The organism is Brevibacterium sp. MGP-B1, assembly GCF_057766545.1.
Genome location: NZ_CM173407.1, coordinates 1,429,333 through 1,487,003 on the forward strand (window position 1 = coordinate 1,429,333; position 57,671 = coordinate 1,487,003).

Genomic DNA, 57,671 nt, shown 5'->3' on the forward strand with positions numbered 1-57,671 from the left:
ACGGGTGAGGAGTACTCGGCAAGAGTGCCGAGGTCTTCAGGATTCATCTGTTCCATTCCTTTTCGAGCCGTGCCTGCACATCGGCGTGCACTTGCGGCAGGGCTTTGGTCTGGGCGATCACGGGCAGGAAGTTCGCGTCTCCGCCCCAGCGCGGGACGACGTGCTGGTGCAGGTGGGCGGCGATGCCTGCGCCGGCCACGGGTCCTTGGTTCATGCCCAGGTTGAATCCGTCAGGACCGGATACGGCCCGGATGACGCGCATCGCCTTCTGCGTGAACTCGGCGAGTTCGACGGTCTCCTCTTGGGTCAGATCCGTGTAGTCGGCCACGTGACGATAGGGGCAGATGAGCAGGTGGCCCGGGTTGTACGGGTAGAGGTTGAGCACCGCGTACACGTGCTGGCCGCGGGCGACGATGAGTCCGTCCTCGTCGGTCTTCGACGGCGCAGTGCAGAACGGGCACTCCTCGGCGCGGTCGTCTTTCGGTTTGTCCTGTCCGTCGATGTAGACCATCCGGTGCGGGGTCCACAGACGCTGGAATCCGTCGGGTTCCCCGGGGAACCCGACGGCAGCCTCGGGGTAGGGAATCCCTTCGCCGAGGCGGCCGTCCGAGTTCTCTGCTGCGGTTCGGCTGTCGTCGCCTCCGATCATACCTGGGCCTTGGTCTCGATCGCGTCGAGGATCCGTCGCACCGCCTCGGCGACGGGGACGCCGTTCTCCTGTTCGCCGTTGCGGAAGCGGAAGGACACGGCACCGGCGTCACGGTCCTCTCCGCCGGCGATGAGGGTGAAGGGCACCTTCGACTTCGAGGCGTTGCGGATCTTCTTCGGGAAGCGGTCGTCGCTGTCGTCGATCTCGACGCGGACCCCGGACTTGCGCAGCTGGTCGGCCACCTCGGCGAGGTAGTCGTTGAACTCATCGGCCACGGGGATGCAGGTCACCTGCACGGGTGCCAGCCACACGGGGAAGGCACCGGCGTAGTGCTCGGTGAGCACGCCGAGGAAGCGTTCGATGGAACCGAACTTCGCGGAGTGGATCATCACCGGCTGTCTGCGGGAGCCGTCGGCGGCGACGTATTCGAGTCCGAAGCGCTCGGGCTGGTTGAAGTCGAGCTGGACGGTCGACATCTGCCAGGTGCGGCCGATGGCGTCACGGGCCTGGACGGAGATCTTCGGGCCGTAGAAGGCCGCGCCGCCCGGGTCGGGGACGAGTTCGAGCCCGGTTTCCTGAGCGACCTCTTCGAGCACACTGGTGGCTTCGGCCCACTGTTCGTCGGAGCCGATGAACTTGTCGGCCTTCTTCCCGTCCTCGTCGCGGGTCGACAGCTCGAGGTAGAAGTCGTCGAGGCCGAAGTCACGCAGCAGACTGAGCACGAAACCCAGCAGGTGGCGGATCTCCTTGCCCGCATCTTCCTGAGCGACATAGGAGTGCGAGTCATCCTGGGTCAGGGCGCGGACACGGGTGAGGCCGTGGATGACTCCGGAGGCCTCGTCACGGTAGACGGTGCCGAACTCGAACAGCCGCAGCGGCAGGTCACGATAGGAGCGGCCCCTGGAGCGGTAGATGAGGTTGTGCATGGGGCAGTTCATGGCCTTGAGCCGGTAGGGAGTGCCCTCCTTGACCACTTCGCCGGACTCGTCGCGGACCTCGTCGACGGACATCGCCGGGAACATGTTCTCCCCGTAGTAGGGCAGGTGTCCGGAGGTGTAGTACAGGGTCTCTTTCGAGATGTGCGGGGTCCCGACGTATTCGAAGCCCTCGTCGATATGACGGGCGCGGACGTAGTCCTCCATCTCGCGTTTGATGACCCCGCCCTTGGGGTGGAAGACGGGCAGGCCGGAACCGAGCTCTTCGGGGAAGGAGAACAGGTCCATCTCGGCACCGAGCTTGCGGTGGTCGCGACGCTCGGCTTCGGCGATGCGGTCCTGGTAGGCCTTGAGGTCGTCCTTCGACGCCCATGCGGTTCCGTAGACGCGCTGCAGGCTCGCATTCGCTTGGTCGCCGCGCCAGTAGGCCGCCGAGGATCGTGTGATGGCGAAGCCGTTGCCGATGAGTTTGGTGTTGGGCAGGTGGGGGCCGCGGCAGAGGTCCTGCCAGACGACCTCGCCCTTGCGGTCGACGTTTTCGTAGACTGTGAGTTCACCGCCGCCGACCTCGACGGAGGTCTCCTCGTCGCCGCCCTTGCCCTTGTCATTGATGAGTTCGAGTTTGTACGGCTCGTCGGCCATCCGCTCGCGGGCCTCCTCTTCGGAGACGACGACGCGATTGAAGGTCTGGCCGGACTTGACGATCTGGGCGGCCTTCTTCTGAATCGCCTTGAGGTCCTCAGGGGTGAAGGGCTCGGCGGCGTCGAAATCGAAGTAGTAGCCGTCGGTGATGTAGGGCCCGATGCCGAGCTTGGTTCCGGGGAAGAGCTCCTGGACGGCCTGAGCGGTGACGTGACCGGTGGAATGGCGCAGGATGTCGAGTCCGGCGTCGGAGTCGATGGTGATCGGAGCGATCCGGTCGCCTGGCTGCAGCTCGCGGCTGAGGTCGGCAGGTTCGCCGTTCAGCCACAGGGCGACGACTGTGCGGTCGGTGGAGAAGATCTCCGTTCCGGTCAGACCCTCTTTCCAGGGAATGCTTTCGCCCGCGCAGTCGATGCTGTCTGCCACTGATCTTCTCCGTTCGTCACGTGTTCATTCGACCAGCCCTTTCGGTGGGCTGGTCACCCTCAGATTCTAGTACCAATTCGCTTGTGACAAATCAGTTGGGTGGCAGTCGAATGACTGCCACCCACACTGAGTCTGTCGAAGCCCGTACCCGAGGCGTCAAAGCCGAAAATGCCTTGTCGCCTCGGGATACAGGATGTCACTGCTTGTAGAACTCGAAGTCCGTGCCCTTGCCGAGGTCATCGACGAGTTCGAGCTTGAGGTGCATCCCATCGATTTCGGCCTTGGGAACACCGAAAGCGAATTCGTAGGTCGTCTCGCCGCCGGCGGGAACCGGATCGGTGAAGGCCAGGGAGCCCTTGTAGTTTCCGCCGTCGAAGACGTCGTCGTAGTCCGTGCTGCCGCCGTTGTTGGCGGACAGATTCGTGAGAGTCATCTCGACATCGGAGCTCGAATTGTTCTTCACGGTCATCGTCACAATGGCGACCTCACCGTTGGTCGACTGGGCGCCGGAAGCCGACGACGACACAGTGCCCGGACGGACATTGATCTGGGCTGTGACGTCGGTGCCGATCTCGACCTCTCCGGCCTGAGCAGGAGCGGCGTCTCCGCCGTCGGAGCCGCCGGAGCCCTGGCTCGGATCCTGTCCAGCACCCTGGCTCGGGTCGGCAGGGGCGGAGGAGCTGGCAGCTTCTTCGGCTGCGTTGAAGATGAAGGCACCGAACATGACAGTCGCGACGATCGAGATGATCGCGATGACAATCGAAAGAAAACCGAGGATGATGCCGGTGATGTTGAGGCCCTTGTTGCTGGCCAAGTTCTTCTTGACCGCGGAGAGCCCGACGAAGCCGAAGATGATCGCTGCGATACCGAAGATCGCGCCGATACCGAAGAAGAACGATCCGATGACGCCGACGATGCCGCCGATCAGAGCGAGGATGCCCCAGATGTTCTTCGAGGTGTTGCCGCCGGTGCCCGAGGGGTACTGGCCGTAGCCGGAGTTCGGGTTGGCCGGAATGAACTGATCGGAGGATCCGTCGGCTCCGGCGTAGGCCGGCTGCTGACCGTACTGGTTGGCGTCGTATCCCTGCGCGTTGGCTTCGTAGGGGTTCTGTCCGTACTGGTTGTCCCCGTACTGGTTCTGGTCAGGCTGGCCCTGACCGTACTGGTTCTGATTGTTCGGGTCCTGGCCGTACTGGTTCTGACCATACTGATTCTGATCGTTCGACGCACCGTAGTTCGGCTGGGAGCCGTACTGGGGAGCCTGCTGTCCGTACTGCTGCGAGCCGTCGTTGCCGCCCTGACCGTAGTTCGGCTGCGAACCATTGGGCTGGTCGCCCGACGATCCGTACTGCTGACCGGGCTGCCCCGAACCGTACTGACCGGGCTGCTGACCGGCGTTCTGATCGTTGCCGTAGTTGGGGGCATTCGGCGGCTGGTTGTTCGGGTTCTGCCCGTTGGGGTTGTTGGGCGAACCGTCACCCGAACCGTACGGGTTCTGAGGAGTAGACATAGGTGCTCCGAGTCATCGTCGTTTAGTACAACACCTAGCGTACTAGCAAACCCCTTTGATACCGCATGCTGACCGCGTTTCAGTCCTGGAACACGATGAACTAAACGTACACAATCCACATCAGCACCATGAGCGTCGAGAGCCGCCTCCGGGCTGCACCGGCTATCGCTGCCCGCCGCCGACTTTCCGGCTGCACCGGTCGCCACTTCCCGACAGCCACTTCCCGGAGGCTCGGTCCCAACAGCGACGCTTTGCGGCCGAGACCGGGTTGTTTGGCACACCCTGCTCTGAAATGCACAGCGAGGAACGTGGTGAATCCAGAGAAAACAGGACCGAAACAGTGCTCACCGGTGCGACGGGACGATACTCACCGGCGTGCTCGGGCGAAGAGGATAGTTGAGGGTTAATGGGGATAAAGGGCTAATGGTCAGAAAGCCTGCACGAGCGTGAATTCACAGCCCATATCCGAATGTGCAGAATCTGCTCGAGCATGAATGCACGAAGCCCCGAGTGGAACACTCGGGGCTTCTTCTGTGCGCGATACTGGGATCGAACCAGTGACCTCTTCCGTGTCAGGGAAGCGCGCTACCGCTGCGCCAATCGCGCTCTATTCATTTGTTGCACCGGAACACGTGGTCCCTGTGCGCGATACTGGGATCGAACCAGTGACCTCTTCCGTGTGAAGGAAGCGCGCTACCGCTGCGCCAATCGCGCTGGTCAACCGACATTTCTGCCGGTCATCCGAGGTGGCGACGGGATTCGAACCCGTGTATACGGCTTTGCAGGCCGCTGCCTCGCCTCTCGGCCACGCCACCGCCAAGGCAGTGCCATGACGCCTCCGAGCGGATGACGGGACTCGAACCCGCGACCCTCACCTTGGCAAGGTGATGCTCTACCAACTGAGCCACATCCGCATTTCTCGCTGCCCGGTTTCCCTGGCAACGAGATATAACTCTATACGCAGGTGGCGGCTTACGCAAAATCAGAATCGGGTGATCGTGGTCACACGCATCGATCAAGCTTTCAGGGTCACCATCTTATAGTGGTTGGGTGAATGCAGAGAGCCCGCAGACCCGCCCGAAAGGCTGGTTGTCACGCCACCACCGGCAAGGTCCCCGACCGTGGCGGAAACTGCGTTTGGGCTTCCTCCGCTGGCGGCGCACAGTGTTGGCCAACCCGCACACGGCACGCCTCTATCGCACCATCGTCGGCGGCCTCGGGACACTCATCGTGCTCATCGGCCTCGTCCTCGTTCCGCTGCCCGGTCCCGGTTGGCTCATCGTCATCATCGGCCTGTTCATCATCTCCAGCGAGTTCCACTGGGCTCAGCGGCTTCTGCGCTTCGTGAGGGTCAACGTCGAACGCTGGACGCATTGGATCATGGCGCAGCCCCTATGGGTGCGATGGACCATCGGGGCCATGACAGCAGCCTTCGTGGCTGTCATCGTGTGGCTCACCCTGAAACTCACCGGCCTGCCCGATTGGGTCCCGGACCTGCGTCTCTTCGATGTGATCGGCCTGCGCTGAGAGACGACCGACGCCCGCCCCACCTTCATCAGAGGTGCGGCGGGCGTCGATGGTCTCTCGGCTCAGGACGACAGAGCGGTCAGTCGCGAGAGGCAGCGCATGTACTTCTTCTTGTACCCGCCGGCCAGCGATTCTTCAGTGAAGACTTTGTCGAGAGCGGCACCGGAGTTGATGATGTGCACATTGCGATCGTAGAGGCGGTCGACAAGCGCCACAAAGCGCAGAGCGACGCTCTCGTTGTCGATCGTGCGCACGTTCTCCCACACAGCCGCGTCGATTCCGTCGACCATCCGCCCGTAGCGTGAGGGGTGAACGGTGGACAGGTGGCTGAGCAGCTCGGAGAAGTCATCTCGAGCCACAACTCCGTCAAGCTGGCTCGCGGCCGAATCCAGTTCGGATTCCGGCAGCGGGTCCGCCGGAGCGGTGAGCTCACGGGCGCGGTAGTCCTTGCCGTCGATGCGGTAGACCTCGAACTGATCGGACAGCGCCTGAATCTCGCGCAGGAAGTCCTGAGCGGCGAAGCGCCCCTCCCCCAGAGACCCGGGCAGAGTGTTCGACGTCGCAATGATCTTCACTCCGGCATCGGTGAGTTCACGCATCAGCCGCGACATGAGCACGGTGTCGCCGGGATCGTCGAGTTCGAATTCGTCGACGCAGACGAGTTTCATCTTCGACAGGTCGTCGCGAGCCCGGGCGAAGCCCAGGGCTCCGACGAGGTTCGTGTATTCGACGAAGGTGCCGAATGTCGCCGGCTTCTCGTTGGCATGCCAAGCCGAAGCCAGCAGGTGAGTCTTGCCGACACCGTAGCCGCCGTCGAGGTAGACGCCCTTGGCACCGGAGCTGCCCTTTGAGAACAGTTTGCCGAAGAATCCCTTGTCGGTCGAGCGCTGGGTGAATTCCCGCAGCTTGTTCCGTGCCTCTTCCTGCGAGGGCTCCGCAGGGTCGGTGCGGTAGCTGTCGAAGGACACGTCCTCGAACTGAGGCGGCGGCACGAGACCTGCGATGAGCTCTTCGGGGGCAACCTGTGGGGATCGGTCGCTCAGTGCGACCAGAGTCTGCTCGGCATTCACTCGGCCTAGTCTAAGGCAGGCGCGAGTGCCCGGTTCAACTCGGGCCTCGCAGGGTGATGCCCGTCACAAGCCGCGGATCCGCGGCGCTTCCGCCGTCCAGCTTCCGCCGTCCGTCCACCGCCGCCAGCCGGCGTCCTGTTCGCACCACCAGCGGCGCCCGACCCGGCAGATCAGTTGGTGAAGTCGAAGCCCAGGCGGCCGAGCTGTTTGGGATCGCGCTGCCAGTCCTTGGCCACCTTGACGTGCAGGTCGAGGTAGACCTTCGTGCCGAGGAGCCGCTCGATGCCCTGCCGGGATTCCGATCCGATGGTCTTGAGCCGGCTGCCGCCCTTGCCGATGATGATGGCCTTCTGGCTGGGACGTTCGACATAGAGATTGACGTGGACGTTCCACAGCGGATTGTCCTCGCTGCGTCCTTCCCGCGGATACATCTCCTCGACCTGCACGGCCAGGGAATGGGGCAGTTCGTCACGCACTCCCTCGAGGGCCGCTTCGCGCACGAGCTCGGCGATCATCTTCTCTTCTGGCTCGTCCGTGAGATCACCGTCGGGGTAGAGAGGAGGAGATTTCGGCAGATGCGCCGCGAGCACCGAATCGACGGTGTCGACCTGGAAGTCCTCGACCGCGGAGACGGGGACGACATCGGCGAAGTCGGCGAGTTCGCCGACGGCCAGCAGCGCCTCGGCGATCTTGTCCTTGGGTACCCGGTCGACCTTCGTCACGAGCGCCACGATCGGGGTCCGACCGTCCAGCAGCGCCAGCTGGGAGGCGATATAGCGGTCGCCGGGACCGATCGGCTCATCGGCGGGCAGGCAGAAGCCGATGACGTCGACCTCACCCAGCGTGGAGGCCACGAGATCGTTGAGTCGGGATCCGAGCAGGGTGCGCGGTTTGTGCAGTCCGGGGGTGTCGATGAGGATGAGCTGATGGTCGTCCTTGTGGACGATTCCGCGGATCGTATGCCGGGTCGTCTGAGGTTTGGCCGAGGTGATCGCGACCTTCTCCCCCACCAGGGCGTTCGTCAGGGTTGATTTGCCCGTATTCGGGCGACCCACGAAGCAGGCGAAACCGGCTCGATAGTCATCGGGGTAGTCCGTGCGAAATTCCATCTCAGTCCTCTTCCTTCGTCCCCGAACCTTCGGCTGCGGCGGTCCGCTCTGCGTGTCTGCTGTTCTCGTGGGTGCGGGTGACCCGCACGTGCGTGATTCGGTGGCGTCGGCCCTGGCCCTCCATGGCTTCGATCTCGAGGCCCTCGATCGACGCATGCGAGCCGTCGATGGGCACGCGGTCGATGAGCTTCGAGAGCAGTCCGCCGACGCTGTTGACATCGTCTTCGTCGATGCGCACATCGAAGTATTCGGCGAAGTCGGAGATCGACATGCGGGTGCTGATGATGAACGATCCGTCCTCGGCGGCGACGAGTTCGTCATCGCCGTTGTCGTATTCGTCTTCGATCTCGCCGACGATCTCTTCGACGATGTCCTCGATGGTCACCAGCCCTGCGGTGCCGCCGTATTCGTCGATGAGGATCGCCAGATGCGTCGAATCCAGCTGCATCTGCCGCAGCAGGTCATCGGCCGGCTTCGTCTCCGGGACGAACAGGACGGTGCGGGCCAGGTTGCCCACGGGACGGTCGGCCTCCTCGGGGTGGAGGTGGAGGCGGCGGGCGACGTCCTTGAGGTAGGCGACTCCGCGGACGTCGTCGAGGTCCTCCCCGCAGACGGGGATGCGGGAGAAGCCGGAGCGGAAGAACAGGTTCATCGCCTTCTGCAGGCTCACGTCCGCATCGACGGTGATGAGGTCGGTGCGCGGCACCATGACCTCGTTCGCCGAGGTGTCGGAGAGGTTGAACACCGACTGGATCATCTCGCGTTCGCCGTCTTCGATGATGTCGGATTCGCTCGCCCGCTCGACGAGATCGCGCAGCTGTTCGGAGGTCACGAACGGACCGTCCTTGTACACCTGGTCCGGTGTGAGCAGATTGCCGAGCACGACGAGGATGCGGGTGAGCGGTTTGAGCGCGACGAGGACGATGCGCACGACCCAGCTGAGGTTGAGGCTGACGGCCAGCGATCGGCGCTTGCCGATCGTACGTGGGGAGACTCCGGCGATGATGAAGACCGCTACCGAGGCGGTGATCACCGTGAGGAAGACCATGAGCGGTCCCACGGAGTAGTAGGAGTCGTAGGCCAGGGCGATGAACACCGTGGCGAGTGCTTCGAGGAAGTTGCGGACGAAGATGATGACGTTGATGTTCGTCGGCAGGTCCGCGAGGATCCGCTCGACACGCACCGCTGAGCGTTTGCCGTCCTCCTTCGCCTCTTCGACCGCATGGTGGGAGACGTTGAGCAGCGCGGCATCCACGGCGGAGAGGGTGGCTGCGATGATGAGGCACAGTGCCGCCCCGAGGAAGAACATGAACACGATCAGACCTCGGTGGGGGTGGGAATGTCGGTGCGACCGTCATAGCGGGCCGCGAAGAAGGTCAGCAGCAGATGCCGCTGGAGAGCGAACATCTCTTCGCGCGCTTCGGGCTCACCGTGGTCGTAGCCGAGCAGGTGGAGGAATCCGTGGACGGTCAGCAGCAGGACCTCGTCCATCGTCGAATGACCGGCCGCCCGGGCCTGCGCCTCGGCGACCTCGGGGCAGATGATGATATCGCCCATCTGACCTTCGGTCGGCTTCTCCGGCTCGCCCTGGTGAAGCTGATCCATGGGAAAGGACATCACATCGGTCGGACCTTCGAGGTCCATCCAGGTGACGTGGAGTTCGGACATGGCCGCTGAGTCGACCATGGTCACGGCCAGCTCCGCACCGGGGTGCATATGCAGGGCTTCGCCGAGATACTCGGTCAGGGCCACGACTTCGTCGAGGTCCACCTCGGCGTCGGTCTCGTTGAGGATCTCGGTGTTCATTCGGCATTCCCCCACAGGTCGTAGGCTTCGACGATCTTCGTCACCAGCGAATGCCGGACGACGTCCTTGCTGCCCAGTTCGCAGAACTGCAGGTCCTCGATTCCGTCGAGGATGTCGCGGACGACCTTGAGTCCGCTGCGGGTCTTGCCCGGCAGGTCGATCTGGGAGATGTCACCGGTGACGACCATGCGTGATCCGAAGCCGAGGCGCGTGAGGAACATCTTCATCTGCTCGGCCGTCGTGTTCTGTGCTTCGTCGAGGATGATGAACGCGTCGTTGAGGGTGCGCCCGCGCATATAGGCCAGGGGCGCGACCTCGATCGTTCCGGTCTCGATGAGCAGCGGGATCGATTCGGGGTCGACCATGTCGTGCAGGGCGTCATAGAGCGGACGCACATACGGGTCGATCTTGTCGTTGAGCGTGCCCGGCAGGTAGCCCAGGGACTCCCCGGCTTCGACGGCCGGCCGGGTGAGGATGATCCGTGAGACCTCTTTGTGCTGGAGGGCGTTGACGGCCATGGCCATCGCCAGGTAGGTCTTGCCGGTTCCGGCCGGACCGATGCCGAAGGTGATCGTGTGGTTGCGGATGGCCCTGACGTAGTCGTGCTGGCCCATCGTCTTCGGACGGATCGACTTTCCCCTGGTGGAGAGGATGTTCGTGCCCAGCACCGCCGAGGCGGCCGCTCCCTCGGAGGAGAACGTCGTGACCCTCTCGATCGTCTCTTCGTTGATGCGATGGCCGGCCGCGTGGAGTTTCTTGAGTTCCCCGATGACGCTGACGAAGGCTTCGACGCGTGACGACTCGCCGGTGACCTGGACCTGGTTGGCCCGGACGTGGATGTCGAGGTCGGCGAAGGTCTTCTCCAGGGCACGCAGATTCGTTTCTCCGGGGCCGAAGAATGCGACGAGGTCGATGGAGTCGGGGATGACCAGTCGCACGGTGTCACGATCGGCACCTTGGGTGTCCGTCACGGCGTCATCGGCTGCGGCACCGTCGCCGGTTGCGCCGGTGTCCGAGTCGGTGGGGTTCATGGAGTTCGAGTTCGGTGGGGTGATGTCCAGAATGTTCCTTTGCAAGTGAGCGCACCGTCACCGGCAGCGCCTGAATGTGCTTCCATCCTAGTCCGATGCCTCACCAACGGCCCAATGAATTCTGGGCCAGGACGAGGCCGGCGGGTCCCGCCGATGACGAGCGCAGGATCGTCGGTCCCAGCAGCACCGGGGTTGCTCCACAGCCGGTCAGGGCGGCGAGTTCGCCGTCGCTGATGCCGCCCTCGGGGCCGACGACGAAGACGATGCGCTCCGGCAGCTGTGCCGAGTCGTTCGCGATCAGGTCGTTCAGTGCTTCGGAGAGCCTGCGCTGAGCGGTTTCGTGGAGGACGAAGACGGCATCGGCGTCGTTGAGGGTCTTGGCCAGGGCGGCTCCGCGGACGAGGTCGTGGAGGATGGGAAATCGTGCTCGTCTGGCCTGCAGGGAGGCCGCGCCGAGGAGGTTCTCCCATTTCGCGGCCATCTTCTCCCGCTTCTTGGCCGGCCAGTCGGCGATCGAGCGTTCGGCGGCCCAGGGAATGACGTCGTCGACGCCGATCTCCGTGGCCGTTTCGATGGCCTGCAGGTCCCGGTCGCCCTTAGCCAGTGCTTGGACGAGGACGAGGCGCGGGCCCGTGCGCTCCTCGACCGCCACCTCGGCGACGTCGATCGTCAGCTCGTTCGCCGAGGCGGCCGTGACGGTTCCGCGCACACGTGTGCCTTCTCCGTCGACGATGTCGATATCCTCGCCGGGACCGATCCGACGCACCCGCACCGCATGCCCGGCCACGTCCTCACCGAGGGTGAGGGCGGACCCGACGACCGCCTCGGCGGCGGTGGCGGAGCGGAAGACGGGAAGACTCACCGACCGGCGAACCTCTCACGCATGCGGGAGAACATTCCGCGGTTCTCGGTCGAGATCTGGGCGCGCGGTGTCTCTTCTCCGCGCAGTTCGGCGAGTTTCTCGAGCAGTTCGCGCTGTTCGTCGTCGAGTTTGTCCGGGGTGAGGACGTCGACGGTGATGAGCAGGTCGCCGCGGGTCTCCGAACGCAGGCGGGACGCTCCGAGTCCCGGAAGTTTGACGATGGTGCCGGACTGGGTGCCGGCGGCGATGGTGAGGTCCTGGGTGCCGTCGAAGGTCTCGAACGGGATGGTCGCGCCCAACGTCGCTGCGGTCATCGGCACGGAGACGGCGGCCCGGAGGTTGTCGCCGTCGCGCTGGAAGACCTCGTGGCGGGTGACCATGACCTCGACGAACAGGTCACCGGCGGGTCCACCTCCGGGGCCGACCTCACCCTGGCTGCTCAGCTGGATGCGGGTGCCGTCGGAGACGCCGGCGGGGATCCGGATCTTCATGGTCCGCTGTTTGCGCACGCGTCCGTCGCCCTGGCAGTTGAGGCAGGGGTTCGGGATGACGGTGCCGAAGCCGTGGCAGGAGTTGCAGGTCTGGTTCGTGACCATCTGCCCCAGCAGGGTCCGGGTCATGCGCTGGACGCTGCCGGCTCCGTGGCACAGCGAGCAGGTCTCGATCTTCGTGCCTTCCTGCGTGCCGGCGCCCGAACAGGTGTCGCAGACGACCGCAGTGGTGACGTCGAGGTCGACGGTGCCGCCGAAGGCCGCGGTCTTCAGGTCGATATTGACGCCGACGAGGGCATCCTTGCCGCGCTGGGTGCGCGGGATCGGGCCTCCGGCCTGACCGCCGCCACCGCCGAAGAAGGTCTCGAAGATGTCGCCGAATCCGCCGAATCCTCCACCAGCCGGGAAGCCCTGACCGTTCTCGCCGCCGCCCATATCGTAGTTGCGGCGCTTCTCCGGGTCGGAGAGCACATCGTAGGCCAGTGAGATGGCTTTGAATTCGTCTTCGTGACCGGGATTGACGTCCGGGTGGTACTTGCGTGCCAGCTTCCGGTACGACGACTTGATCTCAGCCGCGGAAGCGTCTTTGGACACTCCGAGTGTTTCATAGTGATCGGCCACAGAAACTTCTCTCTCCCTGACGTAGTGGTCTTCTCTGTTCGTGGTGGTGGCTGCGCCCTTGCGCGGTGCTCACCGGTTCTGCGCTTCCCGCCTGCGGGCGTCCCTGTTCGCCGTCAAGGGGCCTACCCTTGGTCGAGGATCGAGGACACGTATTTGGCGACGGCACGGACTGCCGAGATCGTCGTCGGATAGTCCATTCGGGTCGGGCCGAGCACTGCCAGTCTGGCCGAGGAACCCGCGTCATGACCATATTCGGCGGCGACGACGGAAGTCGAGCTGAATGATTCGTGAGTATTCTCACGCCCGATGCGCACGCTGATCTCCTCGTGGTCTTCGGCCATCGAGGTGAGCAGCTTGAGCAGGACGACCTGTTCTTCGAACGCTTCGAGGATCGGGGCCATCTTCTCTCCGAATTCGCTTCCGGAGCGGGCGAGGTTCGCTGTGCCGGCCATGATGATGCGCTCTTCCCGCGTCGCGGCGACGAGGTCGACGACGGCGGCCCTGACCTGTTTGAGTCCGGAGTCGTCACGAGCGGCCGGCTCACTCGGTTCGGTGGCGGTCGCCTCGGCGGCGGGGGCCGATCCGAAGACCTGCGCGAGTGTGCGTCCGGCGAATTCGGCGTTGATCTGGTCGCGCAGTCCGCGGACGGCGTCTTCGTCGAGCGGGCTCGGGACGATCACGGTCTTCTGCTCGACCTGGCCGGCGTCGGTGATGAGGACGACGAGGATCCGGCCGGGTCCGAGTCCGACGATCTCGATGTGCTTGATGCGCGCCCGCGACACCGTCGGGTATTGGATGAGCGCGACCTGTCGGGTGAGGCCGGAGAGGACGCGGACGGTGCGGTCGAGCATCTCGTCGAGATCGACGTCGCCGTCGATGAGTTGGAAGATCGCGCGCCGCTCGGCGGTGGTCAGCGGTTTGAACTCATCGATCCGGTCGACGAACATCCGGTAGCCGAGGTCGGTGGGGATCCGTCCGGCAGAGGTGTGGGGCTGGGCTATATAGCCCTCTTGTTCGAGCGCGGCCATATCGTTGCGGATCGTGGCGGGAGAGACGCCGAGGGTGTGGCGCTGGACGATCGCCTTCGATCCCACGGGTTCGTTGGTGGCGACGAAGTCCTCGACGATGGCGCGCAGCACCTGTGCACGTCTGCTGTCGTTCATCGCGGATCTCCTCTCCGTCTCGCCGATCCATCGCGGTCCCGTGCCTGCGCTTGGCACTCTGTGAGCCTGAGTGCCAATTCTACGCCTCTCGTTCCCGGAATTCATTTCTGGGGTGACCTGCGGGTCTGCACGACTGCGGGACCGTCCTTGATTATGGTGGGTGCCCGTGAATGCTTTTGATCGATATGGCCCCGATGTGCTCTCCGGCTCCTCCCCGTCATCGCACCGTCCGAAGAAGTCCCGCCAGGTCGAGCTCGGCCTGGGCATGGTTCTCGAAGATGCGATGAGCGGCTATGTGGGTGCTGTCGTCGGCGCGGAGAAGACCACGGCCGGTGTCGTCGTCAAGCTCGAAGATCGCGTCGGCAAGGTGCGTGCCTTTCCCCTGGGACCGGGCTTCCTCCTCGAGGGCCGGCCCGTCGATGTGCAGCTGCCGAAGAAGAAGGCGCAGCAGCCCGGCAGGACGGCGTCGGGGTCTCGCGCCGTGGTCGGCGCGAAGGCTCGGGTGGCTCGTGGGTCGCGGATCTGGGTCGAGGGCAAGCACGACGCCGAACTCGTCGAGAAGATCTGGGGCGATGATCTGCGCATCGAAGGCGTCGTCGTCGAACCCCTGGGCGGTCTCGATGATGTCGCCGACAAGCTCGAGGCCTTCGGTCCGGATCGGGACCATCGAGTCGGTGTCCTCGCCGACCATCTGGTGAGTGGGACCAAGGAATCGAAGATCGCCGAGGCGGTCCGTGCCGATCCGCGCTACCGCGATGTCGTCCACATCATCGGTCACCCGTACGTCGATATCTGGCAAGCGGTGAAACCCCATGTCGTCGGCATCCGCGAATGGCCGGTCGTCCCTCGCGGTGAGGATTGGAAGTCGGGAATCCTCCGTCGCATCGGATGGCCGCATGCTGACCATCGGGACGTTGCCCGCGGGTGGGTGCGCATCCTCGGGAAGGTGAGCACCATCGCCGATGTCGAACCGACGCTGTCGGGTCGAGTCGAGGAGCTCATCGACTTCGTCACCGTCGGCTGAGTGACTTCGGTCGTGCGGCGCGGTGGAGCGTCGTGGTCACGCGGATCTGTCGGCATGTGCCGACGGCGTGTGCCGAATCTGTCACAGGAGTGAGGCTTTCCCGACATCATCGGGACACTTGGCTCGGCTAGTGTGAATGGCAAGCGTTTCTCGAAAGGATCCCCATGTCGTATCACCCCGAGCAGCCGGGCAGCCGGCCGATGCCGCCGAACTACTCTCAGGCCTCTGGTCCGCAGCAGCACTACGCGCCGCAGAGCCAACAGTATTCTCAGCCGCAGACGCACAGCGGTCAGCCGGGCTACGGTGGGCAGTCGGGGTATGGTTCGCAGCAGGCGTTCGGCGCTCAGCCGGGATACAGCGGTCAGCCGGGCTACGGGGGCCAGCCGGGATATGGCGCGCAGCCGGGCTACGGTATGCCGCAGATGCACAACCCGGCGATGTTCGACTCCCGCTCCCTGCCGGAGCAGGCCTACGGACCCGGCTCCGAGCAGTTCTGGATGGCCCACGAACCCGACCGGACCACGGCACTGTGGACCCACCTCGGCTCGCTCATCTTCGGCTTCATGCCGCTCATCATGTTCCTTGTGAAGAAGGACGAATCGCCGTTCGTCCGCGAGCACTCACGTCAGGGTCTCAACGCGATGATCACGAACACGATCGTCACCTTCGGTGCGCTCTTCGTCTTCGGCTTCGTCGGTTTCATCCTGGCACTGGTGACCTTCGGGATCGGCATCATCGTCATGTATGCGGCGTTCATCGTCCCGCTCGTCTACTGCGTCTTCTACATCATCGCGGCCGTCGCCGCGAACAAGGGCGAGGGCTACAAGTTCCCGCTCACCATCAATTTCGTAAAATGACCATTCCCGCTCGCCCCGGACGCTCCGGGTCAACCCGGACTCTCTGGGTTAGTGTGGAGTGATCGCACACTCTGAAGGGACTCTCATGTCGGACAACCCCCAGCAGCCGAACAACGGACAGTCACAGCCGATGCCTCCGAACTATTCCCCGCAGTCGGGCTCGCAGCAGCCGTACACCCAGCAGCCACAGCAGGGTTCGCAGCCGCAGCAGAGTGGTCAGGCCCAGTACGGCTCACAGCCGCAGACCCCTCAGCAGCAGTATGGTTCCCAGCCGGGCTACGGTTCACAGCAGGCGGGTGGCGCCCAGCAGCCGTACGGATCTCAGCAGCAGAATCCGGCCTACGGATCTCAGCAGGCCTACAGCGCTCCGCAGGGACACCCTCAGCCCGGTTACGGATTCCAGGGAGCATCCTCGGCGCAGTCGGCTGCCGCCGGAGTGCCCATGGGGGCCGAACTGCCGGATGCGGCCTACGGCCCCAATTCGCTCGGCTTCTGGAACGCCGATCAGAGCGAGCGGACGACCGCACTGTGGTCGCACCTCGCACACGCCGCCACCTACGTCGTCGGTGTCGGCTGGATCGTCACGCTCATCCTCTTCATCATCAACAAGGACAAGTCGCCGTTCCTCCGCCATCATGGCGCACAGTCGCTGAACCTGCTGATCATCGGCGTCATCGCGGGGTTCGGCATCGGGCTGATCGGCGGAATCCTCACGATCGTCGGAATCGGCTTCCTCATCCTCCTGCTCCTGCCGGTGCTCTCGATCTACATGATCGTCATCGAGATCATCGCCGGCATGGCGGCCAATCGCGGTGAAGGCTACCGCATTCCGATGACCCCGAACTGGATCAAGTGATCTGACGCGCAGTGACAGCCTCACCCCGGCAGATTCGCTGAGCAGCTCGCCCCGCCACTCGTTCCCGAATGGCGGGGCGAGTCTCATTCATACATATTCGGTGAGGATGCGCACCATATAGTCGGCCATGAGACGTCCCTGCAGAGTCGGTTGGAACCAGCCGGCCGCGGCGCCATCGGCGTCGAGCAGATCCTGCCTGACGAAGGTTCTGATCGCCTGCTCGCTGCCTGAGGCCAGAGAATCCAGACGCAGCTCGCGGTCGATCCTGGCCGCCAGCATGATCCGTTCGATCTCCCGGGTCTGATCGTCGAGGACCTCACGACCGATCGACGGGGACTCCCCCGCCAACAGCCGATCGGCCCAGGCACGGGGGTGCTTGGCATTCCAGAATCGCACACCTCCGACGTGTGAGTGGGCACCGGGCCCGAATCCCCACCAGTCGGCATTGCGCCAATAGGCCATATTGTGCTCACAGCGGGTCTCGGGACCGGTCGACCAGTTGCTCACTTCGTACCAGTGCAGACCGGCAGCGGAGATCGCTGCGTCGGCGATCTCGTATTTGTCGGCCAGGTCATCCTCATCAGGCATCGGCAGTTCGCCGCGGCGAACCATCGCGCCCATCTTCGTTCCCGGCTCGACGATGAGGGAATATGCCGAGATGTGATCGACCTCGTTGGACAGGGCCACGTCGAGAGAACGACGCCAATCGTCGATCGACTCCCCCGGGGTGCCGTAGATGAGGTCCAGGCTGAGTTCGAGGTCGGCGTTCTTGACCCAGCGGGCCACCTCGGGGATCTTCTCCGGATCGTGGGTGCGGTCCAAGGTCGCGAGCACGTGCGGCACGGCCGACTGCATGCCCATGGAGATGCGGTTGAAACCGGCTCCGGCGAGGGTCGCGATGTAGGCGGGGTCCAAGGTGTCGGGGTTGGCTTCGGTGGTGACTTCGACATTCTCGGCCAGGCGGAAGCGGGCGCGGACATCGTCCATCACCGCGGCGAGCACATCCGCTGCGAGCAAGGTCGGGGTGCCCCCGCCGAAGAAGATCGTCGAGACCTCACGGTCGCCGGCCCCCGCCTCGGCGAGGGTGGACACGGACAGATCGAGCTCACGGGCGAGATTGCTGCGGTAGTCCTCGCGGGGCGCGCCCGGGCCGAGGTCGTCGGCGGTATAGGTGTTGAAGTCACAATAGCCGCAGCGGACCCGGCAGTACGGGACGTGGATGTAGAGGCTCAGCCCCCGCTCGGCGGCCCCGATCCCCACCGATGTCGGCAGCGAACCGTCGCGCGGAGGGACTTCACCGGTCGGTTGTGCGGGCACTTACTTCTTGCTGTCCTTCGTCTCCGGCTCGTCGGAGGACAGGGCCGCGATGAACGCCTCCTGCGGAACCTCGACGGTGCCGACCATCTTCATCCGCTTCTTGCCTTCCTTCTGCTTCTCGAGCAGCTTGCGCTTACGGCTGATATCGCCGCCGTAGCACTTCGAAAGGACGTCCTTGCGGATGGCGCGGATGGTCTCGCGGGCGATGATGCGTGAGCCGATGGCCGCCTGGATGGGCACCTCGAACTGCTGACGCGGGATGAGCTTGCGCAGCTTCCCGGCCATCGCCACACCGTAGGAGTAGGCGTTGTCGCGGTGGACGATCGCGGAGAACGCATCGACCTGGTCGCCGTGCAGCAGGATGTCGACCTTGACGAGGTCGGAGGCGTCCTGGCCGTCATCGGAGTAGTCGAGGGAGGCGTAGCCCTTGGTCCGGGACTTCAGCTGATCGAAGAAGTCGAAGACGATCTCGGCCAGCGGCAGGCGATAGCGGATCTCCACACGATCCGAGGACAGGTAGTCCATGCCCTGGAGTTTGCCGCGGCGATCCTGGCACAGTTCCATGACCGCGCCGATGTAGTCGCTGGGGGTGAGGATGGTCGCCTGCACCATCGGTTCGCGGACTTCCTTGATCTTGCCCGTCGGGTACTCGCTCGGGTTCGTCACCACGGTCTCCGAACCGTCTTCCATGGTCACGTCGTAGATCACGGACGGGGCGGTGGAGATGAGGTCGAGATCGAACTCCCGTTCCAGGCGGTCGCGCAGGACTTCGAGGTGGAGGAGACCGAGGAATCCGCAGCGGAAGCCGAAGCCCAGCGCCGTCGAGGTCTCGGGTTCGTAGGCGAGAGAGGCGTCGTTGAGTTTGAGCTTGTCCAGCGCGTCGCGCAGCACCGGGTAATCGGACCCGTCGATCGGGAAGAGTCCGGAGAACACCATCGGTTTGGGCTCCCGGTAACCGCCGAGGGCCTCTGTTGCGGGCCCTGCGGCGGCGGTGACGGTGTCGCCGACCTTCGACAGGCGCACATCCTTGACACCGGTGATGAGGTAGCCGACCTCACCGACGCCCAGCCCCTTCGTCGCCTTGGGCTCGGGCATGGAAGCGCCGATCTCCAGCAGCTCATGGGTGGTGCCGGTCGACATCATCTCGATCTTCTCGCGCGGGGACAGAGAGCCGTCGATGACGCGGACATAGGTGACCACACCGCGGTAGGTGTCGTAGACGGAGTCGAAGATCATCGCGCGGGCCGGGGCATCGGCATCGCCGACGGGCGCGGGGATATCGGTGATGATGCGGTCGAGGACCTCCTCGACGCCTTCGCCGGTCTTGCCGGACACGAGCAGGCAGTCCTCGGGTTCGCAGCCGATGAGGTTGGCGAGCTCTTCGGCGTACTTCTCCGGCTGTGCAGCCGGCAGATCGATCTTGTTGAGCACGGGAATGATCGTCAGATCGTTCTCCATGGCCAGGTACAGGTTGGCCAGCGTCTGGGCTTCGATGCCCTGAGCGGAGTCGACGAGCAGCAGGGCACCCTCGCAGGCGGCCAGGGACCGCGAGACCTCATAGCTGAAGTCGACGTGGCCGGGAGTGTCGATCATGTTGAGCGCGTACGGGGTGTCCTCGTGTTCCCACGGCATGCGCACAGCCTGGGATTTGATGGTGATTCCGCGTTCGCGTTCGATGTCCATCCGGTCGAGGTACTGGGCACGCATATCGCGGTTCTCGACGACGCCGGTCATCTGGAGCATGCGGTCGGCCAGGGTCGATTTGCCGTGGTCGATATGAGCGATGATGCAGAAATTGCGAATCAGCTCGGGTGAGGTGGCAGACGGTGAGATCCGCTTTGCAGCTTCCTTATTCACCTGAGGTGACATGAACGCCCTTTCTTTGACAGACCAGGTCCCCAGACAGACCGGATCCCCCATTGTTTCATGACTTGCGCGCGGACCTGGAATCCACGGGAAAGCAGGTCGTGATCGTCCGTGTCTTTCGCGATTCGCCCTCGCCGAACGGTGCCGATCGGGGAAGATGGTCTCATGAGCGAATTCCGGGTCATGAGCTTCAACCTCCGCTATCCCGCGATGGACGGTCATCCGGTGTCCGAGCGACTGCCCATCGCTGCCGACCTCATCCGGCGTGCACGTCCGCACCTCATCGGCACCCAGGAGGGCGAACTCGACCAGCTCGAGACGCTCATCAGCCTGCTGCCCGAGGAGTACATCTGGCTCGGAGAGGGCCACTCCGGTGGCAACTCCGGCGAGTTCACAGCCGTGATCCTCGATTCGAAGCGCTTCGACGTGGAAGCGGTGGACATCAGCTGGCTGTCCGAACAGCCCGACACCGTGGCCTCGGAATCGTGGGGAGTCTCGCATGCGCGCACCCTGACGACAGTCGATGTCCGTGACTTCGAATCCGACCGACGTCTGCGTGTGCTCAACACCCACCTCGATCACAAGTCCGAGCGCGCCCGTCTCGAGTCCGGTCGGATCATGGCCGAGACCATCGCCGAGGCGGCCCATCCCTGCGTGGTCACCGGCGACTTCAACGTCGCCACCGGCTCCCCGGTCTACGACTTCTTCTGTACTGAGCTCGGCCTCACCGACACCGCGGCCGAGGTTCCCGGTGAAGACATCGGCACCTTCCACCGCTACAAGGGTCCGAAGGCAGGCGAGCCGCGCATCGACTGGATCCTCACAACCCCGGGCGTGCGTACACTGTCCACGCGCATCGACACGTTCGAGGTCGACGGGAAGTACCCTTCCGACCATTTCCCCGTCGAGGCGGTCCTCGAATTCTCGTGACCGTGACGGCACACAGTTCTTTGCAGCCTGTGCCAGCCGGCTCGTTTAGGCTGGACATATGAATTGGAGATCACTGGTCAATCGGGCCGCGAGAATCGGTGTCCGCGAAGGGCTGCGCTACCTGCGCCAATCGCAGTCGAAGAAGAACTCCGGAGGCGCATCGCAGCCAACGGATGCCAGCCGGCCGAATCCGGCACGGTCCGGCGGTGGAGGTGCCGCCTCGGCGGGTTCTGCCGATCGTTCCGCCTCGAGCGGCCAGGGCGGATCCGGTGCGTATCCCGGCGACTACACGGGCTCGATCACGGTCAGCTACTCCCCCGACCTCGACGGCGGCGCCGATCCAGGCGAAGTCGTCTGGGGGTGGGTCCCCTTCGAGGAGGACCACTCGCAGGGCAAGGATCGACCGTCCCTCGTCGTCGGACGTGACGGCCGATGGGTGCTCGCGCTCATGCTCACCAGCAAGGATCACATCCCCGGCGGCGTCGGCGAGGTCCGGCAGGACCGGCACGCGAAGTGGATGAACATCGGCACCGGGGACTGGGATTCGCAGGGTCGGCCCTCGGAGCTCCGCCTCGATCGCATCATCCGGCTCGATCCCGATTCAATCCGCAGGGAAGGCGCGATCATGCCCCGCGACGTCTTCGACCGGGTGGCCGGGCACATCTCCGGCTGAGCCCCGGCAGACCAGCCGAGCGGAGCCAGCATCTTCCCTGCTCTGCTGGGCGCGCAGGGATTTCCAGCCCGGGACGAGAGCCTGTATCATAGGTGATTGTGTCTTCATCAAGGCGTGTGTCTCGCCGAGGTCGGGTGAAGACGCCGTCGGATTCGATGTCGTCGATGTGTTTCCCCGCGGAGATGATCATGTCGGTTCGATGCGCCCTCACGACCATGTACCACTAACACGAAAGAGTGTTGAAATTGGCTAATATCAAGTCCCAGATCAAGCGGATCAAGACCAACGAAAAGGCTCGTCAGCGCAACAAGGCTGTCCGGTCCGAGGTTCGGTCCTACGTCCGCGTCGTTCGCGAGAACATTGCTGCCGGCAACAAGGAAGAGGCACAGCAGGCTTATGCTGTGGCTGCCCGCAAGCTCGACAAGGCTGTTTCGAAGGGTGTTCTGCACAAGAACAACGCTGCGAACCGCAAGTCGCGCCTGGCCACGCAGATCAACGCTCTCTGAGCGCACGACTGAGGCTATAGCTTCACGGGGTCCGAACCACACGGTTCGGACCCCGTTCTCTTCCCCTATTGCTACTGTGAGTATTGATGGTGGCTGGTCTGGGACTGGCTGGCAGAGTAGGAACTGACCGTCCCATCGATCATCATGACTCTTATTGCTACTGACTCGAACGATGTCCTCGTCGGGATCTGTCTGATGATTGGTGGGCGGTCGGCACCGGCTCGGCCCACATCGATAACTTGATCAGAAGGTTGTCCGTTCCTGACCGAACGTGACTCATCACAGTAGTGTTTCGACGTGACTATCTCCCGGACCGGAGCCGACCGCTTTGACGGTCGGACCTCATCCGCTCTGACACAGGAGAGTCACGAACCGTCATGACTATCATCTCGCATTTATACGCGTTTGTCGTTGGCGTCGACACCCACGCGAAGAACCACGTCTACAGCGTGCTGACCAACACTGGCGAGCACGTCGACACGGCCGCATTCCCGACCACGAAAGCTGGCCTGAAACGGGCCCTGGCGTGGGCTGGCCGCCGTACTCGCGGCGACCTCGATACCCTGTGGGTCATCGAGGGCATCGGCACTTACGGGGCGATCCTGGCCGACCATGTCGCCGACGCAGGCTATACGGTCGCCGAGGCCGCCAGCATGAATGCTCGCGACCGGCACGCCACGGGCAAAGACGACCAGATCGATGCCCGACGGATCGCTGGCACGGTCCTGCCTTTGGACGAGTCACGGCTGCGGTTTCCCCGGCAGGCTGATGGGCCGCGCCAGGGACTGCGGATCCTGGTCAAAGCGCGGGAGTCCATGACCCAGGAGAAGACACGCACCATCAACGCACTCACCGCGCTGTTGCGGACTCATGACCTCGGTATGGATGCGCGTCGGAAACTGTCGGTCGTGAAGATCCAGACGGTGGCGAAGTGGCGGCTCAGGAACGAGGCTGTGGAACTGACCGAGGCTCGTCGGGAAGCCATCCGGTTAGCCAAACGCGTCATCGAACTCGAGGCGGACATCAAGGACTACGCCACCCGGATCGGGGCGATGGTCAAGGACAGTCCAGCTGCGGTGTTGCTGGCTGAGCCGGGGATCGGGCCGATCACCGCGGCTGTGTTCTACCTGGCCTGGTCGCATCATGGGCGGGTGCGTTCCGAGGCAGCGTTCGCGAAGTTGGCGGGGGTCTGCCCGATACCGGCGTCGTCGGGGAACGTGGTGAGGTTTAGGCTTAACCGCAGTGGCGATCGGCGGTTGAATTCTGCGTTGTACATGGTGGCCATCACGCGGCTTTCTCACCAGGAGAAGTCCCAGGCATACATGGCTAAACGGCTTGGTGAGGGGAAGACGAAGAAGGAGACGATCCGGTGCATGAAGCGTCACGTGGCTCGTTCTGTTTATCGGATTCTCGAGGCCACGAAACCGATCGGCCAGGCCGCTTGACAGACATAGAAGGATCCTGACGGCGGCCCAGCAACCTCGCGCGAGGTTGCTGGGCCGCCGTCAGGTAGTAATTAGCGGGTTTTGGCTAGGCGGGCGACTTCTGAGACGAACCATTCGACGGCGTAGACGGGGTCGCGTCCCCCGCCCTTGACGGCCGCATCGGCCTCGGCTGCGGCGATGAGCGACTGGCCGAGCGCCACCTCGTTCCACCGCCTCACCTCCCGGCGCGCCCGATCGACCTGCCACGGAGCCATCTTCAACTCGGAGGCCAGCTCGCCGCTGGTGCCGGAGAACCCCTGCACCTTCGCCATACCGCGCAGCTTCATCGCGACTGCCGCCACCAGCGGGACCGGATCCGACCCGGTCGACAGGGCATGCCTGAGCAGACTGAGTGCGTTCTTCGCGTCTCCGGCGACTGCCGCATCGGCGACCTTGAAGCCGGTGGCTTCGACCCGACCGCCGTAGTACTGGTCGACGACCTCGGCGGTGATCGTGCCCTCGGTGTCTTCGATGAGCTGGTCGACTCCGGCATTGAGTTCGGCGAGATCGGAGCCCAGCGCCGACATGAGCGCGGCCATTCCCGCTTCGTCGATGCGCCGCTTCGCGGTCTTGAACCGTGTCTGCGCGAACTTCGCCCGATCGCTTTCGTTCTTCAGCACCGCCGCGTCGATCCGGGGAAAGCCCGCGGAGTCGAGTTTCTTGATGAGCTTCGCTCCCCGATTGCCGCCGGCGTGCAGCAGCACCACGACGGCGTCATCGTTCGGAGCGTCCAGATAGGCCAAAGCGTCAGCCAGGAAATCCTCCGAGCACTTCTCGACGGCATCGACGACGATGAGCTTCGAAGCAGAGAACAGAGACGGTGAAGCCGCCATCGCCAACTCGCCGGCCTGGTATCCGGCAGCGTCGAATTCGATCTCTTCGGGATCCTGTTTCCGGGCGGCCGATACGATGCGGTCCTTGGCCATGCGCACGAGCACCGATTCGCCACCGGAGATCATGACGACAGGGGCGGGTTTCGCCGAGCTCCACGGGATCAGGGTCTTCTTCACTGCCATGGACCCCAGCCTATCGCGGCTGCCCGACATGACCGGCAAGGCGGACCGACACCCGCCGTCTCATCCCTTGTCCTCCGGACACCTGTGCCCCGTGCTGAATCGCCTCTGGGCGTAGAGCGCAACCGAACCGCAGTGATCGGTGCGCAGCACGGGCACGGGGCCGAAGGAGCGCAGTGACTTCTCACTCGGATGCCCGTAGCTGTTCTCCCCCACCGAGACGATGCCGAGGCCGGGAGCCGCGGCCGCGAAGAATTCGGGTGCCAGATCGGAGGAACCATGGTGCGGTGCGACGAGCACATCCACTGGCCGCACCTGTTGGGCGAGCACATACTGCTCCTCGGCGCCGACGTCGCCGGGCAGGAGAGTGCTCAGACCTTCTTGTTCGACCCGCACCACCAGGGAGTCTTCGTTGCGCAGCTCCTCGTCCTCTGCCGCAGGAACCGAGCGCAGGGGCGGCCACAGCACCTCCAGACTCGCCGCCTCGAAGCTCAGCATCTGACCACGGTGGGTGGGAACCAGCTCGGCACCGGTGTCAGCGATCACGCGCCGGGCCTCGGGAGAGGTCGCGACGTTCGCGGAGACGAACAGCCGGTCAACCTTGCGGCCCCACGTCGTGCCCGCATAGCCGGCGAAATGGTCGGCGTCGAAGTGGGAGACGAACAGATCGAATTCCTCGATCCCGGATTCGTCGAGGCAGGTGTCGATGGGTTTCGGCTCACGCCCCGTATCGACGACAAGGCCCCGACCATCACCGAGGTTGATGATGGCAGCCGAACCCTGACCGACATCGCAGACGAGCACCAGCCAGTCCGCTGCAGGCGGCTTCGCCCGCACCGTGACGATGACGGCGGCCGTGAGCAGGCAGCACACGACGAGGACGGGCAGACCCCAGAGGCGACGCCGCACGAGCATCCACGTACCGGCCACGGCGAGGCCGAGCAGACCGAGCGCCAGCAGCGTTCCGAGCGGCGGCACCGGCCAGTCCATTGCCGCCCCCGGCAGTGCGGCGCAGACTCGGGCGACGAGGACGATCCCCCAGGCCGGGAAGGACCCGATCCACGCCAGCAGGGCAGAGGCGAAGTCGGCTCCGGGCAGACCTGTCGTCGCGATGCCGGTGGCCACGAGGCTGAGGAAGCCCGCCACCGTCGCCGGCATGACCGCCGGTGCGGCCGCGGCGTTGGCAGCCACCGACCACAGTCCGATGCGCGGGTCGATCGCCACGAGCACCGGGGTGCACGCGAGCTGGGCGACGAAGGGCACGATGAGCGCGGTCACGAGCACCGTGGGCAGCAGCGGCAGGTGCACGGCGAGACGACGCAGCAGGATCGGGACGACGAACATGATCGCGGCGGTGGAGACCACGGACAGGACGAACCCCACCGAGGTGGCCAACACCGGCACGAAGGCGAGCAGCAGGCTCGCGGTCGAGCACATGACCGCGACCGGGGAGATCCCACCGCCGCGCAGAAACACGAGTGCCGCCGCAATCGCCATTCCGGCGGCCCGGATGGCGCTGGGTTCGAATCCGACGATGAAGACATAGCCGAGGCAGGTGAGCACTCCGATGCTCACGCGCAGCCGTGGGCCGGCTCGGCAGGCTCCGGCGAGCAGTCCGGCACCGAGGCTGACGATCGTGACGTTGCTGCCCGACACGGCCGAGACGTGGGTGAGGGAGACGACCCGCATATCGTCGACCATTCGGTCGTCCTGGGGCGAGGTGTCACCGACGACGAGTCCGGGCAGCAGCCGTCCGCCGTCGTTGCCGGCGGCGAGAGAATCGATGCGCAGTTCGGTGCGCAGCCGCTCACGCCACTGCCACAGTCGGTTCGGTGCTTCGAGCAGCTGTGGTTCCGTATCGGTCGAACGGATATCGTCGAGGCGCTGAGTGCGCATCCGCACGGTCGCTCCGTCGGCAGCGATTTCGGGACTGAGCACGTGAGTGAATCCGGTGGGGGTGAGCAGCGTCAGGCGCGTCCAGCCGGACGCTCCGGGTTCGCTGTGGCCGACGACGAGCCCCGTGGTCTCGGCCTCATCATCCGGTCCGTGGGCGGCGGCCAGGGCGGTGATCTGGATCGTCAGCAGACAGGTGAAGACGAGCACACCGACACCGAGGTGGTGGTGCCGTCGCAGGATCACGATCCCGAGGAGTCCGAGCACGGGAACGCCGAAGAGCACCCACGGCTCCGGTGACAGGAGTGCGCTGGCCCAGAGGCCGGCGGCACAGCAGAGGAGACGGACGGAGCCCGGCCACAGCGCCACCCGCTCCCGCACCCAGGCAACCGCAGACGCGCACCCATGTCGCAGGGCAATCAGTCTGCGCTCCCACGCCTGCCGCCGAGACCGCCTCGTTCGCAGCCGTGAGTACGCGGCTGCGGGGTCCGGGTCAGCCGACGGTGACAAGGTCTTTGAGGCTTTCGAAGGTCTTCGGCCCGATGCCTTTGACGAGCAGCAGATCATCGACGCTCGCGAACGGCTGCTGGGTGCGGTGGCTGATGATTGCCTCGGCTGTGACGGGTCCGACCCCGGGCAGAGTCTCCAGGGTGGTGGCATCGGCGGTGTTGAGGTCGACCTTCCCCGCCTGACCGGGTGCCCCGCCGTTCGCCTCGGCGGATGAATCTGCGGTTCCCGGCGAACCGCCTCCTCCTCCCGCGCCCGCTCCCCCACTGCCACCCGGACCGGTTCCGTCCTGACCGGTCCCGTTCGCCCCGGTCCCGTTCGCCTCGGCACCGCCGCCGTCAGCCGCCGGTTCTTCGCCTTCTGTCGGGATGTGGATCTGCTCACCGTCGGCAAGCACGCGCGCCAGGTTCACCGCTTCGCCGTCGGCCCCGGCGCTCAGTCCTCCAGCGGCTTCGACGGCGTCTTGGACCCGCGCGCCCGCCTTCAGCGTGACGACGGAGGGGTCGTTGACCGCCCCGGTGATATGGACGATCACCTCCCCGTTCGCATTCGCCGACTTCGCCGAGGCGGCTCCTTCCTGTCCTGCGGCTGTTCCCGCCGTTCCCTCACCGGCTTCGCCCGTTTCACCTCCCTCGCTGGTCGCGGCAGGCGACTGACCGGCTCCTGCACCTTGGCCGGGATCGTCACCGCCGCCCACGGGCGAATGCTGTGGAGCAGGGCGGAAGAGGAAGAAGGCGAGAACGAGGATTCCGACCGTGGCGATGCCGAGAGCTGCCAGCACGGGCAGGCGCACTCGACGGGGCTCGACAGGTTCTTCCTCACCGGCGGTGTCGGCGGTATAGATGTCGCCCGGCACCCAACCGCCGCGCTCGGCACTGGCGCCCAGGAGGCCGGCGAAACGATCATCCGGAGACACAGCCATGGTCCGAGGTTAGGGAGCGCCGGCACGCAGCGGCCAGGGCAGAATCGTCGCCTGTGGACAGAGCTTCTGCGTCCACAGGACGGAGGTGGTCAAGTCACCCGAGAATCCTCAGGCGGGAATGTATGAGTCAGGGTGTGGTCTGCACGGTCACACCGACCGTACCGGGGCCGACGTGTGCGGTGATGATCGTCGACAGCGTCCTGAACGACGAGTCGAATCCGAGCTCGCGCAGCCGTGAGCTCAACAGCTCGGCATCCGCTGTGTCCATCTCCCCTTCGGCGTTCTGGACCTCGACGTGCACGGTGTCCTCGGGGTCGGCCACCTCGGCGGCGGCCTGCGCGGTCAGGGCGACGATCTTCTCCAGGGCTTTGGTGCGAGTGCGCACCCGGGCGAGCGGGACGACGACTCCGGCGCTGAGTCCGAGCACGGGGACGATCTGCAGGGCCCGGCCGAGCAAGGACGACGCGGCGCCGATCCGGCCGCCTCGGCGCAGGTGTTCGAGGCTGCCGGGGGCGAACACGGAACGGGTCTCGGCCGCGCACCAGTCGGCGATGGTTCCGGCGATCGATTCGACGTCGAGTCCCTGCCGGATCCCGGCCACGGCCACGGACAGTGCCCCGGCCAGTCCCGCCGAGGTGGTCCTCGAGTCGACGACATCGACGAGGATGTCCTCGGCTTCGGCGGCCGTGACCGCGGAATCGCGGGTGCCGGAGAGCTCCGCGGACATGGTCACGACGATGATGGCTTCGGCGCCGTTCTCGCGCAGCCCTGCATAGGCGTCGGCGAACTGAGCCGGGGTGGCCATGGACGTGGTGACCTCGACTCCGTCGGTCATCTTCGCGCACAGGTGCCCGGCATCGACCTCACCGTCGGCGAAGGCGACACCGCCGATGAGCACGGTCAGCGGCACCACGGCGAAGAGACCGCCGGTGGCCTCGCTGAGCGCTTCGCGTTCGTCCGCGGAGAGCTGCGCCGTGGAGTCGGTGACCAGCCCGATTCTCATGGACGGCCCAGGGCTCGGTAGGTCCAGCCCGCTGCCCGCCACAGTTCGGGAGTGAGCACATTGCGGCCGTCGACGAGTACTTTCCCACTCACGAGCTCGGCGGTCGCCGCCGGGTCGAGGTCGCGGTATTCGCGCCATTCCGTCAGCAGCAGCACGGCTTGCGCCCCGGTGATCGCCTCGGCGGTGTCGGCGACGTAGTCGAGCTCGGGGAACGACTTCTGCGCATTGCCGATTGCCTGCGGATCGGTGACGGTGACCAGCCCGCCCTGGGTGGCGATGAGCCTGGCCACGGCCAGGGCCGGCGAGTCACGGACGTCATCGCTGTCGGGCTTGAACGCGGCACCGAGGATGGTGATCTTCTTGCCGATGAACGACCCGCCCAGGGCGTCGCGGACGATGTCGACCATCCGCACACGACGGCGCATGTTGATCGAGTCGATCTCCTTGAGGAACGCCACTGCCTGATCGGCGCCGAGCTCTCCGGCCCTGGCCATGAAGGCGCGGATGTCCTTGGGCAGGCATCCGCCGCCGAATCCGAGCCCGGCGTTGAGGAATTTGCGGCCGATCCGGTCATCCATGCCGATCGCATCGGCGAGCTGGGTGACATCGGCTCCCGATGCTTCGCAGAGTTCGGCCATGGCGTTGATGAATGAGATCTTCGTGGCGAGGAACGAGTTCGCGGCGGTCTTGACCAGCTCAGCGGTCGCGAAGTCCGTGATCATCCGGGGCGTGTCCTCGGCGAGGATCGAGGCGTAGACCTCGTCGAGAGTTGCGGCCGCGGCCTGCCCCGGCTCACCGTCGGCGACTCCGTACACGAGACGATTCGGGTGGAGGGTGTCTTCGACGGCATGGCCCTCTCGCAGGAATTCCGGGTTCCACATCATGGCGGCGCCGGTGTCGGCGATGATTCCGGCCAGACGCTCGGCGGTGCCCACGGGAACGGTCGACTTTCCCACAACCACCGACGTCGCAGTCAGGTGCGGATGCAGCGATTCCACGGCCGCATCGACATAAGTGACATCGGCGGCGAACTCACCGGGCTTCTGCGGAGTGCCTACACACACGAAGTGCACGGTGGCGTCGGCGGCGCGGGAGATATCGGTGGTGAATTCGAGTTTTCCGCGCTCCTGAGCCTTCACGAGGAGTTCACTCAGTCCCGGTTCGTAGAAGGGCGGACGGCCGGAGGTCAGGGCCTCGACCTTCTCCGTGTCGACATCGACTCCCGTGACCTCATGGCCCAGAGACGCCATGGCCGCCGCATGGACCGCGCCCAGATATCCGCAACCGATGACTGAAATCTTCAAACCGAGCTCTCCTGGGTATTGGCATGCGTTTTCGACCACACTATATGCCACCCGGTTGCACGATATGTGGAGGTTGAAACAGTAGGCTTGGAATTGTGAAGCGTTTCCTTGATTTCCTCACCAACTCACCGGCGGCTGTGACGTTTGCGGTGCTCACCGTGCTCGGCATCATCGCCTTCGCCATTCCCGGGCTGCACTCTGCAGCCTGGGTCATCGGACTCGTGCTGTGCCTCGGCGTGATCGCCGCACTGCTGATGTTCCACGGCGAATGGCGACGTGCCCAACAGCAGATCGACGCACTGCGCCAGCAGCTCAGCGTCGAACGCGGTCGGATGGACACTCTCGGACTGACCCCGGTGGAGGACAAGGTCGAGCTGCTTCCCGATGAGCGTCGCGCCCGTCGCATCCTCGAGCTCATCCCGGATTCGTCGGGCCTCGTCCAATCCCTGCGACTCGATGCGACCTTCGCCACCGTCGCCGTCGACGAACTCGAACCGCTCACCACCTTCTGTGCCGAGTTCAAGAAGGCCAGCTTCGACAACCCCCGTTCGCACACCGCGTTCATGAACCTCTATCGGGCAGCCGAGGGGCTGTCGATCTGGGTGAAGGAGGAGACCCAGGTCTCCCCCGATGATGCCGGCACTCGTGAGATCCGTCCCGGCGATGCCCGCAAGGACGGCTGGCGCGGTTACACCGAGGCTCAGAGCCGGGGCGAACGCCTCAGCGACGACTTCGTCTCCTCCCGGTGGGAGTTCAACCAGACAGCACTCGAACTCGGACTCGTCTCAGGCACCCCGCCGTTCAACGACTGACATCGTTCGACAGACGACGTTCGATAGCAGATGAGGGCCCTCAGAGATTGAGGGCCCTCATCTGTCTGCCAGGGTTCATCTGCTCGGCTCAGTGCCGGATCCACCAGGAATCGACCGGAGCCACGGGTGTGCGGCGTTTGTGCTCTGAGCGGCGGTACTTCTCGATGAGCGCCGAGGCGGCCGCAGGCTCGATCTCCTTCCCCTCGAGGAAGTCATCGATCTGGTCATAGGTCAGACCCAGCGACGATTCGTCCGTCTGCCCGGGTTCGTCATCGAGCAGATCCGCGGTGGGGACCTTGACGATGAGATGTTCGGGAGCGCCGAGGTGGCGCAGCAGTTCCCGTCCCTGTCGTTTGTTCAGACCTGCCAGGGGGATGACGTCGGCCGCGCCGTCGCCGAACTTCGTGAAGAACCCGGTGACCGCCTCGGCGGCGTGGTCCGTGCCGACGACGAGGGCCTTCTTCTCTCCAGCCAGCTCGAACTGCGCGATCATCCGCATCCGGGCCTTGACGTTGCCCTTGCCGAAATCGGTGATCGGCTCTCCGGTGGCCTTCTCATACTCCTCGGCGGCCGCATTCGTGGCGGCACCGATGTTGATCGCCAGCTCATGGTCGGCGGCGATGAACGACAGAGCATCCTGGGCATCTGACTCATCGGTCTGCACATGATGTGGCAGGCGCACGGCCCAGAACTCTGCATCGGCCCCGCGGCGGCGCAGGTCCTCCACCGCCAGCTGGCAGAGCCTGCCGGCCAGTGTGGAGTCCTGCCCGCCGCTGATGCCGAGCACGAGACCTCTGACCCCGGTGGTGAGCACATAGTCGACGAGGAACTCGACACGGCGGGCGATCTCCGTCGCCGGGTCGATCTGCGGTCGCACGCCGAGGGCGTGCCGAATCTCGTCTTGGACTCTGTCGTTCGTCATGCTCTCACCAGTCGTAGTCGGGGGCGAAGCGCCGTTCGGCGCCTGCACTCATGCAGTCTCCCAGATGCCGTGTTACGGCGAAGTATCGGCCGGGTCTCAGGCGTCGGGGACGATGTTGACGAGCTTGGGGGCTCGCACGATCACCTTGCGCACTCCGGCGCCGCCGAGGGCCTTGACGGCGTTCGGCGATTCGAGAGCCAGTTTCTCGAGCTCTTCTGCGGTGATGTCCGGGGCCACCTCGAGCCGTGCGCGCACCTTGCCCTTGACCTGGACCACGCAGGTCACGGTCTCGGCGACGAGGTGATTCGGGTCCGCCTCGGGGAAGGCCGCATAGGTGACCGTCGACTCGTGCCCGAGACGTGACCACAGCTCTTCGGCCAGGTGCGGGGCGAAGGGCGCGAGCATGATCGTCAGCGGTTCGAGGACGTCTCGGGTCGCACCGCCCTGTTTGGTGGCATGGTTGGTGAGCACGATGAGTTTGGAGATCGCGGTGTTGAACCGCAGATGGTCCATGTCTTCGCGCACACCGTCGATGACCTGGTGGAGGACCTTGAGCGATTCGGCGTCGGCCTCACCGTCTGCGACCACGGACTCGCCGGTGGTCTCGTCGACGAAGAGCCGCCACACGCGCTGCAGGAAACGCTGTGCGCCGACGACGGCGCGGGTGTCCCAGGGACGGTCCTGTTCCAGCGGGCCCATCGACATCTCGTAGACGCGGAAGGTGTCGGCACCGAAGGCGTCGTACATCTCGTCGGGCATGACGGAGTTCTTCAGCGATTTGCCGATCTTTCCGTACTCCCGGTTGACCTGTTCGCCGTTGTACCAGAACGTCAGCTCACCGTTCGATTCGGTCCTCTCCTCCACCTCGGCGGCGGGAACGTAGACGCCGCGGGAATCGGTGTAGGCATAGGCCTGGATATATCCCTGGTTGACCAGACGGTGGAACGGCTCGGACGAGGAGATGTGCCCGAGGTCGAAGAGGATCTTATGCCAGAAGCGGGCGTAGAGCAGGTGCAGCACAGCGTGCTCCTGCCCACCGACGTAGAGGTCGGCGCCACCGCGCGGTTTCGAGGCCCGCGGGCCCAGCCAGTACTTCTCGTTGGCGGGGTCGACGAGGCGCTCGTCATTGTGCGGATCCGCGTAGCGCAGCTGGTACCACGACGATCCGGCCCAGTTGGGCATCGTATTCGTCTCACGCTGGTAGGTCTTCGGACCGTCGCCGAGGTCGAGCTCGATGCTCGTCCATTCCTGATTCCGGCTCAGCGCCGGTTCGGGACGGCTGTCGGCATCGTCGGGCGCGTAGGTCCGCGGTGCGAAATCGTCGACTTCGGGCAGCTGAACGGGCAGCATCTCGTCGGGCAGAGCAATCGGGGTGCCGTTCTCGTCGTAGACGATCGGGAACGGTTCGCCCCAGTAGCGCTGGCGAGAGAACAGCCAGTCGCGCAGACGGTACTGGGTGGACTCGGTGGCCAGTCCTTTTCCGGCCAGCCATTCGGTGATCCGGGCCTTCGCCGCGTCGATCTCGAGGCCGTTGATGTCGATCTCGGCGTTGGCCGAGTTGATCATCACGCCGGTGCCGGTGAACGGCGCGTCCTCGTCGTGGTCGGCCGGAGGCTGCACGGTGCGGATATAGGGCAGCCCGAACGCCTTTGCGAAGTCCCAGTCACGGGCGTCTTCGGCCGGCACGGCCATGATCGCTCCGGTGCCGTATCCCATGAGCACATAGTCGGCGATGAAGATCGGAACCTGTGCCCCGGTGGCCGGGTTGAGCGCATAGGAGCCGGTGAAGATGCCGGTCTTCTCCCGGCTCTGCTGCCGGTCGGCGTCGGTCTTGGCCGCAGCGGCACGCTGGTAGGCGGCGATCGCCTCGGCGGGGGTGGCCTCTCCCCCGCGCCAGGACTCGGGGGTGGACTCATCCCAGACCTCAGCGGTCAGGTCGGCGACCTGCGGATGTTCGGGACTGAGGACGAGGTACGTGGCACCGAACAGAGTGTCCGGGCGAGTGGTGTAGACCTCGATGTCGCAAGCATCGTCGCCGGCGATGGGCAGGCGCAGCAGGGCGCCCTTCGACCGACCGATCCAATTGACCTGCATGGCGTGGATCGCATGCGGCCAGTCCAGCACGTCGAGGTCGTCGATGAGGCGGTCGGCGTACGCCGTGATGCGCATGTTCCACTGGCGCAGTCGGCGGGTGAAGACCGGGTAGTTCCCGCGCTCGGACAGACCCTCGGCGGTGACCTCTTCATTGGCCAGCACGGTGCCCAGCCCTGGGCACCAGTTGACCGGGGATTCGGAGACGTAGGCGAGGCGGTAGCCCTGCAGGACGTTCTCGCGCTCCGCCGGGCTCAGCTCCGACCAGGCGCGACCATCGGGTGTGGGGCGGGCACCGGAGGCGAACTGCTCGATGAGCGTGTCGATCGGTCGAGCCGCGCCTTTGGCCTCGCCATCGGGGGTGGTCGCCTCGGTGTCGTACCAGGAGTTGAAGATCTGCAGGAAGATCCACTGCGTCCATTTGACGAATTCGTCGTCGGTCGTGGCGAAGCGACGGCGCACATCGTGGGCCAGCCCCAGGCGACGCAGCTGCTCGGTCATGTTCGCGATATTGGCATCGGTGGTGATGCGCGGGTGCTGACCGGTCTGCACCGCGTAGAGATCGGCGGGCAGTCCGAAGGCGTCGTAGGACAGGGCGTGCATGACGTTGTGTCCGCGCATCCGCTGGTAGCGGCCGTAGACGTCGGTGCCGAGGTAGCCCAGCGGGTGGCCGACATGCAGTCCCACACCGGAGGGGTACGGGAACATGTCCATGATGTACAGGGACTCGCGCTCGCTGAGGTCGGCCGGCGGACCGTAGGGCGACGAAGCATCCTGGGAGTCGAGCTCGCCGAGGTCTCCGGTGGGGTTCGGGGTGTGGAACGTGCCCGATTCCTCCCAAGTGCGCTGCCAAGACTTCTCGATCTTTTCGGCCAGCGCCGCATCATAGCGGAAACCGGTCTCCTCAGGGTTCGTCGTCATTACCTTCCTTCGCAGAACAGACGTGAGCGGGTTCTGACCATCGTACTCTGAACGCCCCCTGATTCGACTTGGTTAGACTGCTCACAGGTCAGCGGACGCCGGTTATCTCGGCAAACGTGATCGATTTCACTGAGACCAGGCCGAACTGTAAGATAACCGAGCAGTAACTTACGTCCTCGAAGGAGACTCATGAGCTCAACGACCATGCCGCAGTCGTCAACACCCGTCGTCGGTTTCGAGGTCGATACCGCCTCGTCGACCACCGATATCTTCCTCAGCACAGTCGCTGAGAACCCCAGCCGCCCTCTGGTCGCCAAGCCCGACGGGGAAGGTTGGAACGAACTGACCGCGGCCGAATTCCTCGCTGAGGTCAAGGCGGCCGCGAAGGGGCTCATCGCCTTGGGCGTGGGAGTCGGTGACCGGATCGCGATCTTCGGCCCCACCTCCTACGAGTGGACGCTCAGCGACTATGCCATCTGGTACGCCGGCGGAATCTCCGTGCCGTTCTACGACACCTCTTCGGAGAGCCAGCTCAGCTGGATGCTCACCGACGCCGATGTCGCTCGTGGGCTCGTCGCCTCACGCGAGCATGCCGATCGGGTGCGGGCGGCGGCCGAGGCCGCCGGACGGGAAGAGCCGGCCCTGCGGGTCTGGGACGAAGGCGCTTTCGCCGATCTCACCGAAGCCGGCAAGGCCGTCACCGATGAGGACCTCGAAGCAGCCCGTTCGCAGGTCGGCTCCGAATCCGTGGCCACGATCATCTACACCTCCGGCACCACCGGAAAGCCCAAGGGCTGTGTGCTCACCCACGCGAACTTCGTGCAGACGTCCCAGGCCGCGCGCCACCAGATCCCCAGCGTCCTCGACACGAAGATGCGCTGCCTGCTGTTCCTGCCGCAGGCCCACGTCTTCGCGCGGTTCATCGAGGTCCTGGCCATCAGCAATGGTGCTCTGCTGGCGCACCAGTCGGACCTGACGAAGCTCACCGACGCCATGGGCAGCTTCCGTCCCTCGTTCATCCTCGGCGTGCCCCGGGTCTTCGAGAAGGTCTTCAATTCCGCGCTGGCGACCGCTCAGGCAGGCGGCAAGGAAAAGATCTTCCGCCGTGCCGAGCAGGTCGCCGTCGCCTATTCGAAGGCACTCGACACCGGCAAGGTGCCGACCGGCCTCAAACTCCAGCACGCCCTGTTCGACAAGCTGGTCTATTCGAAGCTGCGCGCGGTCATGGGCGACAACGTCACGCATGCGGTCTCCGGCGGCGGTGCGCTCGGCTCGCATCTCGGCCACTTCTTCCGCGGACTGGGCATCATCGTCCTCGAAGGCTACGGACTCACTGAGACCACGGCTCCGATCACCGTCAACATTCCGGAGAAGTCGAAGATCGGAACCGTCGGCGTGCCGCTGCCGGGCGTCTCGGTGGCGATCGCTCCCGACGGTGAGATCCTGGCCAAGGGCGTGCCGGTCTTCCGCGAGTACTGGAACAACCCCGAGGCCACGGCCAAGGAGTTCCACGACGGCTGGTTCGGCACCGGTGACCTCGGCTCACTCGATGACGACGGGTACCTCACGATCAACGGCCGCAAGAAGGAGATCATCGTGACCTCCAGCGGCAAGAACGTCGCCCCGGCTCCGCTCGAGGATGTGCTGCGTCGCCACCCGATCATCGGCCAGCCGGTGCTCGTCGGCGAGAACCGCAAGTTCGTCTCGGCGCTGATCTTCCTCGATTCGGAGATGCTGCCGGGCTGGCTGAAGAACCACGATCTGCCGCAGATGAGTCTGCGCGAGGCCTCCGAGGACGATGCGGTCCAGGCCGAAGTGGCCAAGGCCGTCGACCAGATGAATAAGACCGTCTCGCGGGCCGAAGGGGTCAAGAAGTTCACAATCCTGCCGATCGAGCTCAGCGAGGAGAACGGCTACCTCTCTGCCAAGCAGTCGGTCAAGCGCCACCTCATCAATAAGGACTTCGCCGCCGAGATCGACGCGCTCTACGCCGGCTGACGCACAGCCGCTGCCGGCTGGGGCACAGTCTCTGAACTCAGCCTGCGGGGTACGGCCCGGGCACGGACTCGAACGGTCCGTCCCGGGCCGTCGTCGTCCCGCCTCGGCGAGGGCTTGCCTCAGCGTCGTAAGCTGAGGACAGAAGTCGAACTCATCGATCTCATTGGAGGCAGCGTCATGTCCGAGACCACCGATCACACTCCCAGCTACGTGACCGAAGGGGCGGAATTCAACCGGGATACGAACTACATCGACGATCGCATCCTCAACGATCCCAACGCTCAGTGGCCCGTCGAACCGGGCCGGTACCGCCTCGTCGCCGCCCGCGCCTGCCCGTGGGCGAACCGGACGATCATCGTCCGGCGCCTCCTCGGGCTCGAGGACGTCATCTCCCTCGGCATGCCCGGCCCCACCCACGATGCGCGGTCGTGGACGTTCGATCTCGACCCGGGCGGGGTGGATCCGGTGCTCGGCATCGAACGACTGCAGCAGGCGTTCTTCGCCCGGTACCCGGACTATCCGCGCGGAATCACCGTGCCGGCCGTCGTCGACGTGCCCACCGGCGTCGTCGTCACCAACGACTTCCCACAGATCACCGAGGACTTCTCCACCCAGTGGACCGAACACCACCGTGAGGGTGCCCCGAATCTCTGGCCCGAGGAATCACGGGAGGAGATGGAGAAGGTGATGCGCCATATCTACACGGAGATCAACAACGGGGTCTACCGCTGCGGTTTCGCCGGCTCCCAGGACGCCTACGAAGCGGCCTTCGACCGCCTATTCAACGCGCTCGATATCGTCGAGGATCGGCTCAGCCGGTCACGGTTCCTCATGGGTGAGACCATCACCGAGGCGGATGTGCGACTGTTCACGACGCTCGTGCGCTTCGATCCCGTCTATTTCGGTCACTTCAAGTGCAACCGGCAGCCGCTCACGGCGTTCGAGAACCTGTGGGGCTACGCCCGCGACCTGTACCAGACGCCGGGCTTCGGCGACACGGTGGACTTCGAGCAGATCAAACAGCACTACTACATCGTCCACCAGGATGTGAACCCGACCCAGATCGTGCCCAAGGGCCCCGATCTCTCAGGTTGGCTCAGCGATCACGGTCGCGACCGGAAGTTCGGCGGATCCCCCTTCGGCGAGGGGACCGCTCCCGGGCCGGTCAAGCCCGGCGAAGAGGTCACACCCGCGCATACGGCAGCGGCCTGGGTGAGCTGAGCCGAGGATTCACCTCAGGCCTCGAATTCTCCGGGCTCGATATGATCGTCTTCGGTCGTGTCGAGCCCGGCGGCTTTCTTCCGCCGCTGTTTGCGGATCTTGAACACGATCCACACGATGACGAAGACGACGACGGCGACGATGACGACGTTCTGGAAATAGCCTGCGTAGGTCTCGACGACCGACCAGTTCTCACCCAGGGTGAAGCCTGCGACGATGAGGATCGTGTTCCAGATCGCGCTGCCGGCCGTGGTCAGCAGCAGGAACTTGGTCAGGCGCATGTCCCGCATTCCGGCGGGGATGGAGATGAGCGACCGGAAGATCGGGATCATCCTCCCGAAGAACACGGCCTTGTCCCCGTGCTTGTCGAACCAGTCGACGGTCTTATGCACATCATCGACGTCGACCAACGGCATCTTCACCGCGATCCGGGCGATGCGTTCGATGCCGATCCACTTGCCCAGCGCCCACAGCAGAACCGCGCCGACGACCGAGCCGATCGTGGCGAAGACGATCGCGGCCACAATGTTCATCTGGCCTTGGCTGGAGGTGAATCCGGCCAGAGGCAGGACGAGCTCACTGGGGATGGGCGGGAAGATGTTGTCGAGGAAGACCATGAAGCCGACACCGGCCGGCCCCAGGGTCTCCATGATCGTCACGGTCCAGGCCGAGAACCCGCTGAGATTGTCCGCAGCGCTGCCGCCGGCGGCGAGGACATCGGCAGGGACTCCGCCGGCAGGCAGGCCGGCAAGGCTGTCGGTGGCAACGGGTGCGAAATCGGCAGTCGGAGCGAACGAATCAGTGATCGACATGGTCAAAAGTCTAGATAAGGGCGCGGCCCGCCGCTCACAGTACGCTCACAGCGGCTAGTGTGGAAACGAACACCTCAGACCGGAATACGAACGCACCTTGCGGATACGCATCGAAGGAGCACACACGTGGCACCTGCCAAAGTACTGGCCTCGCGCAACACCGTCGCTGAGGTCGGCCACAATGCCGTCAACCGACCCGGACCCGCCCACCTCATGCGCGCAGTCCAGCGTTTCGGACAGCGTCTGGGCAATCAGTTCGGTGCCGCGATCACCTACTTCCTCGTTCTCGCGGTCATGCCCATCGCTATGGTCAGCCTGGCGAGCATCGGCTTCGTCCTCGATGTCGCCCGCCCTGAGCTCCTTCCCGAGGTCACGAAGCAGATCGAGAGCTTCACCGCCGGCAACTCCTCGCTGACCGAGCAGCTCGAGAGCTTCCTCCTCGACTGGCAGGGAGTGGGAATCATCGGTATTATCACCGGCCTCTACACGGGTCAGGGATTCATCGGCAATCTCGGTGCCGCGGTGCGAGCCCAGCTGCACGACGACTTCGACGATGCCGTGCCGGAGAAGTCCTTCGTCAGCAAGGTCATCAACAACGTGATCACCCTCATCGGCCTCATCATCGGCCTCCTGCTGGCCGTGGCCCTCACGGTCGTCGGCACCGGCCTGCGCTCGATGATCGCCGACTTCCTCGGGCTCGGCGGATTCGCCGGCAGCCTGCTGTTCATCGTTCCGGTCATCCTCACGTTCGGAGCCGCCTGGCTGATCTTCTGGTTCCTGTTCACGATGCTGCCGGAGAAACCGGTGGACAAACAGGCGAAGAACCGCGGCTCGCTCATCGGCGCGACCGCGTTCCTCATCCTCATCAACTTCTCCACGGTGCTGGTCAACCTCTTCTCCGGGAACAAGGCCGCCGGTGTGTTCGGATCGATCATCGCGATCATGCTCACCCTCAACGTCTTCGCCCGCATCATCCTGTTCATCGCCGCGTGGATCGGCACGGCGAAACCACCGCGGCCGCGCGAAGAGGAACAGGAATACCGGTTCGTCGAACCGAAGGTGCAGGCGCAGAGCCTCGGCGCACTCATCACCGGTGCGGGAATCGTGGCGCTGACCCTGCTGGGCTTCAAACGGTTCGAGGAACGCCGGTCCGATCGCGAATAGGCGAGACGGTAGACTGTTGGCGCATCCGTTATAACTGACCGAGGGGACACGACCTTTGACTGACGCTACGACTGCTCGCCTGGACGATTGGGCGAAGAAGCAGACCGCCGCCGAAGAACTCATTCCGCTAGTCGGACGCCTGTACCGTGAGAACGACGTGCTGCTGACCCTGTTCGGGCGGTCGCTGCTGAACAAGTCGGTGACCGGCATGATCAAGGCGCACCGCTATGCTCGCCACTTCCTCGGCGAAGAGCTCGACATCCAGATCACCCACCGCATCGTCAAGGTGCTGTCGGGGCTCAACCTGGCACCGGCCCGCATCGATCTGGGCCGCCTCATCGAGAAGCTCGATGATCCGAACGCCGACGTCGACGCCTTCCTCGCAGCCGAGCTCGCCGAGGTCGTTCAGTCGCAGTCCGGCAAGGGCGAGGTCCGCGACGTCGTCCTCTACGGCTTCGGACGCATCGGTCGTCTGCTCGCCCGCATCCTCATCGATCGTGCCGGTGGGACCGGTATGCGTCTGCGTGCGATCGTCGTGCGCCGCAATGGGGAGAACGACATCGTCAAGCGCGCCTCCCTGCTGCGCCGCGATTCGGTGCACGGTGCGTTCGACGGCAGCATCGTCGTCGACGAAGAGAACAGCACCATCCAGGCCAACGGCACCCTCATCCAGGTCATCTACTCGAACGACCCGTCGGAGGTCGACTACACCGCCTACGGAATCAATGACGCCATCATCGTCGACAACACCGGAAAATGGCGTGACGAAGAGGGCCTGTCCAAGCACCTCGCGTGCCCCGGTGCATCGAAGGTCCTGCTCACGGCTCCCGGCAAGGGAGAAGTGAAGAACATCGTCTTCGGAGTCAACGACGACGCGATCCTCGACACGGACACCATCGTCTCGGCCGCTTCGTGCACGACGAACGCGATCACCCCGGTGCTCAAGGCCATCAACGACAAGTTCGGTGTCCGCAATGGCCACGTCGAGACGGTCCACTCGTTCACGAACGACCAGAACCTCATCGACAACTTCCACAAGGGCTCCCGCCGCGGCCGTGCCGCCGGCCTCAACATGGTCCTCACCGAGACCGGTGCCGCCAAGGCTGTCGCCAAGGCTCTGCCGGAGCTGGCCGGAAAGCTCTCGGGCAATGCGATCCGTGTACCCACCCCGAACGTGTCCATGGCGATCCTCAACCTGAACCTGGACAACGCCACCACCGTCGACGAGCTCAACACCTTCCTCCGCGAGGTGTCGATGCATTCGCCGCTGCGCAACCAGGTCGACTACGTCACCTCCCCCGAGCTCGTGTCCACCGACCTCGTCGGCTCCAAGCGGGCCGGTGTCGTCGACGGTCTGGCCACGATCGTCGATGAGGACCGCGTCGTCGTCTACGTCTGGTACGACAACGAATTCGGCTACTCCTGCCAGGTCGTGCGCTGCGTGGCCAAGATGGCCGACGTCGACGTCCCGGCATTTCCCTGATATCGCCGAGGCGGCCCACCGAAACGCTCGGATGAGCGTTCGGTGACCGGCTGAGACAGGCGCCCGGAGTCTCACGACGCCGGGCGCCTTCGTCATTCACCTCCGTCGCCGTCCCGCACCCTTAGCCGCAAGATCTACAGTTCGGGCCATAGCCCGGTGGGAATGACAGAACCTCCCGCAGGAACGAGAGGTTCTGCCGGCAACGAGGTGTTCTGCTCACTTCGCGGCGTCGGACTCCATGGCCTCATGCAGCCAGATCGGGGTGAAGGTAGCGAATCGCTCCGCCAGATCATCGTCGCTGTCGAGGATCACGGCGAGTCGGTCATCGGCATTCGCCAGTTCATTCGCCCAGATGGGCCCCAGGCAGGCCAGCAGCAGGCAGGCGATGACGACGGCGCCGGCCAGGATCGGAGTCTCAGCCCACAGCAGCATGCCGAACAGGATGCCGACGATGGCGAAGCCCACCGCCACGGCGAGCCCGGCGTTCCGCGTCCGCGGCGCCTTGGCACGAGCCGGTCGCGACGCAGCGATCGAGTCGAGCACGTCCCGGTTGATCCGCGTCCAGGCGATGATCGCGCCCAGCGCGCAGACGATGCCGATCATGATGAGGCTGAACGCCGAGAACAGCAGCACCGCATCGATGTGATCGCCTTGGGCTTGGACGGCGGCCCCGAGTCCGGCGACGAGCATCGCCAGGGCGAGCACCAGCATGCTCAGCAGACGTGCACGCCGCACGGCGATGAGTTCGGCGATCACCCTGGCCAGGAACACCCGCTGCGCCGCGGGGTCGTCGGCCTGGCTCACCGCACGTACCCGAGCTTCTTGTCCACGGTGTGCGGGAACTGCTCCCCGGCCAGATACTGTTCGAACAGGCGATGGAACTGCTCGGCCAGTCGCATTCTCCACCCGTCGGTATCGCCGCTCATATGCGGGGTGATGATGACGTTGTCCATCGACCACAGAGGATGCCCGGCGGGCAGCGGCTCTTCGTCGAACACGTCGAGTCCGGCCCCGCCGATCTGCCCGTCGCGCAATGCGGTGACGAGCGCGTCGGTGTCGACTGTGTCTCCGCGTCCGACATTGATGAACACGGCGGTGTCGTCCATGGCGGCGAACGCCTCGGCGCCGATGAGCCTCTCGGTCTTCTCCGTCAGCGGTGCGATGTCGATGACCCAGTCGAATCCGGCCACGTGCTCGGGCAGAGTGGCGGAGTCGATGACCTCACCGAAGTCGGCGTCGCCGCTGCGGGCGCGCGATCCGGCTCCGGTGACGTCGATGTCAACGGCCTTCAGCAGGCGTGCGATGCCTCGACCGATGGCTCCGGTGCCGACGATGAGTGCCTTGGTGCCGGCGATGTCGCGGGTCGACCGGCGATTCCACCTGCCCTCCGCTTGGTCGTCGAGCGAGCCGATCGAGCTCTTCGCGTGCATGAGGATGTAGCTGAGGACGAATTCGGCGATCGGGCGGTCGAAGATTCCGCGGGCGTTGGTCACCGTCACCGGCGAATCGACCAACTCGTCGAAGAGGAGCGAGTCCACGCCCGCTGCCGCGGCATGGACCCACTCGAGTCTGTCGGCGCTGCCATAGGCGTCCTTGAGTGCGGTGGAGAAGAAATCCCACATCAGCAGCACATCGGTGCCGGGCAGCGCCTGGGCAAGGGTCGACGCCTCGGCGATGCGCAGTTCGATCCCGTCCCGCTCCCCCAGATCAGTGATCAGTGCGGGGATCTCGGTCCCGGGTGAGTTGAGTATGGTCAGTACCGTCATTCCTCGGCTCCTTGGACAGTGGGCTTTCTGCCACACTAACCGATGAAGTCTCTGCCGGGGTGGAAACCGGCGCGGACACGACACCCGCGCGCTCTGCTTCGACATCGAGGCTCTCGCGCTTCGCCGCTTCGTTCTTCAGGGTCTGCGCCAGCGGAGTGTTCGGCAGGAAGCAGAGGAAGACGAAACCGAGGACGGCCAGCGGAGCCACCCACAGGAACAGGGGCACGAGGGCGTCGTTGTAGGAGGTGATGATGAGTGAGTGCATCGGCTCCGGCAGCTTCGACACGATCTCCGGGGTCAGCCCCGTCGAGGAGATCTTGGGCATGTGCCCGTGTGGGGCCGCCTTCGCGATCTCCGTGATTCCGGACTTGATGTTGTCCATGAGCCGCTGGGTGAACACGGATCCGATGAAGGCCATGCCGAGGGTGGCACCGACCTGACGGAAGTAGTTGTTCGACGCGGTCGCGGTGCCGACCATGGACACCGGGAAGGCGTTCTGGACGACGAGGACGAGTGTCTGCATGCTCAGGCCCAGTCCGAGTCCGAGCAGCGCCAGGCAGCCGATGGTCTCCCAGGCCGAGCTCTCGGCCTTCAGCTGGGAGAGCAGAACGAGCGAGGCGGCCATGATGAGGATTCCGGTCAGCGGGTACTTCTTGTACTTGCCGGTGCGGGAGACGATGAAACCGACGAGCGTCGAGGACACGAGCATGGTGCCCATCATCGGCACCATCATCAGCCCGGCGACGGTGGCGTCGATTCCGTGGACCATCTGCAGGTAGGTCGGCATATAGGAGAGCACACCGAACATGCCGATGCCGACGAAGAGGCCGGCGATCGTGCACAGCAGGAAGTCGCGGTTGGTGAACAGGTGCATCGGGATGACCGGTTCGCTGACCTTGAGTTCGACGACGACGAAGGCGACTGCGGCGATGATTCCGGTGACGATGAGCCCGTTGATCTGCCAGGAGCCCCATTCGTAGTCGTGTCCGCCCCAGGCGGAGGTGAGAACGATGCAGGAGGTGACGATCGAGATGAGCGCCATGCCGATGACATCGATCTTCGGACGAGGGCCGGCACCCTTGGTGTGCTTGGGCACCTTGAGGAACACGGCGGCGGCGATGAGGGCGATGATGCCCAACGGGAAGTTGATGGCGAAGGCCCAGCGCCAGCCGGGTCCTTCGGTCAGCCAGCCGCCGATCAGCGGTCCGGCCACGGACGACACGGCGAAGGCGGAGCCCATGATGCCCATGTACTTGCCGCGTTCGCGGGCGGGGACGACGGAGGCGATGATCGACTGCGAGAGGATCATCATTCCGCCGCCGCCGATGCCCTGGAGCACGCGACCGAAGATCAGCGTCGACATCTCATTCGCGATGAGGGCGAAGACCGAGCCGAGCAGGAAGCAGCAGATGGCGAACATGAACAGCGGCTTGCGTCCGAACAGGTCGCCGACCTTGCCGTAGACGGGCATCATGATCGTCGAAGCGAGCATGAATGCGGTCGAGACCCACAGCATCTGGTCGACGCCGTCGAGTTCGCCGACGATCGTCGGCAGCGCGGTCGCCAGCACCGTCTGGTTGAGCGAGAACATGAACATCGCGATCATCAGGCCGACGAAGAGCAGAATGATCGCCGAGGTGGCCATCGGCTCTGTCTGTGCGTCGGGTCCCGCGGGGGCGGAGTTCTTCGAGGTGGTTGCCGTCATCGTCTTCTCATCGGTTTCGTGGTTGCTTCTCATCACAGCTTTCGTCATGGCAGTCGGTCCAGGACCTTGCGGAACAGGTTCAGGGAGTCTTCGAAGATCGCTTGGGTGCCGCCTTTGTCCTCGACCGCCTCCGGATCGGCTTTGATCACCTGTCCCGCATGATTGAGCGGGACCCGGCAGAGCTGGGTGAGCATGCGCGCACTGCGCCAGGCGGAGTCCTCCGAGGAGAACTCCTGGCCGAGGTGTCGCAGTCGGTCGAGCACGTGACCGGTGACGATCTCTTCGAGTTCTTCTGCCCGGTCGAAGCTCTTGCTCACGAGTTCCGGATACAGCGCGAAGAGGCGGCGGCGCCGCGCCGGAAGTTTCGGATCGACGGAGCCGACGAGCAGCGCTTCGCGGACGAAGCGCGCCGTGTCCTCGGCCAGCGTGTCGAGCCCGGAGGGGCTGTGCACATAGTCGAAGGCGAGGCCCTCATCGACGCCGACATCGGCTCCGAGGCCGACGATCGCGTCCTCCTTCGTCTCGAAGTAGTTGAAGAAGGTGCGTGTGGACACCCCCGCGTCGGCGGCGATCGTCGCCACGGTGGCACAGGCCAAGCCGTCTTCGAGCACGCGAGTGATCGCCGCTTCATGGAGGGCGTTGCGAGTCAGGCGCGCCTTCTTCGAGCGCAGGGATTCTTCAGCGGGCATAGGTACATTTTGCACCACATGCAAACTTTCACCAACTGCAAATCTGCAATTGTGCACTATTTCACTGTGCGCAGCCTTTCACATGAGCATCTTCAGCCGTGCCCGGTGCTGCTCGAGGGTCTGCAGCTGACCGAGCAGTGCTGCCTGACCTGCTCCGTCGGCGGTGTCCTGGCGCTGCAGGCGGGAGTGGAGTTCCTTGGCGATGCGTTCGAGGTCGTAGTCGAAGAGGCGGGCGACGATCCCGCGGGCGAACCGATCGATCCCGTCTCCCTCGATGACCGGCAGCGGGGTCACGAGCAGCTGGGCCACATAGGGCTTGAGGTCCTCGGCTGCGGCGTCGAGCACGCGTTCGGCCCATTTCGACTGAGCCGTGCCGGCTGCGCCCAGTCCCCCGGCCTGTCTGATGGCGTCCTGGATCCGCCGGTAGCCCGGGTGTTCGAAGGCCTTCGCGGACAGCGAGTCGAAGAGCTTCGCATTGACCACCTCCGGATGTTGGAGGGCGACCATGAGAGCGCCCTTCTCCGTCTTCAGCCGGGCGGGGCTGATCGGGGCCGAGAGGTTGGAAACGTCGGGGCGTTCGTCGTAGACGTATTCGATGCTGCGCTCATCGGAGACCTCCCCCGCCGAGGCGGGACCGGGCCCGCGTGCGCCCCCGGACGGGACGGCCCCCGGCTGGGCACCCGGATCGGCCCCCTGTCCCGTACCGGGTCCATGCCCCGAGCCGGGTGTGGCCGGCGACGAGGGGGCGGGTGTGCTCGGTGCCGGCGGCGGGCCGTCGCGGTAGGACGACTGGCGGGCGGGCGCCTCGGCGGGCTGGCGGTTCTGCTTCGGTTGGCGGGCGGCGGTGCGGACCGCGGCCTCCACCTCGTCGATATCGACGCCGATGCGACCGGCGACGAACCGGTAGTAGTGGGAGAGGCTGTTGCGGTCACGGATGTCGGTGAGCACCTCGGCGGCGGCGCGGACCGCGGAGATCCGTCCTTCGACGGTGTCGAGGTCGAAGCGGGAGATCGCGGTGGTGATGACGAACTCGAAGAGCGGCTTGCAGCCGTCGATGAGTTCGCGCAGGGCCGCGTCGCCCTTCTGCATGCGCAGATCACAGGGATCGAGGCCATCGGGTTCGACGGCGACGAAGGTCTGGGCGGTGAACAGGTTCTCGAATTCGAAGGCTTTGAGCGCAGCCTTCTGACCGGCGGCGTCGCCGTCGAAGGTGAAGATCACCTGTCCGGTCGGATCGTCACCGAGGAGGCGGCGGATGATCTTCACGTGTTCGGCGCCGAAGGCCGTGCCGCAGGTGGCCACGGCCTGGTCGACTCCGGCGAGGTGGGCGGCCATGACGTCGGTGTAGCCCTCGACGACGACGACGCGTTTGGTCTTCGCGATGGACTTCTTCGCCAGGTCGAGTCCGTAGAGAACCTGATTCTTGTGATAGAGAGCGGTCTCGGGAGTATTGAGGTACTTCGGTCCCTTGTCATCGTCATAGAGTCGCCGGGCGCCGAAGCCGATGGTCCGGGCGGTCATGTCCTTGATCGGCCAGATCACCCGACCGCGGAACCGGTCGTAGATTCCGCGGCCGCCCTCGCTGGCCAGGCCGCCGGCGAGGATCTCCTCATCGGTGAAGCCTGCCTTGCGCAGATGGCCCGTCAGGGCATCCCAGGATTTCGGGGCGAACCCGATGCCGAACTCCCGGCTCGACTCGGCGGGAAAACCGCGGCCGGACAGGAACTCGCGGCCGATCTGCCCGGCCTCGGACTCGAGGGCCTGGGCGAAGAAGCGTCCCGCGACCTCGTGCATCTCCAGCAGCCGCTGTCTGCGGCTGGCCTGTTCCCGGTCCGGGCCCTTCCCGTCCTCGTAGCGCAGGTGCATTCCGGCCTTGCCGGCCAGCGTCTCGACGGCTTCGACGAAGCTGAGCTGTTCGACCTTCTGCAGGAAGGTGAACACGTCTCCGGACTCACCGCAGCCGAAGCAGTGGTACATCCCGACCTGCGGACGCACCGTGAACGACGGAGTCTTCTCGTCGTGGAACGGGCACAGTCCTTTGAGGGATCCGATGCCCGCGGTCTTGAGGGTGACGAACTCCCCGATCACCTCGTCGATGCGGGTGCGGCTGCGCAGTTCGTCGATGTCCTCGCGTTTGATGAGCCCGGCCATGGTCTAGAGCCGATCCTCCGCTCCGGCGTTGAGGTGGTGGTACAGGGCCCAGGCGGAATGGTCGGTCAGAGAGGCGATCTGGTCGACGATGACGCGCAGCCGTGCGGAGTCGTCGGCGGCCGCGGCGTGGTCGGCGCGGAACATCGGATCGAGCTTGTCCGGTGACTGCGAGTACCATTCGGCGAGTTCGCTGATGACCGCCGCCTGGATGTCATGCAGCCGCAGACGATCCTCGGCGACCATCACCGTCAGCGTGGCCATGCCCTTGAGCACGGCGATCTCGACCATGGTCGCCTCGGGGACGACGAGTGAGGCCGAATATCGGGCGAGGGGCTCCCAGCCGTATTCCTCACGGGTCGCGGATTCCGCGGCGCCGACGAAGCGCCCGATGAGCTGACTCGTCATGTGTTTGAGGCCGGCCTGAGCACGTCGGGATCCGTCGAAGGCCTCCTTGGGCCAATAGGCGGCGGCCTGCAGTCGGCCGAGTGCCTTGTCCATCTCCGCATCGGTGGTCTCCGGCAGGTACCACTGACGGGTGATGTCGAAGAGTTCGGCACGCCGCTCATCGGCGGCGAAGTCGGCAAGGTCCAGATGGCCTGCGACGATGGCGTCCTCGACATCGTGGACGGAATAGGAGATGTCGTCGGCCAAGTCCATGACCTGGGCTTCGATGCATTTCTGGCCGTTGTCGATGCCGTCGCGGTAGAAGTCGAAGACAGCCCGGTCGTCATCGTAGACACCGAATTTGCGCACCCCGGAGTCGCGGCGACCGGCCGTGGCTTCGGCTCGGGGCCATGGGTACTTCGTCAGTGCGTCGAGGCTCGCGCGGGAGAGGTTGAGGCCGGCCGGGCGACCGTCATCGGCGATGACCTTCGGTTCGATCCGGGTGACCAGACGCAGGGTCTGGGCGTTGCCCTCGAAGCCGCCGATGTCTGCACACAGGGCATCGAGAATCGTCTCACCATGGTGGCCGAAGGGAGGGTGTCCGAGGTCGTGGGACAGGCAGGCGGTGTCGACGATATCGGGATCGCAGCCGAGGTAGCGGGCGAGTTCGCGGCCGACCTGGGCGACCTCGAGGGAGTGAGTGAGACGGGTGCGGACGAAATCGTCCGTGCCCGGGGACACGACCTGGGTCTTCGCGCCGAGCCGGCGCAGTCCGGAGGAATGGAGGACGCGGGCTCGGTCGCGTTGGAAGGCCGAGCGCCGCGGATTCTTCGCCGGTTCGCTCACCCACCGCTCCTCGTCCCACGACGAGTAGACCGCCACGGTCCCCGTCCCCACCGAGGTGTGCGGGTGAGTGTCGAAGGGCATTCTCATCCTCCTGAGATGTCGAGTTCGGCCTCCGACAGCAGCGACTTCCCGCTGGGATCGAAGATGCGGGAGTCCAACCAGCCTTCGGGCAGGTGCGGCTTCTTCGGCCGGGTGGTGCGGCCGCGGGACCCTTCAGCGGCTTCTCCCGGGTAGGGCGCGGTCTTGTCGAGCTGGTCGAGCAGTCCGGCGAGTTCCTCGAGCGAGGAGACCATGGCCAGCTGGCTGCGCAGCTCTCCCCCGACGGGGTAGCCCTTGAAGTACCAGGCGATGTGTTTGCGCAGGTCACGGACGCCGAGGAATTCGTCCTCGAAGTGATCGACGAGGTATTCGCCGTGTTTGTACACGGCACGAGCCACCTCGGCGAGTCCGGGACGGTGGCGTTCGTCGCTGCCGTTCAGCGCGTTCGCGAGGTCGCCGAACAGCCACGGCCGTCCCTGGCAGCCGCGCCCGATGACGACGCCGTCGCAGCCGGTCCTGGCCATCATGTCCAGGGCATCCTCGGCGGCGAAGATATCACCGTTGCCGAGCACCGGAACGGTGTCGCCGAGGTGGTCCTTGAGCCGGGCGATCGCGTCCCAGTCCGCGGTCCCCGAGTAGAGATCGGCCGCGGTGCGGCCGTGCAGTGCGACGGCGGCGACGCCGGCGTTGCGCGCGGTCTCGGCGGCGTCGAGGAAGGTCGTATGGTCGGCGTCGATGCCTTTGCGCATCTTCACGGTCACGGGCACGTCCCGGCGGGCCGCCTCGGTGACGGCCGTGGTGACGATGGACGTGAACAGGTCCTGCTTCCACGGCAGCGCGGAGCCGCCGCCTTTGCGGGTGACCTTGGGGACGGGGCAGCCGAAGTTGAGGTCGATGTGATCGGCGCGGTCCTCTTCGACGAGCATCCGCACGGCCTGGCCCATGGTCACCGGGTCGACTCCGTAGAGCTGGACGGAGCGTGGAGTCTCATAGGGCTCGTGGTGGATGATGCGCATCGTCTTCGGATTGCGCTCGACCAAGGCCCGGGTGGTGACCATTTCGGTCACGTACAGGCCGGCTCCGTATTCGCGGCACAGACGGCGGAAGGCGGTGTTCGTGATTCCGGCCATGGGCGCGAGCACGACGGGCGAGGACAGCTCGATGGGCCCGATACGCAGGGCAGTTTCGGGCTTCGGGGATGCGGCTTCTGGGGCAGGGCTGATGACACTCACGTAACCATTATCCCAGTCAAGTCAAAATCGCACATTCGTCTGCCTCTCCCGCCGCCTCGGCTCGTCCTTTTCGTCTCAACTCAGTCAACGGCTTCCGTGCGCAGAAATTCCCGCACGTCCCATTCGGTGTCGACGGAGAGCTCGGCGGCGAGCCGGTCGTCGTGGGTGACGATCACCATGGCCCCGCCGAATCCTTCGAGAGCGGTCACCAGCGCCTCGAGCGACGACAGGTCGAGATTGTTGCCCGGTTCGTCGAGGATGAGCAGCTGCGGAGCCGGGTCCTGGAGGAGCCCTGAGGCCAAGGCGACACGGAAGCGCTCCCCTCCGGACAGGGTCTGACAGATCTGGTCGGTGCGTCCGGCGCGCAGTCCCATGGCCGCGAGCACCTCGTGGACGCGGTGCGGGTCGAGCTGCGGATTGCCCGCGCGCACTGCCTCCATCACCGTGAGCTCCCCCGGCAGTCGGTACTGCTGATCGAGGTGAGCCGTCGGCGCGGAGACGGTGATGGCGAGGTCGCCGAAGAGTGCGGCGACCGGCGGACCGGTTTCGGCCCCGACGTGTCCCTCGACCGTGTCGCCCGTGCCCTCGCCCTGCCCGTCCTGGCCGTTGGCAGCCGCCAAGATCGCTGCCAACAGGGTCGACTTCCCCGCCCCGTTCGGTCCGGTCAGCCGGATCCGCTCCGGACCGACGATCGTCTGCGGACGTTCGGACCTCGCCGAGGCGGCCGCGGAGATCTCGAGGACCCGTTTGCTCGCGTGGACCTGAGTGTCCGGCAGGTCGAGGCGGACGCTCGAGGACCGGCGCAGCGCATCCTTGGCGTTGGTGACTTCGTCCCAGGCAGCCGCCTCGTCGGCGGCTTTGTCGCCGCGTCGCTTGGCCGCAGACTTCTCCGCGAAGTGAGCCATGGCGTTGGCTGCGATCCGGGGACGACGCCTATTCAGTTTGTCCTTCGCCCCCTTCTGCTCGCTGCGAGCGAGTTTCGTCTCCAGCTCGATCCGCTGTCGCTTCTCGATCTGGTGGGACTTCTTCGCATCCGTGACCTTCTGCTGCTTCGCCTCCTCCTCCGCGGCGACCATGGCTTCGTAGTCGTCGAAGTTCCCTCCGTAGACCCGCAGCCGGTCGGTCATCTCGATGATCGAGGTCATATGCGACAGCAGCGTGCGGTCGTGGGAGATGACCAGGGTCGGTCCGCGCCGGTCGGTGAGCAGGGACGTCAGCAGAGCCCGCCCGTCCTCATCAAGGTTGTTGCTCGGCTCGTCGAGGATCAGCCACGCTTCACCGACCAGTGCCGCTCGGGCCAGTCCGATGCGTGTGGCCTGTCCACCGGAGAAGCTGCTCAGACTCCGATCGAGATCGCTGACACTCATTTGCAGACCGAGTTCGGACAGCGCCGCCAGGGCTCGCTCTTCGATATCCCAATCGTCGCCGATGAGGTCGAAGTCGGCCCCCGTCGCCTCTCCGGCCAGGGCGCGGCCCAGCGCTTGTCGGACGGGGGCGATGTCCAGTGCGGCATCGACCCGCTGCGTCGAATGCGGCAGCAGCTGGTCGATGTAGACGGCGCCATCGGCACCTGTGACGGTTCCTGACGAGGCACTCAGCCGACCGGCGAGGATGCGGGCGAAGGTGGATTTGCCGATTCCGTTGTCGCCGACGAGTCCGACGAGGTCGGCAGGGATGGTGGCGGTGAGTCGGGAGAAGATCTCGGTATCGTCGCCGAGGCGGTAGTCCAGTTCGGACACAGTAATTGCTGCAGGCATGAGGGTCCTCATTTCGTGTACGCAGAAGCGCTGCGGGCCCGTGGCACCCGCAAGTCACGGTATGAGGATTCACTTCACAGCAGAGACGTCCTTCGTCGGAAATGGAACATATCCATGATCGCCGAGGCGGCTCACCCGGTCAAGACCACCCCTTATTGCTACCTGACGGCGGCTCAGCAACCTGGCGCGAGGTTGCTGAGCTGTGTTGTCTCATGACGTTGCTGACAACCTGACTCATGACGTTGCTGACAGTATGTCTCAATACGTTGTTGACACACTTCGGGCCATGCCTGAAGCCCTTTCACTAGCCAAACGCCGCGCGATCATCGACTTCGACCCCAACGCACCAGACTCACCATCGATCACCGAGTTCTGTCGCCAACACGGCATTACTCGAGCGTCGTTCTACGCAATCCGCAAACGCTACAAAACCGAGGGACTACAGGCACTCCACGCTCGTTCATCGGCACCGAAGAACACCGTGCGAATCTACGACCGGGCCACCACCGATCTCGTGTTGAAGATCCGCACCGAACTCGAGTCCACCGGGTGGGATGCCGGACCGAAATCGATCTGGTATCACGGCGTCGATACCGGACAATTCAGCGAACCCATCCCATCGGTGGCCACGATCGGACGGATTCTTTCCAACTCCGGGCGAGTGAAGGCGAACCCGAAGAAACGTCCCCGATCATCATTGATCCGATTCGTCCGCGCCAACGCCATGGAACTGTGGCAACTCGACGCTTTCGAATTCCCACTCACCGGCAGTGACACCAAGATCACGGTGTATCAGCTCCTCGACGATTCCACCCGCTTCGACGTCGGCACACAAGCCTTCCACGGCGTGGAAAACGGCAATCATGCGATCAAGACGATCTCTGACGCCATCGCCAACTATGGGGTGCCTCAAGAGATGCTGACCGATAACGGTAACGCCTTCAATGGCAACCGTCAGGGTTGGGTCGTGGCCACTCAGCTCTTCCTCGCTGACTATGGGTGCCGAGGAATCTCTGGCAGGCCCGGACACCCACAAACCCAGGGGAAGAACGAACGTGGCCACCAAACACTGCTGAATGTCCTCAGGGCCCACAGACCCCGCAGCCTCGCTGAAGCGCGGAAAGTGGTCGCGATGTTCCGCGACCGCTACAACTATCATCGCCGGCATCAGTCACTGCCAGGCGATATGAATCCTCATCAGGCCTGGCAGGCAGCAATCCACACCCCTTCGGACGGTACGCCGATCCCGCATACTGAAGTCGAAGCGATCGCACGTGAATACGCTCAACGACGACGCGCCCAAGCCGCGATGAACGAGCCACGCGTCGACGAGAAGTCAGTCGGTGAACCTCTCCAGACCGCGGCTGACTCGGTGCCAGACCGTGTCGTCATCGCTTCTGGCAATGCGCAGATCTATTTTCAAGCAGTTGGACTCGGAGTACCGAGATCATTGGCCGGCACCTATCAATCAGTCGTCACTGACGACTTCTACGCACTCTTCGATCCCACCACTGGTGAGGAAGTGGTGTACTTCCCGCTTCCGATCCGCACCGCGGAAACACAGAGACGATATCCGCTGTGGAGAGTCGTCGGCGCCAGGATCCGTGGAGCCACGGATGTGTGGTTGAAGAAGCAACGGGACTACATGCTCATGCACTTCCCCGGCGAGGCCCCGCCTGATTGAACTGTCACGAAATGCCGCTGACAACCTCGTTCGTTTGGTGTGAGCAACCTATGGAGTCAGGTCGTTCACAACCTAGTGAGCGAGGTTGTCAGCAACGTATTGAGTGAGGTTGTCAACAAGGTCGCGAGTTTCCACACGAGGTTGCTGAGCCGCCGTCAGGTAGCAATAAGGGGTCAGGCAGGTTCAGACGATGATGAGCATGAGTTCGGCGGGCTCGTCGTGAGAGTTGGCCAATTGGTGCGGAACGTCACCGGGAGCCTGGGCGCAGTCGCCGGCGTGCAGGGTCGTGCGGCGGTCGATGGTGACGACCTCGATGCTGCCCTTGAGAACGAAGAAGCTCTCACGCGAACCGCTGCGGTGGGCGGCGAAGGCCGAGGTCTCGCTGCGCGGATCGAGGCGGTAGTGCACGACATCCATGTTCTCGATCGCCGAAGGCAGATCCCGCCGCCAGACCCCCTTCCCGAAGGTCGAGGTCGTGGGGATCGCCTCACTGCGGGTGATCGTGACTTCCGGAGCGGCCAGCAGTTCGCCGACGTCGACGCCGAGGGCGCGGGAGAGGCCCATGGCGTTCGATACCGATGTGTCCTGCTCGCCCCGTTCGATCTTCGACAGAGCGGCGCGGGACAGTCCCGCCCTCACCGCGAGCTCGTTGAGGGTGAGGTTGTTGTACTTGCGCCGGGCTCTGATGCGGGCGCCGAAGACACGTGCGCCGAGATCCTCTTCTTTCGCCATTGGAGCATCATATTCTATTCTTGGATCATAGAATCACATCTCACAAAGGAAACTTCACCCTATGGCGGCAGTGCTGGCTCTCACTCCGATCCTCATTGCCATCGTCCTGCTCCTGTTCAAGCAGAGTTCCTGGGTCGCCGCTCTCGCCGGCGCCGTGCTCGCGGCCGGTCTCGTCGCCTTCGTCTTCCCCACCCCCGCCTCGGTGTTGGTGGAATCGGGGATCGACTACTTTCCGCTCATCCTCGAGGTCGCGCTCATCCTGCTCTTCGGCATGCTGCTCGCCCGACTGCTCGAGTCCGCAGGGTCGATGTCGCAGATCTCGTCCTGGGTCGAGTCGCTGTCACCGGGTCGCCCCCTCGGGGTCGCGCTCGTCGTGTTCGGCATCGTGCCCTTCGCGGAATCGGTCACCGGCTTCGGCATCGGCGTCACCGTCGGGGTGCCGATCCTGCGTCATCTCGGCTGCACCCTGCGGCAGTCCGCGGTCCTCGGCCTCCTCGGTCTCATCGCCGTGCCGTGGGGCGCCCTGGGACCGGGCACCACCGTCGCAGCGGCGCTGGCCGGGCTGGACGTCGACGAGCTCGGTCTGGCCACGGCGTGGATCAATGCGATTCCGGTCATCATCGTCGCGATCGCTGTGGTCGCGATCATGCGACCGTCCGCCGCCTCGGCGCTGGGGATCATCGGTTCGGGCGCACTCATGTGGGCGGGGATCCTCGCCTCCAGCTCTGTCATCGGCATGGCCCCGTCGGGGATCATCGGCTCCCTGATCGTCATCCTCCTCGTCGGTGCGCTGTTCATGATCCGCAAGAGAGCCACGGGGCTCACGCGCCGCCTCGGCGTGGCGGTTCTGCCCTACGGGGTGCTCACGGTCGGGCTGCTGTTGGCTCGGGCTCTGCATGCCGCGCTGCCGTCGACGGTCACGCAGATCATCGCCTCTCCCCCGTTCTGGCTGGCCGCCGCCTGCCTCATCGCCGCCATCACCGTCGCCGGCAGACGCGATGTCACGGTTGCGGCGTTGCGTTCCTGGGTTCCCATCGGCGTCGGCACCGCCGCATTCATGCTCATGGGTTGGATCATGACGACGACGGGGATGAGCGAGGCGATCGGTTCGCTGCTGCCGGCCGGGCTCATTCTGCTGACTCCCTGGCTGAATTCCATCGGAGCGGTGCTCACCGGGTCGAACACTGGAGCGAACTCGATGTTCACCGGCACTCTGACCGCGGCCGCCGCATCATCGCAGGTTTCGGCCCTGCCGGTCGTCGCGGCCGGAAACGCGGCAGGATCGCTGGCCGCTCTCGCCGCTCCCCCACGGGTGGCGATGGCTGTGCAGATCGCCGATTCATCGGTGGCCGCCTCGGCGAAGGACATCTCCTGGGTGCAGGGCCGAGCACTCGCGGTGGCGGGGATCAACGCCCTGGCCCTCGGCCTGTGGATCCAGTTCTTCGTCTGATCGTCGCCGGCGAGTTCGGCTCGGGGATGCGGACGGAGACTGCCGAGGCGGGGCGGACTGCGCCCGAGGCGCTGCCGCGGAATGCCTCAGACGCGGATGATCTCACGCGGGAAATGGGTGAACGGTTCGCAGCCGGTGTCGGTGATGAGCACCGGTTCCGAGAGCTCGATTCCGTAGCCGTTCATCCACATTCCGCCGATGAGGTGGAAGGTCATTCCCGCCTCGAGGATCTGGTCGTCCTCGGTGCGGATCGAGATCGTCCGCTCGCCCCAGTCGGGCGGGTAGCCGATCCCGATCGAGTACCCCAGGCGACTGGGTTTCTCCAGTCCCGACAGGGCGAGCACGCGATTCCAGGTGCGGGCGAGTTCCGCGGTGGGCACCTCGGGGGCGGCGACGTCGAGGACCGCGGACAGCGCCTCGGCGACCACGCCTTCGAGACGGACGAGCTCCTGCTTCGGTCGCCCGGTCACCGCGGTGCGGGCCAGCGGAACATGGTAGCGGCGGTGGACTCCGGCGAGTTCGATGCTCACCGATTCGTCGCGTTCGAACTTCCGATCGGTCCAGCTCAGATGCGGGGTGTCCGCGCTTTCTCCGGTGGGCATGAGCGGGACGATCGAGGGATAGTCGCCCCAGACTCCGTCGCCTCCTCGGGTCTGGGCTTCGGAGATCGCCGCCGCCACTTCGTTCTGGCCGACGCCGACGCCGATCGCGCCCAGTGCCGCGTCCATGGCGGCGGTGGTCACCTTTGCGGCCTTGCGCATGAGCGCGATCTCCGCCGGAGACTTGACCGCGCGGATCCAGTTGACGAGTTCGAAGGAGTCGACGAGGCGCCATTCGGGCACGCCGTTGACCAGGGCCCGGAAGGCTCGCGGGGAGAAGAAATGCGAATCCATCTCAACCCCGACCGGAGAAGTCGAGGCACGGGCGACCTCCCACCGCTGGCGCAGGGCGAAGGCGACCCAGTCGAAGGGGTGGATATGCGGACGCTGCACATAGCGTTCGGGATAGCCGACGATGTCCTCGGGCGGCAGCCAGGAGGTATGCGAGGCTCCCCGTGCGTCCATATCGCGCATGAACAGCGTCATCGGTCCCGACGACGGCACGAAGAGCAGCTGCGGGGTGTAGAACGACCACGCGTTGTAGCCGGTGAGATAGTAGATGTTCGCCGGGTCGGTGACGATGAGCGCGGCCAAGCCCTGGTCGAGCATGCGGTTGCGCACCGAAGCGATCCGCCCGAGGTACTCCTCGGCGCTGAACGACAGTTCGTTCGCGCCGATCGTATCGACCTCGCCGGGAACCGGCTGCGGGCGCGCCTTGACCTCTTTGCCGGCCTGCCCCTGCTCGGCTCCGGGACGCATCCCGTACACATCCGGGCGATTGTCATCGCCGCCGTAGAACAGCTCACCCTCATTCATGATCCCAGTGTGGTGATCTCGCTCACATACTGTCAATCACTGTCGATGCGCGTGTTGTCGACGGTCTGCCGATCCGCGCAACCGCGGGGATCGGCGGGCTTTCGAAACGGCGGTTCGCAGTCCTTCACAACAGGGATCCGGGCGACCGCTGAGCGGCCGCCCCAGTGATCCGCGAACGACGATTCCGGGCGGTCGGCGAACGACCGATTCGGGTGGTCGGCGAGTTGCAGTTTCAGACGGTCGGCAAACTGCGGTTTCAGGTGGACGACGGCGGCGGATCCGGGCGTCGCGGCAACGGTGCTCGGCATGGATACCCGTCGGCTACCTCGGCGATATTGACGAATCCAGAACCAAACTTTTTCAGTTTCGACGGAATTCGCATACACAACAGCGCATTTCA

At 64.9% G+C, this 57,671-nt stretch carries 48 protein-coding genes and 4 tRNA genes (1 of these 52 running past the window's edge); 15 read left to right on the plus strand and 37 right to left on the minus strand.

Features of this window, described 5'->3' with window-relative positions:
* The 8 genes from AC3CD9_RS06635 to AC3CD9_RS06670 form a co-directional block, all read right to left on the minus strand.
* Positions 1 to 47: the beginning of an alpha/beta hydrolase family protein gene (locus tag AC3CD9_RS06635; protein WP_488366892.1), read on the minus strand. 1,996 nt of this gene lie to the left of the window's left edge; only the first 47 of its 2,043 coding nucleotides appear in the window; the start codon lies at positions 45 to 47; its stop codon lies beyond the left edge, outside the window.
* The gene (locus AC3CD9_RS06640) at positions 44 to 649 is read right to left on the minus strand and encodes an HIT family protein (RefSeq protein ID WP_488366893.1); all 606 of its coding nucleotides are present in this window, start codon (positions 647 to 649) and stop codon (positions 44 to 46) included. Before AC3CD9_RS06640 ends, AC3CD9_RS06635 begins: the two co-directional genes overlap by 4 nt.
* Positions 646 to 2,652 carry a threonine--tRNA ligase gene (gene thrS / locus AC3CD9_RS06645; protein WP_488366894.1) on the minus strand — a complete coding sequence of 669 codons (2,007 nt, stop codon included), beginning with the start codon at positions 2,650 to 2,652 and terminating at the stop codon, positions 646 to 648. Before thrS ends, AC3CD9_RS06640 begins: the two co-directional genes overlap by 4 nt.
* Before the next feature lie 196 nt (positions 2,653 to 2,848).
* Entirely contained in the window at positions 2,849 to 4,162 is a 1,314-nt protein-coding gene (locus AC3CD9_RS06650) for a DUF4352 domain-containing protein (RefSeq protein WP_488366895.1), read from the minus strand.
* A gap of 534 nt (positions 4,163 to 4,696) precedes the next feature.
* A tRNA-Val gene (locus AC3CD9_RS06655) sits at positions 4,697 to 4,768 on the minus strand.
* 36 nt (positions 4,769 to 4,804) lie between these two features.
* Positions 4,805 to 4,876 (minus strand) — tRNA-Val (locus AC3CD9_RS06660).
* A gap of 30 nt (positions 4,877 to 4,906) precedes the next feature.
* Positions 4,907 to 4,977 (minus strand) — tRNA-Cys (locus AC3CD9_RS06665).
* A 26-nt stretch (positions 4,978 to 5,003) separates the two neighbouring features.
* Positions 5,004 to 5,076 (minus strand) — tRNA-Gly (locus AC3CD9_RS06670).
* 136 nt (positions 5,077 to 5,212) lie between these two features.
* Between AC3CD9_RS06670 and AC3CD9_RS06675 the strand changes: the two genes are divergently transcribed.
* Entirely contained in the window at positions 5,213 to 5,689 is a 477-nt protein-coding gene (locus AC3CD9_RS06675; RefSeq protein WP_488366896.1) for a TIGR02611 family protein, read from the plus strand.
* Between the two features lie 62 nt (positions 5,690 to 5,751).
* Here the strand turns inward: AC3CD9_RS06675 and zapE are convergent, their stop codons facing one another.
* The 8 genes from zapE to hrcA form a co-directional block, all read right to left on the minus strand.
* Positions 5,752 to 6,759: a cell division protein ZapE gene (zapE, locus tag AC3CD9_RS06680; RefSeq protein ID WP_488366897.1), complete on the minus strand. Its 1,008-nt coding sequence runs from the start codon at positions 6,757 to 6,759 to the stop codon at positions 5,752 to 5,754.
* 170 nt (positions 6,760 to 6,929) lie between these two features.
* A complete protein-coding gene (gene era, locus AC3CD9_RS06685) occupies positions 6,930 to 7,868 on the minus strand; it encodes a GTPase Era (protein WP_488366898.1) in 939 nt (312 codons plus the stop codon).
* A gap of 1 nt (position 7,869) precedes the next feature.
* Entirely contained in the window at positions 7,870 to 9,177 is a 1,308-nt protein-coding gene (locus tag AC3CD9_RS06690) for a hemolysin family protein (RefSeq protein ID WP_488367511.1), read from the minus strand.
* Between the two features lie 8 nt (positions 9,178 to 9,185).
* Positions 9,186 to 9,674, minus strand: coding sequence for an rRNA maturation RNase YbeY (ybeY, locus tag AC3CD9_RS06695; protein WP_172169763.1), 489 nt, complete (start codon positions 9,672 to 9,674; stop codon positions 9,186 to 9,188).
* On the minus strand, positions 9,671 to 10,705 hold the full coding sequence (locus tag AC3CD9_RS06700) for a PhoH family protein (RefSeq protein ID WP_488366899.1): 1,035 nt from the start codon (positions 10,703 to 10,705) through the stop codon (positions 9,671 to 9,673). The genes ybeY and AC3CD9_RS06700 overlap by 4 nt, the downstream gene beginning before the upstream one ends.
* 100 nt (positions 10,706 to 10,805) lie before the next feature.
* Complete coding sequence (locus AC3CD9_RS06705; protein WP_488366900.1) at positions 10,806 to 11,567, minus strand: 16S rRNA (uracil(1498)-N(3))-methyltransferase; 762 nt, start codon at positions 11,565 to 11,567, stop codon at positions 10,806 to 10,808.
* Complete coding sequence (gene dnaJ, locus AC3CD9_RS06710) at positions 11,564 to 12,679, minus strand: molecular chaperone DnaJ (protein ID WP_488366901.1); 1,116 nt, start codon at positions 12,677 to 12,679, stop codon at positions 11,564 to 11,566. The genes AC3CD9_RS06705 and dnaJ overlap by 4 nt, the downstream gene beginning before the upstream one ends.
* Before the next feature lie 122 nt (positions 12,680 to 12,801).
* Complete coding sequence (hrcA, locus tag AC3CD9_RS06715) at positions 12,802 to 13,842, minus strand: heat-inducible transcriptional repressor HrcA (protein WP_488366902.1); 1,041 nt, start codon at positions 13,840 to 13,842, stop codon at positions 12,802 to 12,804.
* A 160-nt stretch (positions 13,843 to 14,002) separates the two neighbouring features.
* On the opposite strand from hrcA, the gene AC3CD9_RS06720 reads away from it, so the two are divergent.
* The 3 genes from AC3CD9_RS06720 to AC3CD9_RS06730 all read left to right on the plus strand — a co-directional run bounded on the left by AC3CD9_RS06720 (position 14,003) and on the right by AC3CD9_RS06730 (position 16,579).
* Positions 14,003 to 14,866: a DUF3097 family protein gene (locus AC3CD9_RS06720; RefSeq protein ID WP_488366903.1), complete on the plus strand. Its 864-nt coding sequence runs from the start codon at positions 14,003 to 14,005 to the stop codon at positions 14,864 to 14,866.
* Between the two features lie 164 nt (positions 14,867 to 15,030).
* Entirely contained in the window at positions 15,031 to 15,723 is a 693-nt protein-coding gene (locus AC3CD9_RS06725) for a DUF4870 domain-containing protein (protein WP_488366905.1), read from the plus strand.
* An 85-nt stretch (positions 15,724 to 15,808) separates the two neighbouring features.
* Positions 15,809 to 16,579, plus strand: coding sequence for a DUF4870 domain-containing protein (locus tag AC3CD9_RS06730; RefSeq protein WP_488366906.1), 771 nt, complete (start codon positions 15,809 to 15,811; stop codon positions 16,577 to 16,579).
* A gap of 87 nt (positions 16,580 to 16,666) precedes the next feature.
* On the opposite strand, the gene hemW is transcribed toward AC3CD9_RS06730, so the two are convergent.
* Together hemW and lepA are read right to left on the minus strand one after the other, a co-directional pair.
* The gene (hemW, locus tag AC3CD9_RS06735) at positions 16,667 to 17,896 is read right to left on the minus strand and encodes a radical SAM family heme chaperone HemW (protein ID WP_488366907.1); all 1,230 of its coding nucleotides are present in this window, start codon (positions 17,894 to 17,896) and stop codon (positions 16,667 to 16,669) included.
* Complete coding sequence (gene lepA, locus AC3CD9_RS06740) at positions 17,897 to 19,765, minus strand: translation elongation factor 4 (RefSeq protein ID WP_101547210.1); 1,869 nt, start codon at positions 19,763 to 19,765, stop codon at positions 17,897 to 17,899.
* Between the two features lie 162 nt (positions 19,766 to 19,927).
* Between lepA and AC3CD9_RS06745 the strand changes: the two genes are divergently transcribed.
* From AC3CD9_RS06745 to AC3CD9_RS06760, 4 genes are all read left to right on the plus strand, one after another.
* Positions 19,928 to 20,692 carry an endonuclease/exonuclease/phosphatase family protein gene (locus AC3CD9_RS06745; protein ID WP_488366908.1) on the plus strand — a complete coding sequence of 255 codons (765 nt, stop codon included), beginning with the start codon at positions 19,928 to 19,930 and terminating at the stop codon, positions 20,690 to 20,692.
* Between the two features lie 58 nt (positions 20,693 to 20,750).
* Positions 20,751 to 21,365, plus strand: a complete 615-nt coding sequence (locus tag AC3CD9_RS06750) for a type II toxin-antitoxin system PemK/MazF family toxin (RefSeq protein ID WP_488366909.1) — start codon at positions 20,751 to 20,753, stop codon at positions 21,363 to 21,365.
* 245 nt (positions 21,366 to 21,610) lie between these two features.
* The gene (gene rpsT / locus AC3CD9_RS06755; RefSeq protein WP_139467376.1) at positions 21,611 to 21,871 is read left to right on the plus strand and encodes a 30S ribosomal protein S20; all 261 of its coding nucleotides are present in this window, start codon (positions 21,611 to 21,613) and stop codon (positions 21,869 to 21,871) included.
* A 377-nt stretch (positions 21,872 to 22,248) separates the two neighbouring features.
* A complete protein-coding gene (locus AC3CD9_RS06760) occupies positions 22,249 to 23,316 on the plus strand; it encodes an IS110 family RNA-guided transposase (protein ID WP_488364469.1) in 1,068 nt (355 codons plus the stop codon).
* A gap of 71 nt (positions 23,317 to 23,387) precedes the next feature.
* Here AC3CD9_RS06760 and holA read toward each other — a convergent pair whose 3' ends face one another.
* The 5 genes from holA to AC3CD9_RS06785 form a co-directional block, all read right to left on the minus strand.
* Complete coding sequence (holA, locus tag AC3CD9_RS06765; protein ID WP_488366910.1) at positions 23,388 to 24,371, minus strand: DNA polymerase III subunit delta; 984 nt, start codon at positions 24,369 to 24,371, stop codon at positions 23,388 to 23,390.
* A gap of 60 nt (positions 24,372 to 24,431) precedes the next feature.
* Positions 24,432 to 26,630 (minus strand): ComEC/Rec2 family competence protein, encoded by a 2,199-nt coding sequence (locus AC3CD9_RS06770; RefSeq protein ID WP_488366911.1) that lies wholly within the window; start codon positions 26,628 to 26,630, stop codon positions 24,432 to 24,434.
* A 124-nt stretch (positions 26,631 to 26,754) separates the two neighbouring features.
* On the minus strand, positions 26,755 to 27,690 hold the full coding sequence (locus tag AC3CD9_RS06775; protein WP_488366912.1) for a ComEA family DNA-binding protein: 936 nt from the start codon (positions 27,688 to 27,690) through the stop codon (positions 26,755 to 26,757).
* Positions 27,691 to 27,817: 127 nt separating this feature from the next.
* On the minus strand, positions 27,818 to 28,693 hold the full coding sequence (locus tag AC3CD9_RS06780) for a DegV family protein (protein ID WP_488366913.1): 876 nt from the start codon (positions 28,691 to 28,693) through the stop codon (positions 27,818 to 27,820).
* Positions 28,690 to 29,997 (minus strand): UDP-glucose dehydrogenase family protein, encoded by a 1,308-nt coding sequence (locus AC3CD9_RS06785; protein ID WP_488366914.1) that lies wholly within the window; start codon positions 29,995 to 29,997, stop codon positions 28,690 to 28,692. Before AC3CD9_RS06785 ends, AC3CD9_RS06780 begins: the two co-directional genes overlap by 4 nt.
* Positions 29,998 to 30,092: 95 nt before the next feature.
* Here AC3CD9_RS06785 and AC3CD9_RS06790 point away from each other — a divergent pair, with 95 nt between their 5' ends.
* On the plus strand, positions 30,093 to 30,809 hold the full coding sequence (locus AC3CD9_RS06790) for a hypothetical protein (protein ID WP_488366915.1): 717 nt from the start codon (positions 30,093 to 30,095) through the stop codon (positions 30,807 to 30,809).
* Between the two features lie 88 nt (positions 30,810 to 30,897).
* On the opposite strand, the gene nadE is transcribed toward AC3CD9_RS06790, so the two are convergent.
* Both nadE and leuS read right to left on the minus strand, forming a co-directional pair.
* Positions 30,898 to 31,731, minus strand: a complete 834-nt coding sequence (nadE, locus tag AC3CD9_RS06795; protein ID WP_488366916.1) for an NAD(+) synthase — start codon at positions 31,729 to 31,731, stop codon at positions 30,898 to 30,900.
* 96 nt (positions 31,732 to 31,827) lie between these two features.
* A complete protein-coding gene (leuS, locus tag AC3CD9_RS06800; protein ID WP_488366917.1) occupies positions 31,828 to 34,743 on the minus strand; it encodes a leucine--tRNA ligase in 2,916 nt (971 codons plus the stop codon).
* Between the two features lie 189 nt (positions 34,744 to 34,932).
* Between leuS and AC3CD9_RS06805 the strand changes: the two genes are divergently transcribed.
* Both AC3CD9_RS06805 and AC3CD9_RS06810 read left to right on the plus strand, forming a co-directional pair.
* Positions 34,933 to 36,741, plus strand: a complete 1,809-nt coding sequence (locus AC3CD9_RS06805) for an AMP-dependent synthetase/ligase (protein ID WP_488366918.1) — start codon at positions 34,933 to 34,935, stop codon at positions 36,739 to 36,741.
* Positions 36,742 to 36,918: 177 nt separating this feature from the next.
* Positions 36,919 to 37,962 (plus strand): glutathione S-transferase C-terminal domain-containing protein, encoded by a 1,044-nt coding sequence (locus AC3CD9_RS06810; protein WP_488366919.1) that lies wholly within the window; start codon positions 36,919 to 36,921, stop codon positions 37,960 to 37,962.
* Between the two features lie 14 nt (positions 37,963 to 37,976).
* Here AC3CD9_RS06810 and AC3CD9_RS06815 read toward each other — a convergent pair whose 3' ends face one another.
* Positions 37,977 to 38,612 (minus strand): DedA family protein, encoded by a 636-nt coding sequence (locus AC3CD9_RS06815; protein ID WP_488367512.1) that lies wholly within the window; start codon positions 38,610 to 38,612, stop codon positions 37,977 to 37,979.
* Between the two features lie 288 nt (positions 38,613 to 38,900).
* Here AC3CD9_RS06815 and AC3CD9_RS06820 point away from each other — a divergent pair, with 288 nt between their 5' ends.
* Both AC3CD9_RS06820 and AC3CD9_RS06825 read left to right on the plus strand, forming a co-directional pair.
* Positions 38,901 to 39,938 (plus strand): YhjD/YihY/BrkB family envelope integrity protein, encoded by a 1,038-nt coding sequence (locus AC3CD9_RS06820; RefSeq protein WP_488366920.1) that lies wholly within the window; start codon positions 38,901 to 38,903, stop codon positions 39,936 to 39,938.
* A 55-nt stretch (positions 39,939 to 39,993) separates the two neighbouring features.
* A complete protein-coding gene (locus AC3CD9_RS06825; RefSeq protein WP_488366922.1) occupies positions 39,994 to 41,421 on the plus strand; it encodes a glyceraldehyde-3-phosphate dehydrogenase in 1,428 nt (475 codons plus the stop codon).
* 216 nt (positions 41,422 to 41,637) lie between these two features.
* Here AC3CD9_RS06825 and AC3CD9_RS06830 read toward each other — a convergent pair whose 3' ends face one another.
* From AC3CD9_RS06830 to AC3CD9_RS06865, 8 genes are all read right to left on the minus strand, one after another.
* Complete coding sequence (locus tag AC3CD9_RS06830; protein WP_488366923.1) at positions 41,638 to 42,225, minus strand: hypothetical protein; 588 nt, start codon at positions 42,223 to 42,225, stop codon at positions 41,638 to 41,640.
* Positions 42,222 to 43,187 carry a D-2-hydroxyacid dehydrogenase gene (locus AC3CD9_RS06835; RefSeq protein ID WP_488366924.1) on the minus strand — a complete coding sequence of 322 codons (966 nt, stop codon included), beginning with the start codon at positions 43,185 to 43,187 and terminating at the stop codon, positions 42,222 to 42,224. The genes AC3CD9_RS06830 and AC3CD9_RS06835 overlap by 4 nt, the downstream gene beginning before the upstream one ends.
* Positions 43,129 to 44,925 (minus strand): MDR family MFS transporter, encoded by a 1,797-nt coding sequence (locus AC3CD9_RS06840; RefSeq protein ID WP_488366925.1) that lies wholly within the window; start codon positions 44,923 to 44,925, stop codon positions 43,129 to 43,131. Before AC3CD9_RS06840 ends, AC3CD9_RS06835 begins: the two co-directional genes overlap by 59 nt.
* 11 nt (positions 44,926 to 44,936) lie before the next feature.
* Entirely contained in the window at positions 44,937 to 45,581 is a 645-nt protein-coding gene (locus AC3CD9_RS06845) for a TetR/AcrR family transcriptional regulator (protein WP_488366927.1), read from the minus strand.
* Positions 45,582 to 45,659: 78 nt separating this feature from the next.
* A complete protein-coding gene (gene dnaG, locus AC3CD9_RS06850) occupies positions 45,660 to 47,732 on the minus strand; it encodes a DNA primase (protein WP_488366928.1) in 2,073 nt (690 codons plus the stop codon).
* Between the two features lie 3 nt (positions 47,733 to 47,735).
* Positions 47,736 to 49,043 (minus strand): deoxyguanosinetriphosphate triphosphohydrolase, encoded by a 1,308-nt coding sequence (locus AC3CD9_RS06855; protein ID WP_488366929.1) that lies wholly within the window; start codon positions 49,041 to 49,043, stop codon positions 47,736 to 47,738.
* Positions 49,044 to 49,045: 2 nt separating this feature from the next.
* Positions 49,046 to 50,233 (minus strand): tRNA dihydrouridine synthase DusB, encoded by a 1,188-nt coding sequence (dusB, locus tag AC3CD9_RS06860; protein WP_488366930.1) that lies wholly within the window; start codon positions 50,231 to 50,233, stop codon positions 49,046 to 49,048.
* Between the two features lie 80 nt (positions 50,234 to 50,313).
* Entirely contained in the window at positions 50,314 to 51,990 is a 1,677-nt protein-coding gene (locus tag AC3CD9_RS06865; RefSeq protein WP_488366931.1) for an ATP-binding cassette domain-containing protein, read from the minus strand.
* A gap of 286 nt (positions 51,991 to 52,276) precedes the next feature.
* On the opposite strand from AC3CD9_RS06865, the gene AC3CD9_RS06870 reads away from it, so the two are divergent.
* Entirely contained in the window at positions 52,277 to 53,674 is a 1,398-nt protein-coding gene (locus AC3CD9_RS06870; RefSeq protein WP_488365421.1) for an integrase core domain-containing protein, read from the plus strand.
* Between the two features lie 183 nt (positions 53,675 to 53,857).
* On the opposite strand, the gene AC3CD9_RS06875 is transcribed toward AC3CD9_RS06870, so the two are convergent.
* Positions 53,858 to 54,406: a helix-turn-helix domain-containing protein gene (locus AC3CD9_RS06875; protein ID WP_488366933.1), complete on the minus strand. Its 549-nt coding sequence runs from the start codon at positions 54,404 to 54,406 to the stop codon at positions 53,858 to 53,860.
* Positions 54,407 to 54,467: 61 nt separating this feature from the next.
* Between AC3CD9_RS06875 and AC3CD9_RS06880 the strand changes: the two genes are divergently transcribed.
* Positions 54,468 to 55,856 carry an L-lactate permease gene (locus AC3CD9_RS06880; protein WP_488366934.1) on the plus strand — a complete coding sequence of 463 codons (1,389 nt, stop codon included), beginning with the start codon at positions 54,468 to 54,470 and terminating at the stop codon, positions 55,854 to 55,856.
* 86 nt (positions 55,857 to 55,942) lie between these two features.
* Here the strand turns inward: AC3CD9_RS06880 and AC3CD9_RS06885 are convergent, their stop codons facing one another.
* Positions 55,943 to 57,271 carry a M24 family metallopeptidase gene (locus AC3CD9_RS06885; protein WP_488366935.1) on the minus strand — a complete coding sequence of 443 codons (1,329 nt, stop codon included), beginning with the start codon at positions 57,269 to 57,271 and terminating at the stop codon, positions 55,943 to 55,945.
* 32 nt (positions 57,272 to 57,303) lie between these two features.
* Positions 57,304 to 57,657, minus strand: a complete 354-nt coding sequence (locus tag AC3CD9_RS06890) for a hypothetical protein (protein ID WP_488366936.1) — start codon at positions 57,655 to 57,657, stop codon at positions 57,304 to 57,306.
* Between the last annotated feature and the right edge of the window lie 14 nt (positions 57,658 to 57,671).

Coding starts and splice junctions, on each gene's coding strand:
- AC3CD9_RS06640 (WP_488366893.1), bottom strand. CDS start 649: ATGATCGGAGGCGACGACAGCCGAACCGCAGCAGAGAACTCGGACGGC.
- AC3CD9_RS06650 (WP_488366895.1), bottom strand. CDS start 4,162: ATGTCTACTCCTCAGAACCCGTACGGTTCGGGTGACGGTTCGCCCAAC.
- era (WP_488366898.1), bottom strand. CDS start 7,868: ATGGAATTTCGCACGGACTACCCCGATGACTATCGAGCCGGTTTCGCC.
- AC3CD9_RS06690 (WP_488367511.1), bottom strand. CDS start 9,177: ATGTTCTTCCTCGGGGCGGCACTGTGCCTCATCATCGCAGCCACCCTC.
- ybeY (WP_172169763.1), bottom strand. CDS start 9,674: ATGAACACCGAGATCCTCAACGAGACCGACGCCGAGGTGGACCTCGAC.
- AC3CD9_RS06700 (WP_488366899.1), bottom strand. CDS start 10,705: ATGAACCCCACCGACTCGGACACCGGCGCAACCGGCGACGGTGCCGCA.
- hrcA (WP_488366902.1), bottom strand. CDS start 13,842: ATGAACGACAGCAGACGTGCACAGGTGCTGCGCGCCATCGTCGAGGAC.
- AC3CD9_RS06725 (WP_488366905.1), top strand. CDS start 15,031: ATGTCGTATCACCCCGAGCAGCCGGGCAGCCGGCCGATGCCGCCGAAC.
- AC3CD9_RS06730 (WP_488366906.1), top strand. CDS start 15,809: ATGTCGGACAACCCCCAGCAGCCGAACAACGGACAGTCACAGCCGATG.
- lepA (WP_101547210.1), bottom strand. CDS start 19,765: ATGTCACCTCAGGTGAATAAGGAAGCTGCAAAGCGGATCTCACCGTCT.
- AC3CD9_RS06745 (WP_488366908.1), top strand. CDS start 19,928: ATGAGCGAATTCCGGGTCATGAGCTTCAACCTCCGCTATCCCGCGATG.
- AC3CD9_RS06750 (WP_488366909.1), top strand. CDS start 20,751: ATGAATTGGAGATCACTGGTCAATCGGGCCGCGAGAATCGGTGTCCGC.
- AC3CD9_RS06760 (WP_488364469.1), top strand. CDS start 22,249: ATGACTATCATCTCGCATTTATACGCGTTTGTCGTTGGCGTCGACACC.
- holA (WP_488366910.1), bottom strand. CDS start 24,371: ATGGCAGTGAAGAAGACCCTGATCCCGTGGAGCTCGGCGAAACCCGCC.
- AC3CD9_RS06775 (WP_488366912.1), bottom strand. CDS start 27,690: ATGGCTGTGTCTCCGGATGATCGTTTCGCCGGCCTCCTGGGCGCCAGT.
- AC3CD9_RS06780 (WP_488366913.1), bottom strand. CDS start 28,693: ATGAGAATCGGGCTGGTCACCGACTCCACGGCGCAGCTCTCCGCGGAC.
- nadE (WP_488366916.1), bottom strand. CDS start 31,731: ATGACGAACGACAGAGTCCAAGACGAGATTCGGCACGCCCTCGGCGTG.
- leuS (WP_488366917.1), bottom strand. CDS start 34,743: ATGACGACGAACCCTGAGGAGACCGGTTTCCGCTATGATGCGGCGCTG.
- AC3CD9_RS06805 (WP_488366918.1), top strand. CDS start 34,933: ATGAGCTCAACGACCATGCCGCAGTCGTCAACACCCGTCGTCGGTTTC.
- AC3CD9_RS06810 (WP_488366919.1), top strand. CDS start 36,919: ATGTCCGAGACCACCGATCACACTCCCAGCTACGTGACCGAAGGGGCG.
- AC3CD9_RS06815 (WP_488367512.1), bottom strand. CDS start 38,612: ATGGAGACCCTGGGGCCGGCCGGTGTCGGCTTCATGGTCTTCCTCGAC.
- AC3CD9_RS06835 (WP_488366924.1), bottom strand. CDS start 43,187: ATGACGGTACTGACCATACTCAACTCACCCGGGACCGAGATCCCCGCA.
- AC3CD9_RS06840 (WP_488366925.1), bottom strand. CDS start 44,925: ATGAGAAGCAACCACGAAACCGATGAGAAGACGATGACGGCAACCACC.
- AC3CD9_RS06845 (WP_488366927.1), bottom strand. CDS start 45,581: ATGCCCGCTGAAGAATCCCTGCGCTCGAAGAAGGCGCGCCTGACTCGC.
- dnaG (WP_488366928.1), bottom strand. CDS start 47,732: ATGGCCGGGCTCATCAAACGCGAGGACATCGACGAACTGCGCAGCCGC.
- AC3CD9_RS06855 (WP_488366929.1), bottom strand. CDS start 49,043: ATGCCCTTCGACACTCACCCGCACACCTCGGTGGGGACGGGGACCGTG.
- AC3CD9_RS06865 (WP_488366931.1), bottom strand. CDS start 51,990: ATGCCTGCAGCAATTACTGTGTCCGAACTGGACTACCGCCTCGGCGAC.
- AC3CD9_RS06870 (WP_488365421.1), top strand. CDS start 52,277: ATGCCTGAAGCCCTTTCACTAGCCAAACGCCGCGCGATCATCGACTTC.
- AC3CD9_RS06875 (WP_488366933.1), bottom strand. CDS start 54,406: ATGGCGAAAGAAGAGGATCTCGGCGCACGTGTCTTCGGCGCCCGCATC.
- AC3CD9_RS06880 (WP_488366934.1), top strand. CDS start 54,468: ATGGCGGCAGTGCTGGCTCTCACTCCGATCCTCATTGCCATCGTCCTG.
- AC3CD9_RS06885 (WP_488366935.1), bottom strand. CDS start 57,271: ATGAATGAGGGTGAGCTGTTCTACGGCGGCGATGACAATCGCCCGGAT.